Here is a 53,016-nt window from a genome sequence, read left to right on the forward strand (position 1 = left end):
TGAAAATACAGACAATACTGATAATCCTGATTATTTAGATAATGACGCTGATAATGATGGAATATTAGACATCAATGAAAACGGTGATACTGACAATACACTTGCGGGTACTGATACTGATAATGATGGATTAGATGATAACTTTGATGATAATGATGATTCTAGTACTGCTGGTGCTACTGTAAACGATGGTCTAGGTGCTGGTAATAAAGTAACCAATACAACTACTCTTGAAAATGCCTATGGTGATGATGATAGCGACTTCAACCCAGGTACAGGTGACTTAGATTATAGAGATCAAATTTTAGAAGGAAAAATAATGATTACACAAGTATATCAATATGATTCTGAAAAATGGATTGAAATTACAAACATTAGTAAAACAAATACTATTGCTGCTAACCTAATTAACATACAATTATATAAGGATAAAATAGGTAATCAAACAGGTATAACTCCAGATGTAACTTACACTGTTACTTCTGCTCTTTCTCCTGGACAATCTGTAATTTTCAGAAACACTAATAATACAATAACTAATATCAATTCTAATGCAATTAGTGTTACCAATGATGAATTAACAGATATTGGCAGTGCTAATGATATTATTACATTATCAACAACAAATGACACCAATTCTTACGCTAATAGATTTGATATTATTTCTGATTTTTCAGATAATACCTCTTATGTTAGAATAGATGAAACACTATTACCTAACTCAACTTATACTCCTAGTGAATGGGTTGTGTTTATTGATGATAATATTGAAACTTATAATCAATCTTTAGACCCAAATTCAGGTAGACATCCTCATGCCCCACTTATTTCTGAAATTAATAATTCAGGTTCTGAGATGAATACTCAACTAGGTTTACATAGAATTAATATAACAACAAGAGTTTCAACTTCTGGAGGAAGTTGGTCTAATGGAGTACCAGATAGATCTCGTTTTGTGGTTATAGATGAAGATTATAATCATATCTCCAATCGTCTAAGTGCTAGAAAACTAACTGTAAATTCTAATAAAATACTAGGTATAACAAATAATTTATTAGTGGTAACTAACAATGTCGTTTTAAATGGTGATATTAGATTAATTGATCCTTCAGGAGAAAGTAAATCTCAATTAATACAAACACATGAATCTGCTTCTTTAGTTACAGGTTCAGGTAGATTATTAGTAGATCAAAATTCTACTGTACCAAGTCTATATAGATATAATTATATCGGTTCACCTGTAACCACAAGTGCTATAGGAAACTCTTTTAATGTAGATGATATTTTAAAAGACGGTACAAATCCTACTAGTTTTACAGGAACTGTAAACAGTGATATTGCCAAAGATATAAATTGGATTGGTGGTTATGATGGTGATATTTCAGACCCTATTTCGCTTGCAGATTATTGGGTTTATACCTATGTTGCAAATGGAGGTAGTAGAAATAGTTGGGCTCACAAATATAGTAATAATGCTATCCCTAATACTGATGGATTTATTTTTAAAGGACCAGGTAGACCTCAAAATTATACTTTTTTAGGTATTCCTAAAGACGGAAAAATAACTTCTACTATTGGTAAAAATGAATCTTATTTAATAGCCAATCCTTTTGCATCAGCTATAGGTGTAAAAGAATTTATAGAAGATAATAGTTCCTCTATTTCAGGTGTTTTATATTTTTGGGAACATGCGGGTGAAATTACAGTTAATGAAGATTCTGCAGGACATAATTTTGCAGGTTATGTTGGTGGTTATGCAACTAGAAATATTACCACAGGTGTAACTGCTAAAAACGCTTCTAATGCTGCTGGACCAGTAAATTTAACTTTAGAGTCAGAAAATGCAGACTCTTTAGATGGTATTTCTGAAGAAGTTATAGATAATAGCAACTCAATAAGTGTTCTAAGTCTAAATGCATCTACTAATTTTATAAAATATGAAAAAATAGCAAGGGGTGCAGATACTTTAAGAATAAGATATAAAGCAAATATTGATAAAAAAATTATTCTAAAAATTGATGGCGAGTATAATAAAACTTACAATTTTTCTTTACCTGCTACAAATGATGAGTTTGATATTATCAATATTTCTCTATGTGTTGAACCCTTAGATGATATTACATTACAATCAGACGATGAAAATCTTGTTTACATCGATTATATAAATTTATTTGATGAAGACGGAAGTTTAGCTTGTGCACCAAGTACAAATCCAGAAGGATTTGAAGATATAGAATACACAGAACCAAAAGCATTTATTGCAATAGGCCAAGGATTTTTTGTTCAAGGTAATGATATTAATGGAGGAACTATCGAGTTTAATAATAGCCAGAGAGAGTATATAGATGAAACTAGTGAATCTGTATTTCTTAAATCTGAAAAGAAAAAAACAACACAAATTGAAATTCCAATTATCAAATTAGGAATGAACTTTAATTCTGTATCTAATGATAATAACATTTATCACAGGCAAATTGCAGTTTCATTCAGCTCTTTCCAATCATTCGGACACGATGTTGGATACGATTCAGAAATGTATGATATTGGTAATACAGATTTTTACTGGAAATTTCCTTCTAATGACAAAAAATATGTAATTGCAGGAGTGCAAGAAATATCTGATGAACTTGAGGTACCTTTAGAAATTAAAATGGGATATTCAGGAGAAATTACATTAAAAATAGATGAGCTAAAAAACATAAATGATAAAATTTATATTATAGATAAAGTAACAAATATTTCATATGATTTATTAAATGAAAATGGAGTATTAAACTTAGATGAAGGAGTATATACAGATAGGTTTTTCTTAGCATTTACTCCTACTTCTACTCTATCAATTGATAATGTTTTAACCAACTATACATCTGTTTATAATGATAACGTTAATAAAGAAATAATAATATCTAAAAACGAAACGATAACAATAGAAAAAGTTAAACTCTATAATATTCTAGGAAAAAAAGTAAATCTCTGGAAAATAAACGAACAAAAAGAAACTTTTAATCTTAAAATAAATAACAAACTTACATCAGGTATTTATGTTGTGAAATTAGAAACAAATAAAGGAATTATTTCTAAAAAAATAATTATTGAGTAAAAATAACAAGCATATTTATTAAAACAAAAAGCGGCTCCAAGCCGTTTTTTTGTTTTAAAAATATAAATACTCAAAATAGCTAATACTTTTAATTTGATGTACCTTTGCACTCTATTATTTTATAAAAATGAGACTACACAGAAACTTAACTTTTGCTGTAATAGATAGCATCAGAGATATTTTTAATGAAGGTGTTTATGCAGACAAAGCTGTTGAAAAAGCTTTAAAACGTGATAAACGTTGGGGAGCTAGAGATAGAAAATTTGTAGCAGAAACTATTTACGATATTGTTCGTTGGAACCGTTTATATGCTGAAATTGCTGAAGTGAAAGCTCCTTTTGATAGAGACAATATTTGGAGATTATTTTCTGTATGGTGTATTCTAAGAGGAATTGCCTTACCAGATTGGAATCAAATTGGTGATGTACCAGAAAGAAGAATTAAAGGTCGTTTTGCAGAATTATCTAAAACTAGAAAGTTTAGAGAATCTATTCCAGATTGGATGGATGAAATCTGTGCTTCAGAATTAGGTGAAGAAGTTTGGACCAAAGAAATAGCTGCATTAAACGAACAAGCAAAAGTAATTTTAAGAACAAATACACTTAATATTTCTAGAGAAATACTTCAAAAGAAATTAAGAGCAGAAAATGTAATTACAGAAATTGTACCTCATCATCCAGATGCATTAGTATTACCAGAAAGAGCCAATGTTTTTAGAACAGAAGCTTTCCATAATGGTTATTTCGAAGTGCAAGATGCATCATCGCAACTTGTTGCTGCATATTGTGATGTTAAACCAGGAATGAAAGTAGTAGACACTTGTGCTGGTGCAGGAGGAAAAACACTACACCTTTCTGCTTTAATGGAAAATAAAGGTCAAATTATTGCAATGGATATTTACGAAAGTAAACTTCGTAAATTAAAAGTTAGAGCAAAAAGAAATAAGGCTCATAATATAGATATGCGAGTAATTGACTCTACTAAGCCAATTAAAAAATTACATGGAAAAGCAGATAGAGTTTTAATTGATGCTCCTTGTTCTGGTTTAGGTGTTATTCGTAGAAACCCAGATTCTAAATGGAAATTACAACCAGAATTTATAGACAATATTAAAAAAGTACAACAAGATGTTTTACAACAATATTCTAAAATGGTAAAACCAGGAGGAAAATTAGTATATGCAACTTGTTCTGTGTTACCTTCAGAAAATCAAGATCAAGTTAATACTTTCTTAACATCAGAATTCGGAAAAGAGTTTACCTTTGTATCAGACAAAAAAGTACTAGCTCATATTTCTGGTTTCGACGGATTTTATATGGCTTTACTAGAAAGAAAATAATTATTATACTTTAATTGCTAGTATAACAATTTAATTTTATCGAAAAAGAAATCGTTTCAACTTATAATATAATTATGATGATGAAAAGATTATGTACCTTTTGGGCAATTTTATGTTTTACTACAATTTCATTTGCTCAACAAAATTATTACAATGATGTTAATTTAAACCTTACTGGTATTGACTTAAAAGATGCTTTAGCTACCAAAATAATCAATACTCATACTCGTTTTTTAACCTATGACCAAGTTTGGTATGCTTCAAAAGCAACAGATGTAAATCCTTTAAATAGCAATCAAGTTTTATTAATTTATGGTTGGGAAGATGGCACAGATTCTGATGTTACAAATAATAGAGAAAGAGGAATAAATGCTAATAGTGGAAGTGTTGGAGATTGGAATAGAGAGCATGTATTTTCTCGTTCTTTAGGAGACCCAAATCTAGGTGAAGTTGGTCCTGGATCAGATGCACATCATTTAAGACCTGCAGATGTACAAAGGAATTCTTCAAGAGGAAATAGAAAATTTTCTAATAGTTCAGGAAACTCTGGAGCTACAACAGAATCTTATATAGACGCTCTTGATGGTTCTAATTCTCTAGGCTGGTATCCTGGTGACGAATGGAAAGGAGATGTTGCAAGAATGATAATGTACATGTATGTTAGGTATGGAGACAGATGTTTACCAACAAATGTTGGATTAGGTGACAATTCTAATACTCCAGATGACATGATTGATTTATTTTTACAATGGAATGTCGAAGATCCTGTTTCTAATTTTGAGAAATTAAGAAACACTTACCATGAAAACACAACCAATACAGAGGCTCAAGGAAATAGAAATCCTTTTATAGACAATCCTAGACTTGCAACAAGAATTTGGGGAGGTTCTGACGCCGAAGATATTTGGGGAATTTATACAAGTAATGATACAGAAGTCCCAACTATACCTACAAATTTATCAGCATCAAATATTACAACTTTTTCAGTTGATATTTCTTGGTCTGCTTCAACAGATAATGTTGCTGTAACTAGTTATGATGTTTATATTGATGGAAAATTAAAAATCAATACCACTAACACCTCTACAACAATTTCGGGTTTAGATTCTAATACCAGTTATAGTATATCTGTTTTAGCAAAAGATATCGCTAATAATAAATCTCTACAAAGTTCTGCAATTAATGTAACAACTTTACAAGACACAGAAGCTCCAACAGTGCCAAATAATGTTGTAATAAGTAATGAAACTGGCGAAACTTTTAAAATTACTTGGAATCCATCAACAGATAATACTGCTGTAGTAGGTTATGATATTTTTATTGATACTAACTTTATAAATTCAGTTACAGAACCAACATATACAGCTACTAATTTATCAGTTTCAACTACTTACACAATACAAGTTTTAGCTAAAGATGCAGTTGGTAATAAATCGAGTTTAAGTACTTCTGTAAATGCAACAACAACAGATGGTTCTACTACTACAGCTAATGAATTGTTCTTTTCTGAATATGTAGAAGGATCATCAAATAACAAAGCTATAGAAATAGTAAATGTTACACCAAATAATATAAATTTAAACGGTTACAGTATAAAAAGACAACAAAACGCAGGTAAAGACAGTCATGATTGGGATAACGTTTTACAACTTTCTGGAACAATAAATTCTGGTGATGTTTTTGTTATTATAAATGGAGGTTCATCTTTACAAAATTTAATAGACCAAGCAGATTTAGTACAACCAAATGCAAGCCAAACAAATTGGGGAGCACCAATAAATTTCAATGGAAATGATCCTGTTGGATTATTCAAAAATGATGTTTTAATAGATATTATTGGCGTTTATAATGAAGGGGGAACAGATTTTGCTAAAGATAAAACCATCCGTAGAAAAAGTGGCGTTTCACAGCCAAATACAGCTTTTGACATTGATAATGAGTGGGATATTTATTCTAAAGATAATGTTGATGATATTGGTCAACATAACTCAACTTTATCTATAAATAATTTTATTTCGAAAGGAATATCATTTTACCCAAACCCTGTTAACTCTATTTTATATATAGAAAATACAGATAACTTTTCTATAAAAAACTTAAGTATTTATAATTATTTAGGAAAAAAGATTAGATCAATCCAAACCCCAAAAGAAGAAATTAACACTCAAAATTTATCTAAAGGAATTTATATTCTTAAGTTTGAAGTTGAAAACAAAATTTATTCAACAAAATTCATCAAAAATTAATGAAGAAAAAATTACTTATTGTCATTACTATTTTATCCATTTCATTTGGTTACTCTCAAATACCATCTGAATATTATAATGCAGCCACTGGAAGTGGTTATACTTTAAAGACTCAATTAAAAACAATCATTTCTAATGGTCATGTAGATCATGGTTATAGTGCTTTATATGATGCATATAAAAAAACAGATAATGATTCTTTTTTTGAGAATGATAATACCGTTTTAGACATGTACTCAGAAAACCCAACAGGTACAGATTCTTATAATTACGATCATAATATAAGAAATTGCGGAAACTATAATTCTGAAAATGATTGTTATAATAGAGAACATATTTTTCCTCAAGGTTTTTTTGAAAGTCAATATCCTATGCGTTCAGATATTCATCATGTTGTACCTTCTGATGGATATGTAAATGGAAGAAGAAGTAATTATCCTTTTGGTGAAGTTTCTTCTGCAAGTTGGACATCAAATAATGGTTCTAAAGTAGGTTCTAATACTTTTGATACTTATTCAGGCACTGTTTTTGAACCAATAGATGAATTTAAAGGCGACATCGCAAGAATGTTATTGTACTTTGCTACTCGTTATGAAAATGAAGTAACAAGTAGTTCTTGGGATCCTCACTCAGCAACAAACAATCCTTTAAACGGAACAAATAATCAAGTTTATGAGGACTGGTATTTAAAATTACTTTACAAATGGCATACCAATGACCCTGTAAGTCAAAGAGAAATTGTTAGAAATAACGAATCATATAACTTTCAAGGAAACAGAAATCCGTTTATAGATCACCCAGAATTTGTTTCTCAAATTTGGGGTGCTGTTTTATCAACAGAAAATATTGTTTTATTAGAAAATATTTCTGTGTATCCAAATCCAACTTCTATTAATAGAGTTACAATTACAATCCCAAATCAATTAAAAGTCAATTCTATTGTAATGTATTCTGTAATTGGGTCTAAAGTTTTTGAAGCTAAAAATCCAGAAATTACAAATAATAAAATCAGGATTAAAGATTTAAAAAGCGGAATGTATTTGCTCAAAATAACAAATTCCGATTCCAGTATTTCAAAAAAAATAATAGTCAAATAAATAGAAAGCGATTCATTTTGAATCGCTTTTTTTTGGTTAATAAACACGTGAATAACTAACTAATTTCGAGTAAATAAATGATAATAATTAATTTGAAATAAAGTAAATTTGCATTTTTAGAACAATTAGTAAACACAACACTATAATGATTCATTTCTTTGGAAACAAAAACAGTAAAATATATGCTGTTCAAACAACAAAAGAATTAACTGCAAAAACAATTGCCAAATTAACATGGCTTTTTGCAGATCAACCAAAAATAGAAGAAACATCAATAGATGCTTTTTTTGTTGGCCCAAGAGCAGCAATGATTACTCCTTGGAGTACAAATGCTGTAGAAATTACTCAGAATATGGGTATTTCAGATATCGTCAGAATTGAAGAATTTTTAGCTTCTTCTGCAGAATTTTCTGATTTTGATCCAATGATTTCAGAAAAATTTAGCAGATTAAATCAAGAAACATTTTCAATAGACATACAACCAGAAACCATTTTAGAAATTGATGATATTGCTGCTTATAACAACCTAGAAGGTTTGTCTTTAAGCGATGAAGAAGTTACATATTTAGAAGGTGTTGCTGTAAAAATTGGAAGAAAATTAACAGATTCTGAAGTTTTTGGATTTAGCCAAGTAAATTCAGAGCACTGTAGACATAAAATATTTAACGGAACTTTTGTAATTGATGGAGAAGAAATGCCAACTTCATTATTTAAGTTGATTAAAGAAACGTCTAAACAACATCCAAACGATATTGTTTCTGCATATAAAGATAATGTTGCATTTATAAAAGGCCCAAAAGTGGAACAATTTGCACCAAAAACAGCAGACAAACCAGATTTTTATCAAATAGAAGAATTTAATTCTGTAATTTCATTAAAAGCAGAAACTCATAATTTTCCTACAACTGTAGAGCCTTTTAATGGAGCTGCAACTGGTTCTGGAGGAGAAATTAGAGATAGACTTGCAGGTGGTAAAGGTTCTTTACCTTTAGCAGGAACTGCAGTTTACATGACTTCTTATTCTCGTTTAGAAGCCGCTATAAATTCTGACAAAAACCCGAGATATTGGGAGAAAAAATTTGAAGCAAGAGATTGGTTGTACCAAACACCAATGGATATTTTAATAAAAGCATCAAATGGAGCTTCAGATTTTGGAAACAAATTCGGACAACCTTTAATTACTGGTTCTGTATTAACTTTTGAGCATGAAGAAAATTCTTCTTCTAGTGAATCTAAACCAAGAAAACTTGGATTTGATAAAGTAATTATGCAAGCTGGTGGAATTGGTTATGGTAAAGCAGATCAAGCTTTAAAAGATACTCCTAAAGAAGGTGATAAAATTGTAATTTTGGGTGGTGAAAACTACAGAATTGGAATGGGTGGAGCTGCAGTTTCTTCTGCAGATACAGGAGCTTTAGATTCAGGAATTGAATTAAATGCTGTGCAACGTTCTAATCCAGAAATGCAAAAACGTGCTGCAAATGCAGTTCGTGGAATGGTAGAAAGTGATGAAAACTTTATTGTTTCTATTCATGATCATGGTGCTGGAGGACATTTAAATTGTTTATCTGAATTGGTAGAAGATACAGGTGGTAAAATAGATTTAGATAAATTACCTGTTGGTGACCCTACTCTATCTGCCAAAGAAATTATTGGTAACGAATCTCAAGAAAGGATGGGATTAGTGATTGCTGATAAACATTTAGAAACTTTACACAAAATTGCTGATAGAGAGCGATCTCCTATATACGATGTTGGTGAAGTTACAGGAAATGACAGATTTACTTTTGAATCTAAAACTACTGGTGAAAAACCAATGGATTTAGCCTTAGAAGATATGTTTGGTTCATCACCAAAAACAATTATGACAGATAAAACTGTTATCAGAAAATATAAAAACCCACGTTATAAAACGAAAAATTTAAAAATCTATTTAGAGCAAGTTTTACAGTTAGAAGCTGTGGCTTGTAAAGATTGGTTAACAAATAAAGTAGATAGATGTGTAGGTGGTAAAGTTGCAAAACAACAATGTGTTGGTCCACTACAAATTCCATTAAACAACGTTGGTGTAATGGCTTTAGATTATAATGGTAAAGAAGGAATTGCAACTTCAATTGGGCACTCTCCTATTGCTGCATTAATCAATCCAGAAGCTGGAAGTAGAAATGCAATTACTGAGAGTTTAACCAATATTATTTGGGCACCTTTAAAAGATAATTTAGATTCAATTTCATTATCTGCAAACTGGATGTGGCCTTGTAAAAACGAAGGTGAAGATACTCGTTTATACAAAGCTGTAAAAGCAGTTTCAGAGTTTTCTATCAATTTAGGAATCAATGTTCCAACAGGAAAAGATTCTTTATCAATGAAACAGAAATATCCTGATGGAGATGTAATTGCTCCAGGAACTGTAATTATTTCAGCTGCTGCTAATTGTAATGAAATCAGTAAAGTTGTAGAACCAGTTTTACAAGTTGATGGTGGTAATATTTACTATATCAATATTTCTCAAGATGATTTTAAATTAGGTGGTAGTTCTTTCTTACAAGTTTTAAATACCATTGGTAATGACGCTCCAGATGTTACAAATTCTGCTTTTGTTAAAAACACTTTTAATACCATTCAAGAGTTAATTAAAGGTGATGAAATTACTGCTGGACATGATATTGCTTCTGGTGGATTTATTACAACTTTATTAGAAATGTGTTTTGCTGATGTTAATTTAGGAGCAGATTTTAATATTACTTCTTTAAATGAAGAAGATTCTTTAAAAGTATTATTCTCAGAAAACTCAGGAATTGTTTTTCAAGCAGATGCTTCTATAGAAGCTGTTTTATCAGAAAATAATATTGAATTTTTTACCATTGGTACAGCAAATAATTCAGGAATTATAAACATTAAAAACAACGAAGATCATTTCTCTTTTGATGTTGCTGAAATGAGAGATGTTTGGTACAAAACTTCTTTCTTATTAGATCAAAAACAAACAGCTAATAATTTAGCACAAGACAGATTTGATAATTATAAAAACCAACCTTTAACTTATAAATTTCCAGCCAATTTTACTGGAAAATTACCTAAAATTAGTAAAGACAGACCAAAAGCTGCAATCATCAGAGAAAAAGGTTCTAATTCAGAACGTGAAATGGCAAATGCTATGTATTTAGCTGGTTTTGATGTAAAAGATGTGCATATGACCGATTTAATTTCTGGTCGTGAAACTTTAGAAGATATTCAATTTATTGGTGCAGTTGGTGGTTTTTCTAATTCTGATGTTTTAGGTTCTGCAAAAGGTTGGGCAGGAGCTTTTAAATACAATGAAAAAGCAAATACAGCCCTAAAAAACTTCTTTAAAAGAGAAGACACTTTATCTGTTGGTATTTGTAATGGTTGTCAGCTTTGGATGGAATTAGACCTAATTAACCCCGAACACAAAGTGCATGGAAAAATGGTTCATAACGATTCTCAAAAGCACGAAAGTTCTTTTACTTCTGTAAAAATTCAAGAAAATAATTCTGTAATGTTATCTAGTTTAGCAGGAACAGAATTAGGTGTTTGGATTTCTCATGGAGAAGGTAAATTTAAGTTACCAGAGTCTGAAGAAAACTATAATATTGTTGCAAAATATGGTTATGAAGGGTATCCAAACAACCCTAATGGTTCTGATTTTAATACAGCTATGCTATGTGATAAATCTGGAAGACATTTAGTAACAATGCCTCATATAGAGCGTTCTACGTTTCAATGGAACTGGGCAAATTACCCAACAAACAGAAAAGATGAAGTTACGCCTTGGTTAGAAGCATTTGTAAATGCTAAAAATTGGTTAACGAAATAATTTTCGCCCTAAAAAAGGTTTATATTATAAAAGGGCTTTTTTAGCCCTTTTTTTGGCTTTAATAAATAGCTGAAAATAACTGTATTTAATTTTTAAAAAATGAAAATTCCAGAAAAATATAGATTCATTGTAGAATTAGGAAAAGCACTGCATGTTTATGGTATTCCTTCTTATAAAATACTAACTTATTTAACAGAAGTTGCAAAAACACAAGGTATTACAGGTAGTTTTATGGATTTACCAACTTGGATAAACTATGTTTTTTATGAAGAAGAACATTCTTATAATTATATAGAATCTATACCTCCTGGTGTTTTAAACTTAGGTGCTTTTTCTAGAATTGATGAATTGACTAATAAAGTTATCGACTCTAAAATAAACAATAGTGAAATAAATAATGAATTGAATATTATTCATTCTAAAACTAAAGAAGTAAACCACTTATTTTTAACTTTAGCATACGCTTTTTCTGCAGGTTGTTTTAGTTTATTGATTGGTACAAATATGGTTTCTTTTATATTTTCTTTTTTATTAGGAGCTTTAATTTATCTTTTGGTGTTTTTGGCTACAAAATCTAAATATTTAGAAAATGTTTTTGAATCTTTTAGTGCCTTGATTGTAACTATTATTAGTTGTTTATTAACCTTAATTTTTCCTGAATTGAATTTAGGTTTAACCATATTAGCATCTATTATTATTTTTATACCTGGGTTGGCAATTACAACTGCTTTAGAAGAAATAACATCAAAAAGTTTAGTTTCTGGTGGAGCAAAACTATTTGACGCAATTATTTTGTTATTCAAACAGTTTTTTGGAGTGTTACTTGGTTTAGGGCTAATGACCTCTTTTATGGATATTAATTTAACAAATCATGTTTCTGAAATGCCAAAATGGACATTATTCTTAGCGATTCCTGTATTTTCTATAACATTGCTGCCAATTTTTCAAGTTCGAAAAAAGGACATGTTTTTTGGAGTTATAACAGGTGCTTTTGCTTTTCTAATCACAGTTTTTTTATCTGGTTATGGTGTTTTAGTGAGTACTTTTATAGGTACTTTAGCAGTAGTTGGAATTAGTCGTGTTTTTGGAAGAATTACAAAAACGCCTAAAACTGTTTACCTTACACAAGGTATTGTTATGATGGTACCAGGTAGTAAATCTTTTATGGGGTTAAGCAGTTCTTTTTTAAACTCTTCTATTGCTGGTTCTGGAGACTTATTTGAACAAGTTGCTTTTATTTTGATGGGAATTATTGGTGGACTTTTGTTTGCTGGTACTTTTAGAGAAAGAAGACATAAAAGCATTAAAATTTAGTATTATCTTTTTTTTTTAAACACAAAATATTACAAAGTAAATATTAATTAAAAACAGCTTTTAGAAAAATCTAAAAGCTGTTTTGCGTTAGGGATTGAAGCTTTGTTTGAGCTCTTTTTACTTTTTCTGTAAAAAAGCGAGCGCGTAAAGCCCGTTTAAACGCCCAAAAAATTATTCGAATTTTAAATATTTTATTAAATCTATTTTTGTAGCATTATATGCTTTTAAACCTACAACTACAAAAACTAAAATTATAAGTAGAATTGGAGTTATAATAAAAGGTAATATTGGCATATCTATTCTATACACAAAGTTTTCTAACCAGTTTTCCATAAAATAATAGGCTATAGGAATTAAAATTACTGAAGCAATTACTGTTATTTTTAAAAAGCTTTTTATTAACTGAAACATAATTTCTTTTACAGATGCTCCTAATGTTTTACGAATTGCTACCTCTTTTAATCTTTGTTGAATTGTAAGTGTTGCTAAAGCGAATAAACCTAATAAAGAAATAATAATTACTACTGAAGTAAGAATTAAAAACAATGTTTTTTGCTTTTGATATTTGGCATATGTTCTTGCAAAACGTTTGTTTACAAATTGTGCACTAAAAGGATATCCTTGCTCTACATTTTCTTTCCAATAGTTTTCTATATAACGCAACGTTTCTTGTACATTATCTGGTTTTATCTTAAACTGCATCATCCAAAAATTTTGCTTCATAAAATTAAAAGTATTCCAATGAAATAGCATGGTTGGTGGAATTTTAGAATCCATACCTAAAATATGATAATCTTTTACCATACCAACTACTTGAAATTTACCATCTTTAGATTCTGAGCCACCATAACCAGATTTTATTTTTTTTCCTATAGGATTATCATAAATATTAAATGCTTTTGCTAAAGTTTCATTAATTAAAACATTAGTTAAAGTGTCTGATGCTTTATTTTCTTGTAGTAATCTACCTGTAATTAATGGAATATTCATGGTTTGCAAATATTCAAAGTCTATTGCATTTCCATTTGTTTGAACAGAAATATCATTAAAACTTACATTGGTAGAATTAGAACTTCCACCACCAATCATAAATGAATTGCTTGTAACTACGTCTATATTTGGGTGTTTAACTAATTCTTTTTTTGCTAATTCATACTTTTTATATCTATCTTTATATTCATTCATAGACACAACAATCACTTGATCTCCTTTAAAACCTAAATCTTTATTCATAATATAATCTACTTGATTATAAATAATTAAAGACCCAGTAAGGAAAAAACCTGAAATTAAAAACTGGATTCCTAACATCATATTTCTTGCAAAAACACCTTGTTTACTTCTAGATACATTTCCTTTTAAAACTTCTACAGCTTTAAATTTAGAAAGATAAAAAGCAGGTATAAACCCAATTAAAATTGATACTAATAAAGCTATAAAAATAAGTTTTATAAGAATTTGATAATTAAGAATAGAAATTTCTTTTTTCATAAAATCATTAAAAGAAGGCAAAATAAGTTCTACTAATAATAATGATAGCATAAATGCAATTATACCTTGAAAAACAATTTCTAATGCATATTGTCTTGTTAAAGTAATTTTAGACAATCCTAAAGTTTTCTTTACACCTACTTCCTTTGCTCTTTGTGTTGCAGACGCTATAGAAAGGTTTATAAAGTTTACACAAGAAATTATAATTAACAAAATCGATAAAGACAACATAATTAGTATTAATTGATAATTCCCTTTTCCTTCTGGTCCAGCTTCATCTGCAATTGTTTTTAAACGTATGTCTTTTAACGGTTCTAAAATGGGAGTTGTTCCGTATTTTTCGATAAAATCTTCTGGTGTAATACCATCTCTTTTAGAGGATGGTAATACTTCATTTTGATACCAAACAGCTAATGCTTTTTTCTCTAATACTTCTTTGTTTGCACCTTTTGTTGTTTTTATAAATAAATTCTTAGAAAAACTACCCCAATGCCCTTCTGGCTCTTTTGCAAATTGAGTAACAACTTTTGGCATATAAAAATGTTTGCCTTCTATTTTATATACTGTCGTAATAATATAAGATCTTCCTCTAAAAGTTATAGTTTTGCCTATTGCAGATTTATTACCAAAATAAATTTTTGCCTGTTCTTCTGATATTGCAGCATTACTTGTTACTTTTTTAAAATTATCTACACTACCTTCTACAATTTTATAAGGAAAGAAATCGAAAAAACTATTGCTTCCCTTTAACATATCTCTTGTAAATATTTTTTTGCCGTCTATTTTTACTACAAAATCTCCATACCAACCATCACTTAAATAATAATCTTTTACCTCTGGAATGTCTTCTAAATATTTTGGTCCTTCTACATTTGTACTACTATCCCAAACATCACCATCAGACATTTTATGAATTACTCTGTAAATTTCATTTGCATTGGTATTATTTGCATTATAACTTTGCTCATCATTTAAGTATAACAAAACCAATAGTAACCCAGCAAAACCAACAGTTAAACCTAGAATATTAACTAAAATATTCAACCAATTTTTTTTACTATTTCTAAAAAATATTTTAAACCAAGTTTGTATCATTTTATTCGAATTTTAAATATTTGATTAAATCAATTTTTGTTGCTTTATATGCTTTTAATCCTACTACAGAAAACACTAAAACAATTAAAATAATTGGTGTTAATATGTATGGAAGTATTGGCATATCAATTCTATACACAAAGTTTTGCAGCCAATTTTGCATAAAATAATAGGCAATCGGGACAAGTATTATTGAAGAAATAACAACAATCTTTAAAAAGCTTTGTAATAACTGAAACATGATTTCTTTAACTGAAGCTCCTAAGGTTTTACGAATTGCAACTTCTTTTAACCTTTGTTGAATTGTTAGCGTAGCCAAAGCAAACAAACCTAAAAGAGAAATTAAAATGACTAATAAAGAAAGTATTAAAAATAGTGTTTGCTGTTTCTGGTATTTTTTATATGTTTTTGCAAATTTTTTGTCTAAAAACTCATAAGAAAATGGGTATTTCGCATCCATGTTTTGTTTCCAATATTCTTCTATTTCTGCAATAGTTCTATCAATATTATTCGGTTTTATTTTAAATTGAATCGCAGGAATCCATCTTTGTGCAAAATCAAATCTATCCCAAAGTACAAAAAACATGGGTGCAATTTCTGTATCAAATCCATCAAAATGATAATCTTTTACCATTCCAATTACTTCAAAATTATTGGTAGGATCTTCATCTTCTAACCAACCCAAAGTTAATTTTTCTCCTAAAGGATTGTTATAAATTCCTAGTTTTTTGGCTGCTGTTTCGTTTATTATAATTTTATTAATACTATCAGATGCAATTACATTTGAAAAGTTTCTACCTTTTAATACTTTAATTTTTGCAAAATCTAAATAATTATAATCTACTAAATTTGAAGCTGAATTAAAACTTTTATCGTTTATGCTATGTCTTAAAGATGTACCATTTACATAACCTTCTCCGGGCACAAACATACTTGCAGTTACATCAATAATATTTTCATTTTTAGATAAAACTTCTTTTGTTAATTTATATTTATTGAGCTTATTTGGCATACTATAAACATCAACAGACAAAACTTGTTCTTTATCAAAACCCAATTCTTTTTCCATTATAAAGTTAATTTGATTTCCAACAATTAGCATACTGATAATAAAAAAACCAGAAATTAAGAATTGAAGTCCAAGCATTATGTTTCTTGCTGTATTCCCTTTTTTACTTTTAGAAACACTACCTTTTAAAACTTCTATTGCTTTAAAATTTGAAAGATAAATTGCAGGAATACTACCTACTAAAAGTGATACAAAAATTGCTGAAAAGAATAAAGTAATTAATGAATTTGAATGTAAAATTGATATCTCCGTTTCTACAAACTCATTAAAAAAAGGCAATGCTAATTCTACAATTACCAAAGCAAAAACAAATGATATTAAGCCTTGTAAAACAATTTCAAATATGTATTCTAATAATAACTGTTTTTTAGATAGACCTAGAGTCTTCTTTACTCCTACTTCTTTTGCTCTTTGACTACCAGTTGCAACAGATAAATTAATGAAGTTTACACAAGAAATTACAATTAATAAAATAGACAACCCTAATAAGACCATCAATAATTGATAATTTCCTGTTCCGCTTGGACCTGCTCTTTTTGCTGTATTATGTAAATACAAGGTGTCTAATTTATCTAAAAGTACTGTTGGAATTCCATATTTTTTATCAAATTCTTCTACAGTTACACCATTTTCTTCTGCATAAGGTTTATAAGCTTTATCAATAATTATTTGATTCATTTTTTGCTTTACAGCTTCTAAATCTGATCCTTTTGTAATTCTACAGAATAATTCATTATTATGATTGCCCCAATGCACCTCAAAAGCTTCACTATACTGAAGTAACAAATCTGGCTCATGATGTGAATTCTTCGGGATTTCATAAACACAGGCAACAATATAAGTATCACCATCAATTTTTACGGAACTTCCAACTGCTTTATCGCCTTTGAAAATTCTTTTTGCGTATTCTCTAGACAAGGCAATATTTGTTCTTGTTTCTGCAAATTTCTGAGTAGATCCTTCTATGATTTCAAAAGGGAAAAAATCAAAAAACTGAGGCTCAGTAGAAATGGTTTTAGCGTTAAATTCAAAACCATCTTTGTATTGAATTACTTTACTTCTATAAAATGGATTTACCATTAAAGCTTCAGTAACCTCTGGCAATTCTTTTGGATATGTTAAATACATTCCTGCATTTACTGTAAACCAAACTTCTCCTGACGATGGACGATCAAGATTTACCCTGTAAACGTCATCTTTATTTGGATTCCATTGATTGTAACTTTGTTCTTCATTTAAATACAGTAACACAATTAACAAGCCTGCTAAACCAAGTGTTAATCCACTAATATTAATTAATGCATTTAACCAATTCTTTTTGCTATTTCTAAAAAATATTTTAAACCAAGTTTGTATCATTTTATTCGAGTTTTAAATATTTAATTTCTATTTAACTAAAACATCAACTTTATGTTCATTTGTTTTTTCTGAAATAATTTCTCCATCTTTTAAGGTGATGGTTCTAGAAGAAAATTGTGCATCGTAAGATGAGTGTGTAACCATAATAATGGTAGCTCCTGTTGCATGTAATTCTGTTAATAATTCCATTACATCATTTCCGCTTTTACTATCTAAATTACCTGTTGGCTCATCAGCCAAAATTAATTTTGGATTTGTAATTAAAGCTCTAGCTACTGCTACTCTTTGTTGCTGACCGCCTGATAATTGTAACGGAAAATGTTTTGCTCTATGTGCAATACCAATTCGTTCTAAAATTGCTGTTACTCGTTGTTTTCTTTCTGATGCTTTTATTTTGTTATAAATTAATGGCAACTCAACATTTTCATACACCGTTAATTCATCAATTAAATTAAAGTTTTGAAACACAAAACCAATATTTGCTTTACGTAAACCAGATCGTTGTTTTTCATTAAAATTTGCGACTTCTGTACCGTCAAAAAGATAGCTTCCATCATTTGGTGCATCTAACAAACCAATGATATTTAAAAGTGTAGATTTACCACAACCAGATGCCCCCATTATAGAAACAAATTCTCCTTCTTTAACTTCTAAACTTAGTTTATTTAATGCTGTAGTTTCTACTTCTTCTGTTCTATAAACTTTTACTAATTCTGTTATTTTTATCATCACTTATATTTTTTTAAATTTTATTTATTTTTAATTAGTTCTCGACTGCGCTCGAACTGACATTAACGTTACCACTTTGAAACTTTTTAACTCAATCTATATTAATTTCTTCAACATTCTCATAATCATCATAACTAGATGTTATTATTCTATCTCCTTCTTGTAAACCTTCTAAAACTTCGTAATAAAAAGGATTTTCTCTACCAATTTTAATAGTTCTCTTTACCGCTTTGTTATCAGAATTTAATACAAAAACCCAATTTCCGTTTGTACTTTGATAAAACTGACCTTTAGAAATCAACAAAGCTTTACTATCGTTAGATAAAAACACTTTGGTTTTTAAAGACATTCCTCTTTTTATACTTTTAGGTATGGTGTCTCCTTTAAAAAGAAGTTCTACCTTAAATTGTCCGCTTACAACTTCTGATAATACTTTTGATATTTCTATATCATAATTTTTAGCATTTACTGCAACTCTACCCTTTATTCCTTCTTTTAGTTTAGAAATATAGTATTCATCTACACTTGCAACTAATTTATACCCATCTAAAACATCCATTTTACCAATTGGTTTACCTTGGTTGTAACTTTCTCCTAAAATTGGGTTGAATGATGATAAAAGCCCATCCACAGGTGCCTTAACAATAAAGTTTTCTTTATTCTTACGTAACAATTCTAAACTTTTCTGCATGTTAGCAATAGAAATATCAATTCTAGATAATTGTACATCTCTACTCTTTTTTTCTTCGGATACACTTTTTTTAATAACACCACTTCTTTCTTTTTGAAATGTATATTCTTGAGCAGATTTCTGATAATCATTTCTAGCCACTACTTCTTTGTTGTATAAAGTAGAATCTAATTTATATTGACGCTTAGCGTTTCTAAAATCATTATCAATACTTAACAATTGTTGGTCTAAACTCAATTGCTGATTTTTAATATTTACTCTAATGTTTCTTAAATTATTAATTTGTTCTACAATTGCTGTTTCTTGCGTTAAATAATTTAATTCTGCATTCGGATTATATACTTTTAATAATGGAGTTCCCTTTTTTATCATCTGCCCACTTTCAACAAAAATTTCTGAAACAGAACCTCCTTGAATTACATTTACTAAAACAGATGTTTTTGGTTCTACTGTGCTATTAAATAAAACAACATCTTCAAAATCTCCTTTAAAAACCTCACGAATACTTATTGTATCTTTTTTTAAGTTTACTTGTTTTTTTCGTGTTAAATTCATCAAAATAATACTAACAATTATTAAAATTGGAATTCCCCAAAGTAACATCTTCTTTGTCTTTTTACTTTTTGTTTTTATTTGCTTATCCATTTGTATTCGATTCGTTTGGCATAGTTAAAGCCATAAATATGCCAACACAAAACAAAATCACAAACAATTGATTTTCAATATATTAATTATTTTTATTGATTTTAAAGTGTTCAAAAACGAACATTTATTTGTTCATAATCAAACAAATGATTAACTATGTAGCATGAGAAAAAAAGAAGCTACAATTTTAATTGTTGATGATGATGATGACATTTTATTTTCAGCAAGAATTAGTTTGAAAAAATATTTTTCTGAAATAATAACAGCCAATAGTCCCAAGAAAATAAGCAATCACTTAACATCCTCAACTGTAGATGTTGTTTTGTTAGACATGAATTATCGCATAGGTTTTGAAGATGGAAAAGAGGGTTTATATTGGTTAAAACACATTAAAGAAATTAGCCCAGAAACTACTGTTATTTTAATGACTGCTTTTGGAAGCGTAAATTTAGCTGTAGATGCAATTAAAAAAGGGGCCACAGATTTTATATTAAAACCTTGGAACACAGAAAAATTATACGGAGTTGTAAATGCTGGTTTAGAATTGGCTCGTTCTAAAAGAAAAAATACACAATTAGAAACCGTACAAAAACAACAAGACAAAGATTTTCATCAACAAACAGAACATATTATTGGCAATTCTCCTGCAATGCAAACTGCTACTAAATTGGTTCAGAAAGTTGCACCAACAGATGCTAATATTTTAATTTTAGGAGAAAACGGAACAGGAAAATATGTCTTCGCTAAAGAAATTCACTTACAGTCAGCACGTAAAAATCATCCTTTTATTCATGTAGATTTAGGTTCTTTAAATGAAAATTTATTTGAAAGTGAATTATTTGGTTACGCAAAAGGTGCTTTTACAGACGCACAAAAAGATACTTTAGGAAGATTTGAACTTGCAAAAGGCGGAACTATTTTTTTAGATGAAATTGGCAATCTTCCACTCCATTTACAATCTAAATTATTGACTGTAATTCAAAATAGAAAAATTACACGTTTAGGAGAAGGAAAAGAAAGAGAATTAGATGTACGTATTATTTGTGCTACTAATGCACCAATTCATCAAATGGTAGATGAACAAACTTTTAGACAAGATTTACTGTTTAGAATTAATACCATTGAATTGAATTTACCCCCACTTCGAAATCGTAAAGAAGATATTGAGTTATTAGCAAATCATTTCTTAAAAAAACTAAATATTAAATACCGAAAAAAGATCGAAGGTTTTAGTAAAGAAGCTATAAAATCTTTAAAAAATTATAATTGGCCAGGAAATATTAGAGAGATAGAACACATTGTTGAGAGAGCTGTAATTATTACCGATAATGAGAAAATTATCCCAGAAGATTTACATTTTTCAGCTAAAAAAACAACTGTAAATTTAGAAAACAATTTAAATTTAGAAGAAACTGAAAAGTTGTTAATTGAGCAAGCTATCCAAAAACATCAAGGTAATATTTCTAGAGCTGCAAAAGATTTAGGATTAACAAGAGCTGCTTTGTATAGACGTTTAGAAAAGCATCAATTATAGAATGGGAAAACCACAATACATACAAATAATTGTTCGGGTTTTACTAATTCTACTCAATGGAATTATTGTTTTTTATAGTGGCATAAACTTTTATGTTATTAATGCAATTGGTTTTTTTCTACTTGTTCTGTTTCAATTATTTTTATTGATTGATTACTTAAAAAAGTTATTTAATGACATCGAAAAATCGATGGATTGTTTATTATATGATGATTATTCTAATACAATTTCATCAGAAAAAAGAAAAAATCCTTTACATAATAAAACTGCTTTACTATTAGAAAAACATAGAAAACTAAGCCTTAAAAAAACATCTGAACAACTTATTTTTACCAATATTATTGAAAGTTTAAGTATTGGTATGCTTATTTTAAGAAAAGACTTAAATAATACTATTGAGGTTTTTCAAATAAATAAGGCATTTACTGAGTTTTTAAAAATTCCAAAATTTTATAATTGGAATTTACTCAACAAAAAAATTGGAAACCTAACAAATTATATTGATGATTGGAAAGAAAACAAACTCACTATTTCTTTAACAATCAATGATAAAAAGGAAGAATTTTTCTTAAAAACATCACTTACTCAAACAAATGAATATGGTTATTTAATTGTTAGCTTAGAAACCATTCAGCAATTAATTGACAAAAAAGAAAAAGAGGCTTGGTTTAAATTGATGAATGTAATGTCTCACGAAATTATAAATACAATTACACCTATTAGTAGTTTAGCCGAAAATTTAGATTCTCTTTTACAAGAAGAAAATACTGATGAAGATACGATTGATGAATTGTCTCAAGGTTTAAAAATTATTAAACGTCGTTCTCATCATTTAACTTCATTTGTAGATACTTATAGAAAGTTGGCAGAATTGCCTTTGCCTAAAAAAGAAGAAGTTAATTTAACCAAAATTATTAAAAATACGTTACTTCTTTTTACACAAGAATTTAATCAAAAAAATATTAAAATTAATTTTGATGAAACTACTCTTTTTAAAATTAAAGCAGATAAACAACAAATAGAACAAGTAATTATCAACTTAATTTCTAATTGTTTGTATGCTTTTAAAGAGATTGAAAAACCTACAATTAATATCGATATTTCATCCGATAAAAAGAGAATACATTTATCTATTACAGATAACGGAATTGGTATTTCTGATGCAATAAAAGATAATATCTTTATACCCTATTTTACGACTCGTAAAGATGGTTCTGGTATTGGTTTAACCTTATCTAAAAGTATTATGGAAGCTCATAATGGAACTATTCAGTTTACATCTTCTAAAGAAAAAACAACCTTTTTACTGACTTTTATTTCTTAAGTTTTTATAAAAAAATAATTTTGATTTAATACTATAAGCTTTTTAAAAATCTAAAAGCCTTTTGCGTTAGGGATTGAACGGTTTGTTTGAGCTCTTTTTGAGGAACGAAAAAAAGCGAGTAGTGAAAGCCCGACCTTTGGTAACGCCCAAAAAATAAAACCCAAAAGCATTACACTTCTGGGTTTTAATCAAAGTAAATCATGGAAGTTTTACTTAATAGATTTAATAGTTGCTTGCGCAGAAACTAATCTTGCAATTGGCACTCTGTATGGAGAACAACTTACATAATCCATACCTACATGATAACAAAATTCTACAGAACTTGGCTCGCCACCATGTTCACCACAGATACCTACTTTTAAATTTGGTTTGGTAGATCTACCTCTTTCTGTACCCATTTTTACCAATTGCCCTACTCCTTCTTGATCTAATACTTCAAAAGGATCTACTTTTAAAATACCTTTTTTTAAATAAGTAGGTAAGAATTTACCAGCATCATCTCTAGAATATCCAAATGTCATTTGTGTTAAATCATTTGTACCAAAAGAAAAGAAATCTGCTTTTTCTGCAATTAAATCTGCCATTAAAGCCGCTCTTGGAATTTCTATCATTGTTCCAACAGAATAATCTATTTTATCATTTCTTTCTTTAAAAATTGCTTTAGCTGTTGCTCGAATTATTTTTTCTTGAAACTCAAACTCTTTTACGGTACCAATTAATGGAACCATAATTTCTGGTTTACAAATAATACCTCTTTCTTTTAAATTTAATGCGGCTTCTATAATTGCACGAGTTTGCATTTCTGTAATTTCTGGATATGTATTTCCTAATCTACATCCTCTATGACCTAACATAGGGTTAAATTCTGCTAATTCTGCAACTTTATTTTTTACAGCTTGTAAAGAAATATGCATTTCATCTGCTAAGTCTTTTTGTGTTGCTAATTGATGAGGTACAAATTCATGTAAAGGTGGGTCTAATAAACGAATAGTTACAGCAAAACCTTCCATTGCTTCAAAAATACCTTCAAAATCTTCACGTTGCATTGGTAATAAACCTTCTAAAGCTTGTTTTCTTCCTTTTACTGTTTCTGCAAGAATCATTTCACGCATTGCTTTTATTCTGTCTAACTCAAAAAACATGTGTTCTGTTCTAGTTAAACCAATACCTTGAGCTCCAAAACTACGAGCAACTTTTGCATCTTTTGGGCTATCTGCATTTGTTCTTACCTTCATTACAGAATACTTATCTGAAAGCTTCATCAATTCTGCAAATTCTCCACTTAACTCAGGCTCCATAGTAGCAACTTTTCCCTCAATAATATTACCTGTAGAACCATTTAAAGAAATCCAATCTCCTTCATGATATTCATGTTCATTAACAGTTAAAGTTCTAGTTTTATAATTAATTTTTAAGGCACCTGCTCCAGAAATACAACATTTACCCATTCCACGTGCAACAACTGCTGCATGAGATGTCATACCTCCTCTAGCTGTTAAAATACCTTTTGCAATATTCATACCTTCTAAGTCTTCTGGAGAAGTTTCAATCCTTACTAAAATACTACTTTTATACTTATCTGCTTCGTCAGCAAAAAACACTATTTTACCTGTTGCAGCACCTGGAGAAGCTGGTAAACCTTGTGCAATTACGTTTGCTTTTTTTAATGCTTTAGAGTCAAATATTGGATGCAATAATTCTTCTAATTTATTAGATTCTACTAATAATAAGGCTTCTTTTTCATCAATCATTCCTTCTTTTAATAAATCCATGGCAATCTTAACCATAGCTGCACCAGTACGTTTTCCGTTTCTAGTCTGTAAAATCCAAAGTTTTCCATTTTGAATAGTAAACTCCATATCTTGCATGTCTCTATAATGCTTCTCTAAAGTATTTTGATAAGAATTTAATTCGTTAAAAATTGATGGCATTAACTCTTCTAAAGAAGGATATTTTTCAAGTCTTTCCTCTTCTTTAACTTTTGCTAATTCTGCCCAACGCTGAGAACCTAATTTTGTGATTTGTTGTGGAGTTCTTACACCAGCAACAACATCTTCTCCTTGTGCATTAATTAAATATTCTCCATTAAAAACATTTTCTCCTGTACCTGCATCACGAGTAAAACAAACTCCTGTTCCAGAGTTATCACCCATATTACCATAAACCATAGCTTGTACATTTACAGCGGTTCCCCAATCTGCAGGATAACCATGCATGTTTCTATAATAAACTGCTCTATCTCCATTCCAACTATTAAAAACAGCCATTACTGCTCCCCAAAGTTGATTCCAAGGATTTGTAGGAAAATCATGACCTGTTCTTTTTTTAACTGCATCTTTAAAATCGAAAACTAAATCTTTTAAATCTTCAATGGTAAATTCTGTATCTAATTCTATTCCTCTTTTTTCTTTTAGGTTTTCCATGATTTCTTCAAAAGGATCTATATCTTCTTTTGATGCTGGTTTCATACCGAGAACAACACTACCATACATTTGTATAAAACGTCTATAAGAATCCCAGGCAAAGTGGTCATTTTTTGTTTTTTTTGCTAAGCCTAAAACAACCTCATCATTCATTCCTAAGTTAAGCACTGTATCCATCATTCCTGGCATAGAAACTCTAGCTCCAGAACGTACAGAAACTAAAAGCGGATTTTCTTTATCTCCGAATTTAGTTCCCATTAAATTTTCAATATTAGCTATAGATTCTTCTACTTCTCTTTGTATAAGATTTATTGCGGTATCTTTACCTAAAGAATTATATTCTGTACAAACTTCTGTAGTAATCGTAAATCCTGGAGGCACAGGAATACCAATTGAACTCATTTCTGCTAAATTAGCTCCTTTACCTCCTAATAAGTTTTTCATAGCGCTGTTTCCATCAGCATGTTTATCCCCAAATTTAAAAACACGGGGTTTTACTTCTTGTAATACTTCCATAATATGTCTGTTTTATAAATTTCAAAAAAATCGCTTTGTGTAAAAACACTTTAAATTTAGTTTTTTAAAAACACTAAAACAATGATAAAAATCATAAAATAAGGCTTTTACATAAAATTAAACAGAAGTATAAAATCTTTATAAAATACTTTAAACATCAATTTTATATACGATAAAAATTAAAATTTTTGATGATATTATTTTAAAATGTGTCACAAATTAAAAAAGGATTTGTCATTAATATATAAACAAACTAAAACTCATAAAAATGAAAAATAAAACTACTTATTTGGCCTTAAACCTTTTTTTAATAACTTCTATTGCTTTTTCGCAAAAAATGATTAAAGCATCTACCATAATGAAAGACATAAAAGCAGGTAAAAATGTTACTATAAAAAATGCTAAAATTGTTGGTGTATTAGACTTTACTTTTATGGATGAAGCAATTGAAAAACTTCCTAAGAGAAAGAAAAACAGTTGGTTTAATTGGAATAATAATGGAAATGGTAATACTAATGAAGTAAAAAAGTTAATTGAAAATAAAATATCTTTTACAAATTGTACTTTTATAGATGATGTTTTAGCATATATACCAGATGAAGATTCTGGTTACACATTTACTGCTAGTTTTGAAGATACTGCTATATTTAAAAATTGTATTTTTGATAGAAAAGCTATGTTTAAGTATTCTCGTTTTGAAAGAAATACAGATTTTTCTGATTCTTCCTTTAATGATGACAGCACCTTTAAATATGCTAAGTTTAATAAAGACATTAGTTTTGCAAATACTACATTTGATGAAGTAGCTACTTTTAAATATGCTAAGTTTAATAACAATGTTAGTTTTTCTAATGCCGTTTTTAAAGATTCTGCAATATTTAAATACACTAATTTTTCTGACGGTGTTTCTTTTAAAAACACCAATTTCGAAGAAGATTTAAACATAAAATACATGAAGGTTTCTGGAAATTTTAACGTTTCTAACATGAAAGTAGCCTACGATATTGATTCTAAGTATACCAAAATTAATGGGAAAAGCTTTAGTAAATATTTAATTGACTAAAAATGGGTATTAATACCTATTTCATTTTAACTTTATAATTTATAAATTGCACTCATAATGGAAGAAGTTAGATTAGGGGCTAACTAAAAACCAAAAAAAAAGCTAGCTTTATTAAAGCTAGTTTTTTTATTTTGTCTTAAATAATAAACATTTTTAAAGATCATAAATTATGATTTTCTAATATAAAAAGTTTATTTAAATGATTCTTTTATAATTTTAAAAATCTTTATTTACTATACTTAATGTAAATTATATACTTATTTCAAACAAAATTATAATTGATAAAAGACATTTGGTTTTAATTAATATCTAATAAGAATATTTATCATAAAATATATAATTAGCAATAAATTTTATATTATTCTTAATTTAAAACTCTTATAATAAGTATTTGTTAAATCAATCTAAAATTCCTATTTTGCCTCCTACAAACAAAACAAATATGGCATTAAAAGTTACTAGATTATTCGATTTTCCTTATTATCAACTAGAAAACTATAATTTAGAAAAAGCATTTATCTCTAAATCTAGTGGAACTTGGCAATCAATTACCACACAAGAATATATAGACCAAGCTAACCAAATTAGTAGAGGTTTATTAGAATTAGGTATTAAACCAAATGATAAAATAGCTGTAATTTCTTCAACAAATAGAACAGAATGGAATATTTGTGATATTGGAATATTACAAACAGGCGCACAAAATGTACCTATTTACCCTACAATATCATCAGAAGATTATGAATATGTTATTAATCATTCAGAGTCTATTTATTGTATTGTATCAGACAAAGAAGTTTTAAATAAAGTAAATAAAATAAAAAACAATACTCAATTAAAAGCTGTTTTTACATTTGATGATATAAAAGGTGAAAAAAATTGGAAAGAACTATTAGAATTAGGAAAAGACGAGCGTACTCAAAATCTTGTTGAAGAAAGAAAAAACAATGTAAAAGAAGATGATTTAGCTACCCTAATCTACACTTCTGGCACAACAGGAAAACCTAAAGGAGTAATGTTATCTCACAAAAATATAGTTTCAAATGTTTTAAATTCACAAAAACGTGTTCCTTTAGATTATGGTAATTCTAAAGGGTTAAGTTTTTTACCAGTATGTCACATTTTTGAACGAATGATTTTATATCTATATCAATATTGTGGTGTATCCATTTATTTTGCAGAATCTTTAGAAAAACTTTCTGAAAATGCTCAAGAAATTAAACCTCAAGTTATGACTGCGGTTCCTCGTTTATACGAAAAAATATATGACAAAATTATTTTAAAAGGAGAAACTTTAACTGGTATTAAAAAAGGTTTATTCTTTTGGGCAGTTAACTTAGGTCTAAGATATGAACCAAATGGTACTAACGGTTGGTGGTATGAAAAACAATTAAGTTTAGCTAGAAAATTAATTTTCTCTAAATGGCAAGCTGCTTTAGGTGGCGAATTAAAGTTAATGGTTTCTGGTAGTGCAGCATTACAACCAAGATTAACTAAAGTTTTTACAGCTGCAGGAATGCCAATTATGGAAGGTTATGGTCTAACAGAAACATCTCCTGTTATATCAGTAAACGACCAAAGAAATAATGGATTTAAAATTGGTACTGTTGGTAAAGTTATTGATGAAGTTGAAATAAAAATTGCTGAAAATGGCGAAATTTTAGCTAAAGGACCTAATGTAATGCAAGGTTATTATAAAGACCCTGAAAGAACAGCTAATGTTTTAAAAAATGGTTATTTTCATACTGGTGATAAAGGAGAAATTGATAGTGATGGATTTTTAAAAATTACCGGTAGAACAAAAGAAATGTTTAAAACTTCTGGAGGTAAATATGTGGTTCCTCCATTATTAGAAGGAGAGCTAAAGCAATCATTATTTATAGAACAAATAATGGTTATTGGGGAAGGTGAAAAAATGCCAGCAGCTTTTATTCAACCAAATTTTGATTTTATGAAAGAATGGATTCATCATAAAAATTTGGACATTGGTACTTCTAATGAAGAAATAATTAATTCAGAAATCGTAAAAAATCGTATTCAAAAAGAAGTTGATAAATGTAATAATAACTTCGGAAAATGGGAGCAAATTAAACGTTTTGAACTTACACCTGATGTTTGGTCTATAGAAGGTGGGCACCTTACCCCTACTATGAAAATGAAACGTAAAATTATTAAAGAAATCTATACAGATTTATATGAAAAAATATATCGAGAATAATTAAAAGTCTTAATAATCAAAAAAAGAAGAAAAAAGAGTGTATTTTAATTAATTAAAATACACTCTTTTTTTTAGAATTGACCCTCGAAGTCTTGTAGAACCTACAAAACCTATAGAAAACAAAAAACCTCCACATTTCTGTGAAGGTTTAAGTGAGCCCTAAAGGATTCGAACCTTTGACCGCCTCCTTAGAAGGGAGGTGCTCTATCCAGCTGAGCTAAGAGCCCGTATTTTTTAAGTTGTTACGACAACTGTGTCGGGGTGGCAGGATTCGAACCTGCGACCTCCTCGTCCCAAACGAGGCGCGATGACCGGGCTACGCTACACCCCGAGTGCAATTTTCTAGCGGAGAGACAGGGACTCGAACCCTGGCGACCAAAAAGGTCGACAGATTAGCAATCTGCTGCATTACCACTCTGCCACCTCTCCCTTCGACTTCAAAACAAAGTTTGAAAGGAAAATTGCGAGTGCAAATTTAAGACTAGATTTAGAATATTACAAGACTTTTTTACACTTTTTTTAAAATATTTTTTTACTCTGGATATTCAACTCGTAAATGATAAATATTCATCAATTTTTTCTTGATTACTTTCTTAATAATTTCTATTTCTCTAAACGTAATATCAGAATTTAAAAACTGATTATCAGCCATTTGTTTATCTATTATTTTATCTATTAAGTTACTTACAGATATTGCTGTGGGTTTTGTTAAACTTTTTGATGCAGCTTCAGCGGCATCACACATCATTAAAATTGCAGTTTCTTTTGAAAAAGGAATGGGGCCTTGGTATTGAAATTTCTTAATATTTACATCTATACCTGGGTTTAATTCTTTCTCTTTCATAAAAAAGTAATATGTAGAACTTGTACCATGATGGGTTCTTATAAAATCTATAATTCTATCTGGCAAGTTATTCTTTTTGGCTAACTCTACTCCTTTTATAACATGGTCTGTAATTATCTTAGAACTATCTCTTGGAGATAAATCATTATGAGGATTAACTCCTGTAGATTGGTTTTCAATAAAATATTGTGGGTTAATCATTTTACCTATATCATGATACAATGCACCAGTTCTAACTAACATAGAGTTTGCTCCAATTTCATTTGCTGCTGCTTCTGCCAAATTTGCTACTTGCATAGAATGCTGAAACGTACCTGGAGCTTTCTCATTAAGATCTCTTAAAAGCTTTGTATTTGTATTAGAAAGCTCTAACAAAGTTACATCAGAAACTAAACCAAATACTTTTTCATACATGTATATAATAATGATTGACAAAAAAGATAATAATCCATTTGCTGCAAAAAGCATAAAATAAGTCCAATTTATTTGAGAAGCATTACCTTCTTTAATAATTGAAAATGCAAAATACGTAAGCATGTAAATTAATGTAATTTGAGCTACAGAAATAAATAAAGTTGCTCTCTTATATAGTTCTGATACTGTAAGAATGGTAACAATACCTGCTATGATATGTAAATAGATAAACTCAAAACTATCTGGAACTATATATCCTAACAATAGCACTGTTAAGACATGTGCAAACAAGCCTAAACGTGCATCAAAAAAAGCTTTTAAAACAATTGGCAAAACACTTAAAGGAACAACATATAAATAATCTGAATTATATTTTATTACCAATGTTTGTATAAAAATCATTGAAAATACATTGAAGAAAATAAAAGTAACCTTATTATTGTTATCATATATTTCTACTCTATATTTCTTTAAAAACAACAAGAGCATTAATAGTGCTAGAGAAACTAGAATAGTGTATCCTAAAATTATCCAATTGTAGTTAGATTCTGTCCAAACTTGAGATTCAGATTCACTTTTTAAAGAATTTAATATTGCTAACTTTTTACCTTCAACAATATCTCCTTTTAAAATTATTAATTTTCCTGCAGCAACTTTTCCTTTGGTATAAGAAATATTTTTTATTTCATTTTCTATTACCTTTTCAGTATATTCAACATCAAAAGAGACATTTGGCTTTATTATTTTAGATAATAAATCTAACATTAATTTTTTTCCATATTCAGAATCAGAATTATTTAAGTTGTACCTTATAATTTCTAAAACTTCTTTTGAGGTAAATAAGTTTTTAAAAACAACATCTTCTACTTCATTCCCTTTTCTAATTGCAACTATTTCATTTTTATTAGAAATTCTATCTTGACTTACAACTTCTAGAAAACCTTTATTATAGATGGTGTTTATAATTTTAAGACCTATTTTAGATAAATTATAAATTTGATCTAAACTTAAGGAATCTGAAACTTTAAAAAGCGAAATTCTTCTCTCGTAATTTGCCTTAACAGTATTATCTATACTTAAATCTTGTAAAAAATAAGATTTAGAATTTACTTCTATCTCTTTTTTTTCGATAGTAATTTCATCTTCAGTTTTCTGAATGGCAAAATCAAAAGGAGCATATAAATTATCATATTTCCATAGCTGTCCATTATTAAAATCATATTTAAAGTGCCCCCCTTTAGGAAACAAATAAACAATTGCAACTGTAGCAACTAAAAACAGAATCACCTTATAAATTATGGTGTTATTTTGATACAATTTATTTACTATAGTCCTCATATAATTTATGTTATTACAACAAACTTACCACAAAAAATTCAAGGTCAAAAATTCATCTTAAATAATAAAACTCAAATTGATTAAAAATAGTTAATTTAGCATAACAAACTATATAATAATCAAACTCTTATTTTTATGAAAGAAGTAGTAATTGTATCTGTAGCTAGAACTCCTATTGGAAGTTTTATGGGAAGTTTATCTACAATTTCTGCTCCTAAATTAGGTGCAATTGCCATAAAAGGAGCTTTAGATAAAATTAATTTAAATTCTAATCTGGTTGAAGAGGTTTTTATGGGAAATGTTGTTTCAGCGGGTTTAGGTCAAGCTCCTGCAAGACAAGCAGCAATTTACGCAGGAATTCCAGATACTGTTCCTTGTACTACTGTTAATAAAGTTTGTGCTTCAGGAATGAAATCTGTAATGCTAGCAGCCCAAACAATAATGCTAGGGAATGCTGATATCATTGTTGCAGGAGGTATGGAAAACATGAGTTCTATTCCACATTATCAACATGCAAGAAAAGGGTCTAAATTTGGACCAATTACATTAGAGGATGGAATGCAAAAAGATGGTTTAGTTGATGCCTATAACAATGTTGCCATGGGAGTTTGTGCTGATGATTGTGCCACAGAATATAAATTTTCTAGAGAAGATCAAGATAATTTTGCAATTCAATCTTATAAACGCTCTGCAAAAGCTTGGAGTGATGGAAAATATACTGATGAAATTGTAGCTGTAGAAATTCCTCAAAGACGAGGTGAAGCTATTCTCTTTTCTGAAGATGAAGAATACAAGAATGTAAAAATAGAAAAAATACCAGTTTTAAGACCTGCATTTACAAAAGAAGGAACAGTTACAGCTGCAAATGCTTCTACTATTAATGATGGTGCTGCTGCATTAGTTTTAATGTCTACAGATAAAGCTAAGGAATTAAATATAACTCCTATTGCTAAAATAAAAAGTTTTGCTGATGCTGCTCAAGAACCAAAATGGTTTACAACTGCGCCAGCAAAGGCACTACCTAAAGCTTTGGCTAAAGCAAATATTTCTATTGATGATGTAGATTATTTTGAACTAAATGAAGCCTTTTCTATTGTTGGTTTAGCTAATATGAAAATTTTAGGAATTACAAATGATAAAGTAAATGTAAATGGTGGTGCAGTTTCTTTAGGACATCCTTTAGGAGTTTCTGGAGCTAGAATTATTATTGCTTTAACATCTATTTTAAAACAAAATAATGCTAAAATTGGTGCTGCAGCTATTTGTAATGGTGGTGGTGGTGCAAGTGCATTAATAATAGAAAGAATATAATTTTAATAAAAAAAGGTGAAAATTTATGCTATTTGGCATTTGTAATTTAAGTATTGTTCCACTTAGAATAACTCCCTCAGATACTTCTGAAATGGTAAGTCAAGTTTTATTTGGAGAAACTTTTAAAATTATAGAAGAACAAAAAGAATGGAGTAAAATTCGATTAACATTCGATAATTATGAAGGTTATATTGATAATAAACAGTTTGTTAAAATTACTGAAGATTCTTTTTCAAAATTATCTTCAGAAAAAAAACATTATTCAGGAGAAATTATTGATTTTATTACTAATAATAAAAATCAATTAACAACAATTCCTATTGGTTCTAATTTACCATTTTATAATAACGGAAATATTAAAATAAACCGTAATACTTATTTGTACGAAGGTGAGGTATTGTCAGAAAATAAATCTAAAAAAGACATTTTAAAAACAGCCTTTAATTTTTTAAACACTCCTTTTTTATGGGGTGGAAAAACTCCTTTTGGTATTGATTGTTCTGGTTTTACACAAATGGTTTATAAACTCTGTGGTTACCAACTTTTTAGAGATGCTAAAGAACAAGCAACACAAGGTGAGGTTTTAAGTTTTATTGAAGAAAGTGAAGCTGGAGATTTGGCTTTTTTTGATAATGAAGAAGGGGAAATTATTCATGTAGGTATTATTTTAAATGATTACCATATTATACATGCTCATGGAAAAGTTAGAATTGACACTTTAGATCATAGTGGAATTTTTAATGCAGATATACAAAAACATACACATAAATTAAGAATCATAAAAAAAATTATTTAAAATTATCTCAATAAAAAAACCGAAACTAAATAGTTTCGGTTTTTTTTAGTAACAATTTAAATTTATTGGCCTTTCATTTCTTTATAAATTGGTCTTAAAGCATCTGCTTCTGGTTCCATTTCTAAAGTATCATAAATATTTAAAAGTGTACCAACAGTACCTTCTGTTCTTTTAATCTTGTCTGCTTCTACAATATATGGTAGTGCTTCTTTACAAATTTGTTTTAAAACACCTTCTAATTCAGTATATTTTTTATCATTAGATAAATTTTCATTCATCTCGTCAACTACAGCAATTCTTTTATTTAATATTACAACACCTAAATTTAAATAAGCATCTCCATATTTAGGGTCTAACTCAATTGCTTTTTTATAAAAACCAATAGCTTCTTCAATTTTATCTTGGTTAGCATTAACAACACCTAAATTAAAAAATAAATTAGGATTTGTAGGATCTATTTTTACAGCTTCTTGCATTAACTCACCAAACTTATCCATTTGTTTTAGCTTTATATACATTTGAGCTTCATTTAATAAAAGGTTGATATTTTTAGGATCACTTTTTCTTGCTTCAGCTAAAGCTTCAACTGCTAATTCTGGTTTACCTAAATTTACATAATTATAACCAATATTTTTTATAATCTCAGATTTTTTAGATTTAGAACTTTCTATTGTTGGCTTAATATATTGACCAAATTTAACCATAGCATCTCTATTAGCTTTGGTTCCTAAATTTTCAACTTTATTTGTAGCTTTATTAACTGCTAAATACTGAGTAGTTATACCTGTATAATTAATATCCTGTAATTCTTTATAATATTTTAAAGAAAGATCATAATCTTTTGCTGCAGCAGAACTCATTGCAGCATTATATAAAAATGAAGTATCTTTAGGACTTAATTTATAAGTTAAATAAAAATTATTTGTTGCTTGCTTATAGTTTTTAGCTCCATATTGATCAACTGCTTTTTTAGAAACAAATTGAATTAATTCATTTAATTTAGGTTCCGCTAACTTTGTATATTTTTGTTTCCCAGATTCTTTTTCAAAATCAAATAAATTCTGATAAGCATCTGCAGCTTTTTCTACGTTAGATTTACCAAAAGCTTGTCCTTTTAAAAAGAAGTATTTTGCTTTATACTTAGGATCCATAGAGTCTTCAGAAGCTTCTAAAGTAGAAATAGTAGCTTTTGCTTCTTTAAATTGACCTTTTTTAATTGCCTTTTCAACAACTTTAAGTTCGTTTTTTTGCGCAAAAGAAGCTATGGATAAAAAGCCAACTGTTAACGCTAATATTTGTTTTCTCATTTTACTAATTATTAATTTAATTTTAAATTTGATTATCATTTGATTCATTACCAATTTCCGTGCCATTCTCTTCACTTTCTACGTTTTCTTCTTCTTCATGAACCACTTTGGCAACTGCAGCAATACTATCATCATCTTTAATGTTTATTAAACGAACACCCTGTGTTGCACGCCCCATAACTCTTAAGTCTTCTACTGCCATTCTTATAACAATTCCAGATTTATTTATAATCATTAAATCATTAGAATCATCTACGTTTTTAATAGCTACTAAATCACCTGTTTTTTCAGAGATATTTAAAGTTTTAACTCCTTTACCTCCTCTATTAGTAATTCTGTAGTCTTCTAAACTAGAACGCTTACCATAACCTCTTTCAGACACTACTAAGATGTTACTATTCATATCGTTTACAGCAACCATACCAATAACTTCATCATTATCATGTTGCAAAGTAATTCCTCTCACACCAGAAGCTGTTCTACCCATAGGTCTGGTTTTTGCTTCTTCAAAACGAATAGATTTACCAGATTTTAGAGCTAACATTACTTGACTGTCTCCAGTAGTTAATTTAGCTTCTAATAATTCATCACCTTCTTTAATGGTTATTGCATTAATTCCGTTTGTTCTCGGACGAGAATATTGTTCTAAAGAAGTCTTTTTAACTTGACCTTTTTTAGTGGCCATAATTACAAAATGACTATTAATATAATCTTCGTCTTTTAAATCTTGAGTTACTAAGAATGCTTTTACTTTATCATCTTGTTCAATATTAATTAAGTTTTGCATTGCCCTACCTTTGGTATTTTTACCTCCTTCAGGAATTTCATAAACACGCATCCAAAATACTTTCCCTTTTTGGGTAAAGAACATCATATATTGATGGTTTGTTCCAACAAATAAATGTTCTAAGAAATCTTCATTTCGTGTTGTAGCACCTTTTTGACCTCTACCTCCTCTATTCTGAACTTTGTATTCCTCTAGATTAGTACGTTTTAAATATCCTGCATTAGAAATAGTTACCACTACCTTTGTATCAGGAATCATATCTTCAATACGCATATCTCCACCTGCATACTCTATGGTAGATCTTCTTTCATCTCCATATTTTTCTTTAATATGAAGTAATTCAGATTTTATAATTTCATAACGTCTTGGTTCATTTGCAAGAATGTCTTTTAAATCAGTAATTGTTAACATAATTGCATCATATTCTGCACGCAATTTATCTTGCTCTAATCCTGTTAATTGACGCAAACGCATTTCTACAATTGCCTTTGCCTGAATTTCTGTTAATTCGAAACGTTCAATTAAAGCTTCTCTTGCTTCATCTGCATTAGAAGACCCTCTAATAATCTTTATTACTTCATCAATATTATCAGAAGCAATAATTAAACCTTCTAAAATATGGGCTCTAGCTTCTGCTTTCTTTAATTCGAACTCTGTTCTACGAACAACAACTTCATGTCTATGCTCTACAAAATAATGAATTAATTGCTTTAAATTTAATTGTTCTGGTCTACCGTTAACTAATGCTATATTATTTACACTAAAAGATGTTTGTAATTGAGTGTATTTAAATAATTTGTTTAATACAATATTAGGAATAGCATCTCGTTTTAAAATGTAAACAATTCGCATTCCATTTCTATCAGATTCATCTCTAATATTAGAAATACCTTCAATTTTTTTATCATTTACCAATTCAGCAGTTTTCTTAATCATTTCTGCTTTATTCACTTGGTAAGGGATTTCCGTAACAATAATACATTCACGCCCTTTTACTTCTTCTATAACAGCTTTAGCACGCATTACAATACGCCCACGACCTGTATGAAAAGCATCTCTTACACCATCATATCCATAAATAATTCCTCCTGTAGGAAAATCTGGTGCAGAAACATGTTGCATTAATTCGTCAATCTCTATATCTCTATTTTCTATATAAGCTACAGTACCATTAATAACTTCTGTTAAATTATGAGGTGCCATATTAGTTGCCATACCTACAGCAATACCAGAAGCTCCATTTACTAATAAATTTGGTATACGTGTAGGCAATACTGTTGGTTCTTGTAAAGTATCATCAAAATTTAAACGATGATCTACAGTATCTTTTTCAATATCAGCCAACATGTCTTCTGATATTTTTTGCATTCTAACCTCTGTATAACGCATTGCTGCTGGAGAATCACCATCAACAGAACCAAAATTCCCTTGACCATCAACCATCATATAACGTACACTCCAATTTTGCGCCATTCGCACCATAGAATCATATACAGATGTATCACCATGAGGGTGATACTTACCTAGTACCTCTCCAACAATTCTTGCTGATTTTTTATAAGACCCAGTTGCTTTAATTCCTAATTCATGCATACCATACAAAACCCTTCTATGAACTGGTTTCAAACCATCTCTTACATCTGGTAATGCTCTTGATACAATCACTGACATCGAGTAATCGATGTATGCAGATTTCATCTGCTCTTCAATGTTAATCGGAATTAACTTTTCTCCGTCTGCCATATATTTTTGATTAAATTTAGTTCATTTTTTTAAAACAAGGCAAGATACTATTTCTCACTCTTTTTACAAAGATTTTACACCTTCTAATTAACCATAGTTATTAACATTTTTTGTTAATTTTTAACAGTATTTTATTTGCCTGATTTCAAAGAGTTTTCTACATTGTATTACTTTTTTAATGCTATTAATAAACCATTGGCATATTTTTTGTAATAAACTACAGAAAAAAGTACTAAATTTACAACACATCAATTAAAGATAGAAATAAATATGGACGATAATTTTTCACCAAAAGTTAGAGATGTAATTACTTTCAGTAAAGAAGAAGCACTACGTTTAGGGCACGAATTTATTGGAACAGAACATCTATTACTTGGTTTAATAAGACAAGGAGAAGGAAAAGCAATAGAAATTTTAACAGCTTTTGATGTTGATTTAGGTTTATTTCGTAATAAACTACAACAACTTAACCCAGCAAACCCTACTTTTAACGAAAATATAGACAAACCCAGTTTAAGGCTCACAAGACAGGCTGAAAAGGCATTAAAAACTACTTTTTTAGAAGCAAAGCTATACCAAAGTAACGCTATAGACACAGCCCATTTATTATTATGTATTTTACGAAATGAAAACGACCCAACAACAAAGTTAATTCATAAATACAATGTTAATTACGATGATGCTAAAGCTTTGTATAAGCAATTACATGTAGATGATACTGATTTACCAACAAATCCAATTGCAGAAACTCCTTCTGATGATGAATTTGCTTCAGAAAAACCAAACCCTTTTGACCAAGCTCAAAAAGGAAAAAATGTAAAAAAATCTAAAACTCCTGTATTAGATAATTTTGGTAGAGATCTAACAAGTTTAGCTGAAAACGGAAAATTAGACCCAGTTGTTGGTAGACAAAAAGAAATTGAAAGAGTTTCTCAAATTTTAAGTCGTAGAAAAAAAAACAACCCAATGTTAATAGGTGAACCTGGAGTAGGTAAATCTGCAATTGCAGAAGGTTTAGCTTTAAGAATTGTTCAAAGAAAAGTTTCTAGAATTTTATTTGACAAACGTATTGTTTCTCTAGATTTGGCAAGTTTAGTAGCTGGCACAAAATATCGTGGTCAGTTTGAAGAACGCATGAAAGCCTTAATGAATGAACTTGAAAAGAATGATGATATTATTCTTTTTATTGATGAGATTCATACCATAGTTGGTGCAGGTGGAGCAACTGGCTCTTTAGATGCTTCTAACATGTTAAAACCTGCATTAGCAAGAGGAGAAATACAATGTATTGGCGCAACAACTTTAGATGAATTTAGAACAAACATCGAAAAAGATGGAGCATTAGAACGTCGTTTTCAAAAAGTTATTGTAGAGCCAACAAGCGTAGAAGAAACTATACAAATTTTACACAATATTAAAGCTAAGTACGAAGAACATCATAATGTAGATTTTACAGATGATGCAATTGAAGCTTGTGTAAAATTAACCAACAGGTATATGACAGATAGATTTCTTCCAGACAAAGCCATTGATGCTTTAGATGAAGCTGGTTCTAGAATTCATATTACCAACATTGTAGTACCTCAACAAGTATTAGAATTAGAAGCCCAGTTAGAGATCATTAAAGAACGTAAAACAAATGCTGTTAATGGTCAAAAATATGAAGAAGCTGCTAAATTACGAGACGATGAAAAAAACATGGAAGCTGCATTAAGTTCTGCACAAAATCAATGGGAGGAAGCTTCAAAATTAAATAGAGAAATTGTAACTGAAGACAATGTTGCAGAAGTAGTATCAATGATGACAGGAATCCCTGTTAATAGAGTTGCTGAAGCAGAAAGCCATAAATTACACGAATTACCTCAACTTATTAAAGGAAAAGTAATTGGTCAAAATGAAGCTGTTAGCAAAGTTGTAAAAGCCATTCAAAGAAATAGAGTTGGTTTAAAAGACCCTAACAAACCAATTGGATCCTTTATATTTTTAGGACAAACAGGTGTAGGTAAAACACAGTTAGCTAAAGTTTTAGCTCGTGAATTATTTGACTCAGATGATTCTTTAATTAGAATTGACATGAGTGAATACATGGAAAAATTTGCTATATCTCGTTTAATTGGAGCTCCTCCTGGATATGTTGGTTATGAAGAAGGTGGTCAATTAACAGAAAAGGTTAGAAGAAAGCCTTATTCTGTAATCTTATTAGATGAAATTGAAAAAGCACACCCTGATGTTTTTAATATGCTTTTACAAATTTTAGATGATGGACATATTACTGATAGTTTAGGACGTAAAATTGATTTTAGAAATACCATAATTATAATGACTTCTAACATTGGTGCTCGTCAATTAAAAGACTTTGGAGGTGGTGTTGGATTTGGAACTTCTTCTAAGAAAGAACAAGCAGATGCCCATGCAAAATCTGTTATTGAAGGTGCTTTAAAAAAATCTTTTGCTCCTGAGTTTTTAAATAGAATTGACGATGTAATTGTATTTAATGCTTTAGAAAGAGAAGATATTCATTCTATAATAGATATTGAATTAGATAAATTACTAAATAGAATTTCTGATTTAGGATATACTTTAGATTTAAGTGAAAAAGCAAAAGATTATATAGCCGATAAAGGTTTTGATAAAAAATACGGAGCTAGACCTCTTAAAAGAGCAATTCAAAAATATATTGAAGACGCTTTAGCAGAAGAAATTGTTAACTCTAAACTTTCTGAAGGAGATACTATTTTAATGGACTTAGATGAGAAAGAAAACAAACTTACCATTAAAATAGAAAAAGGAGAAAAAAAACCTGAAACTAGAACAAAATCAGAATCTTAAATAAAAAAATCCCAAACTAAAGTTTGGGATTTTTTTTAATATTTATAAACAGAATTTCTAATACTATAAGCATCTTCTTTTTCAAAGTAAACAAATTCTCTACTCAGAAAATTTATTCTTTTACATTAAAAATGTCATAAAGTTTAAGAACACTTCTTTTTTTGTAACAAAATCCTTAAATTAATCGTCTAAAATAGTAAACCTAAACAACCAACTATGAAAAAATTTCTATTTCGTTTATTTTGTCTTACTCTTTTAATAAGTTGTACATCACAAAAAAACTCTGAAGAATTTATAAATGCAACAAAAGGACGTTATTTATTTAACGCTAATGAAGTTATTGAAATTTATTTTAAAGAACAAAATTTATACGCAAAATGGCGTGGAAATGATGATATAAAATTATTAAAAGTAAGCGATAGTACTTTTTATATGAAAGAATTAAATGAAAAAATAATTTTTATTAGCAAGCCTAAAATGCATATTCAATTAGCTGAAAAAACCGAACATGAAGGTGTAAAGTATCATTTTAGAAAAATGAAATATGGCGAAAAAACAGCAAATGAATATTTTGACCTAAAAGAATTTAGTAAAGCATTAACTGCCTTTAAAGCAATTCAGAAAAAAGACTCTTTAAATCCGATTATAAGAGAAAATAAAATTAATCGATTAGGTTATAATTTTGTAAAAAAAAACAATTATGAAACTGCCATAGAAGTTTTTAAAATTAATGTAGCTTTATACCCGAAAAGTTCGAATGTATACGATAGTTTAGGTGAAGCTTTTTTACTAAAAAAAGATACTGTTAATGCAAAAATTAACTTTAAGAAAGCGCTAACTATTAACCCAGAGAACAAAAGTGCAAAACGATTATTAAAGAAAGTTACTAAGAAATAATGAGATTAGATCAGTTAAAATACCCTATTGGTAAAGCAGATATTCCTAAAAATATAACAAAAAAAAATATAGAAGAGTGGATTTCACTAATAGAACGATTTCCACAAGAATTAGAGTTTTTGACTAGAGGTTTATCTGAAAATCAACTAGATACTCCTTACAGAGAAAATGGTTGGACAATAAGACAAGTTGTTCATCATTGTTATGATAGTCATCAAAATTCTTACATCCGTTTTAAGTGGGCTTTAACAGAAGAAAAGCCTGTTATAAAAGCTTATAATGAAAAACTTTGGGCAGAATTACATGATTCTAAATCTATGCCTATATTTTTATCTATAGATGCTTTAAAAGCACTACATTCTAAATGGGTATATTTATTAAAGGGGTTAACTCAAGATGAACTAAATAAATCATTCATTCATCCTGCAGAAAATAAAGAAGTAGGGTTAAAAGAAAACATAGGTATTTATGCTTGGCATTGTAGACACCATTATCATCATATAGAACAATTAATGATTCGTAAAGGTTGGCAATAAAATGTGTAAAAAAACTACTTTCGAAGATTTTTTAAAAGTTGATATTAGAATAGGAACTATTATTGAAGTAAATGATTTCCCAAAAGCAAGAAAACCAGCGTATCAACTTACTATTGATTTTGGTGCTTTAGGTGTTAAAAAATCGAGTGCTCAAATTACAGATTTATATACTAAAGAAGATTTATTGAACAAACAGGTTTCTGCTATTGTTAACTTTAAACCTAGACAAATTGCTAATTTTAAAAGTGAGGTTTTAGTATTAGGCGTGTATAATACTAATGGAAAAGTTGTTTTATTACATGCCTCTAAAGAAATAAAAAATGGAGAACAGGTGAGGTAATTTTTTATTTGATAATTTTTATTTCCAATTCTTCTTTTGTAGATTTAAGTACAATCCATTTTTCTTTTATTTTTTTATTTCTTAACCAATTGAGAGATATAATATTATTTTCAATTTTCCAGATTCCTTTATTGTAATTAATAAATCTTAAATCTGATAACATACAAATTCTAAAATTTTCAAAATGTCTAACAATTAATTTTTGATTTTCTAGAAATTGATATCCTATATTTTTAAAAGTCAGAGAATTTTCTTTTGATAATATAAAGTGATTTTCATTTAAATTAGATTTAAAAGACCAAACCCCAATTAAGTTTTCTTTAATATTTTGAGAATTTAAATTAAAGGAGATGAAAAAAAGGAAAAAAATCAACTTTAATACTTTCATCTTATATAACTGTAATTAATTCTTAGGATTATTTAAAATTACTAAGGCACCAATAACTCCAGGAATCCATCCACAAAGAGTTAGTAAAAAGATAATAAAAAAAGATCCACAACCTTTATCTATTACAGATAATGGAGGAAAAATAATTGCAAATAATACTCTAAAAAAACTCATTTATATATTTAGTTGGTTATACAAGTAAGACGTATGAGTATTAATTTTGTTACATTTTTTTTGAGAAACAGTATTATAAAACTAAAAAGCCGTAAAGTTTAACTTTGAAACTTTACGACTTTTAAAATATATAACTATAACAAACCTACATCTTATCTCCAAAGAAAATAGTATTCATTAACAATTTATTTGTTCCAAACCAAAAAGCTCTAAAATTAGTATTATCTGTAAAAACAACTACTCTACCACTACCCATTTTTTGCACTTTAAAAGGCACTGTGTTCTTAATCACTTTGGCATTTTCTTTAGAAATATAACCACTTAATAAAGGATTAGAAGTATACTGAATAGGGTTGTTATAACTCTTTTTATCTGGTTTCATAAACAACGTTGAGTTTCTAAATAAAGCCAATTTATCATTTTTATATCCAAAGTTTATAGGATGAGAACGATCTACTTTTGCTTCAAAAATAGCTCCACCAATAAATTGAGCTCCAGTTTTTAATGATTTATTTTCAAAAGAAACACCATCAATCGTATCGATTTTTGTTTTATCAAATTCGATATTGATAAACTTATTTGTTGCTAACCATTTTGCAGTGTTTTTATAACCAATAAGAACACCTCCATTCTTAGTCCACGTTTTCAATTTTTCAATTGCAGCTTTCTCAATTCTACTGCTTGGAATTATAATATGTGTGTATTTACTAATATCAATTCTTGTAAAATAGCTCATATCTAAACGCGTTAAATGCATATCAAAACGTTGGTCAAATAAGTGCCAAATTTCTCCAGAATCATTTCCTGTAATCCCATTACCAACCAACATGGCAACTTTTGGTTTTGTAATTGCTGCAAAATTTCTACTTCCTAAATCAATCCCTTCATTTAAACCAGTTGAAACCGCTGTAATATTTAAATGTGATTCTTTAGCTGTTTTATCTAAAAATTGATACAATTCTAAAGCATTTAACTTCTGATTTTGTACAGGAATAAAAATGGTTCCATATTCATAAGAATTTCCTCCATTTTTAAAATTTTTCATAGATACTTTTGCACGCAATCCTTTTTGTAAAATAGCGTTTAAAGCTTTTGGTGTATAATATTCATTCCAAGCCATTAAATAACCATAATCACTTTTAAATGAAACGTTTCCTTTTTTCTTTTTTAAGTCAACAATTTCATTTCCAGCTTTAGAAAGCGAAATGTTTTCTGCGTAATCAACACCAAATGCGTGGTTAAAAGTCCATGCAGAAACATCATAAAACAAACTGTCTTTAAATTTAGTTCTTACATCAAACATCGCTTTTACCAAACGTTGATTTTTCTGATTCATTGGTACCACATAACTATACCCTTTTTTAAATGTTTTTCCATTTTGAGTAAAATCAGATTTTACTTCATGAATTTTTACTTGATGACGTTTTAAAACCTCAGCTAAATGAAAACTTTTAGCGCCATCTTTTTCATCACCAAAAACGATGGCTTTTTTTGTACCAGAATTTCTAGATTCTTTATAAAAATCTTGTTGGTATTTTAAGATTTTTACTCTCATTTTTCTTGCAGCTTCTAGCGTTGATAAAGCAGCAGTAAACTGATTTCTAATAGTAAAAGGGAATGTTAAAATTCCATTTTCGGTTTCTTGTGCATGCCCTCTAGAACTTCCTTGCTCAAACAAAATACCTATACTTCCGTTAATATCTGGAAACGTAGATCCTTTACCATAATAAAAGTCATCGAAACTTTCTTCTGAATAATAAAGAGAACCTATTTTATCTAATGCTTTTGCATGATAAGTTGCAATTTCTTTAGTTAAATCTTGGTTCATTTGTGGTGTTAACGGATTTGTTCTACTAGGAATTCCTGGTTGAAAAAAGAAACTAGAATTGCTTCCCATTTCATGATGATCTGTTAAAATATTAGGCAACCATTTATGAAAACTCGCAATTCTTGCTTTACTTTCTGGTAATTGAACAGGCAACCAATCTCTGTTCATATCAAACTGATAATGATTGGTTCTTCCACGTGGCCAAATCTCAGTATATTCTCTATCATTTGGATCTGGATTAATATTTTTACTTTTGTTTGTATTTGCCCAATATGCAAATCGTTGTAAACCATCAGGATTTAGAGATGGGTCAAATAAAATAACAGTGTTATTAAGTAAATCTATAGTTTCTGAAGATTTTGAAGCAGCTAAATGATAAACTACAGCCAAAGCAGCATTAGAACCACTAGGTTCATTACCATGTATCGAAAATCCTTGATAAACTACAATTGGATTGTTAGAAACATCAATAGACGAATTGTTAGTACCATCAATATGTGTTTGTCTTATTGCTTCTATTTTTTGATGATTTTCTGGTGATGTAATCGTCAATAACAACAAAGGTCTTCCTTCATAAGTTGTTCCTCTATTTTCTATAGAAATTCTATCTGATGAAGCTGCAATAGCCTTCATATACTCTACTAATTTGTCATGAGTAATATGCCACTCTCCTACTTCATGACCTATTACAGATTTTGGCGTTGGAATTTGAGAATTATAGTTTCCTTTAGGTAAATAGTAAGATAAATCTACTTGCTGACCAACCATTGTAAAAGTTGATAACAAGAATAATAGTAATGATTTTTTCATAAAAGTTGAGTTTGGATATCTCACAAATATAAGAATAACGTATTGTAGATTTATTTCTTTAACATATTCTTAAGAGTTAAAAAATAATTACATTAAAATCATAATTGCAATAAAACAGAATACAATTATTTGTCCCCATTTTAAGTATATTCCTATTTTAGAGTGCTCTTTTAAATAGCTAGAAATACTACCTGATAAAACAGCAATTGTTCCAAAAACTAAAAAGGAAACTAGAATAAAAATTCCACCTAAAACATAAAATTGAAGTACATTAGAAACGGTTTCTGAAAATAAAAACTGTGGAAAAAAAGCTAAGAAAAAGATGGTTACTTTCGGGTTCAAAACATTCATAATAAACCCTTTTTTAAATAACTTTAAAATAGATTCTGATTTAACTGTATTATTAGACAAGATAATTTTAGCATCACTTTTATAGACTTTAAAAGCTAAATAAATTAAATAACTAGCTCCTAAAATCTTGATAAAAAAGAAGAGGTTCTCATTTTCTTTGATAATAGCAGAAACTCCAAAAGCAACTAAAGTAGTATGAATAATACAACCCGTCATCAAACCTAAAACAGTAGCCAAACCATATTTTTTACCATTAACAATACTTTGCGTTAGTACAAAAATATTGTCAGGGCCAGGAGAAATTGATAAAATAGAAGTTGCTAATGCAAACGAAATAAGAGTTTCAATCATTCAGTAAATTACTATCTAATATTCCTGCAAAATAAAAATAATAATTTAAAAATTAGGATTGTGCTAAAATTGCTTTGTTTATGCGCTTCACTAATTTTGGTCCTTCATAAATAAAACCAGTATATACTTGTACCAAATCTGCTCCTGCATTTATTTTTTCTAAAGCATCTTTTTCTGAATGAATTCCTCCTACTCCAATAATAGGAAAAGATTTGTTAGATTTTTCTGTTAAGTATTTAATCACTTTTGTACTCTGATTTTTTACTGGTTGTCCACTTACTCCTCCATTTCCAATTGCTGCTAAACGCTCTTTAGAAACTTTTAAATTATCTCTATTTGTTGATGTATTTGAAGCTATCACCCCATCAATTTTAGTTTCTGTTACCAATTCTATAATTTCATCTAATTGAATATTATTTAAATCTGGAGCGATTTTTAATAAAATTGGTTTTTGTTTTATTTCTTGTTTGTTCAATTCCTGACAAGCAGAAATCAATTCAACCAAATAATCTTTATCATTTAATTTTGCATGACTTCCAACATTTGGGCAGCTTACATTCAACACAAAATAATCTACATAAGGATGTAAAGCCTTAAAAACGGTACAATAATCTTCTGTGTAATTTTCTGGTAATGTTGCCGTATTTTTACCTAAATTTCCACCAATTACAACTTTTCCTTTATTCTTCTTTAAGTTTTCAATGGCAGCTTCTAAACCTTTATTATTAAAACCCATTCTATTAATGATTCCTTGATCATCTTTTAAACGAAATAATCTTTTCTTCGGATTTCCTTCTTGACCTTTTGGAGTTACAGTTCCTATTTCTATAAAACCAAATCCAAAGTTTGCCAATTCGTTATATAAAACTGCATTTTTATCAAAACCTGCAGCTAAACCAACAGGATTTTTAAATGTAATTCCGAATAAATTTCTTTCTAATTTTTTATCTTCAATCACATATAAACTTCTAAAAATTGAAGTCATAAAAGGAATTTTACACATCATTTTAACTAAAGAAAATGTAAAATGATGAATTTTTTCTGGATCGAATAAAAAGAAAATGGGTCTTACAATAGATTTGTACATGAGTAACTAGAATTATTAAGTAGCTTATTTCTAGTATGCAAAATTACATATTTTAAGTCGATATCACTCTAAAATAGGTTTCAAATTAAGAGTTCAACAATTTTCATTATTTTAGACAAAAATAAAATCAATTTGGAAACTATATTTAATTACTTTGAAACCATTCCTTCTGCACATAGAAGTTTAATTCTTGTGGGAGGTATTACTTTTTTCTGGATTTTAGAAGGAGTTTTTCCACTTTTTAAATTCAATTACAAAAAATGGAAACACGCTTTTCCGAATTTGTTTTTTACACTTACAACAATCATTATCAATTTTGCTTTGGCTTTTTTATTGTTAAAAACTGCAGATTGGGTACAAGCAAATAATTTTGGATTGATAAACTGGTTACCAGAAATGCCTCTTTGGTTATATATTACATTAGGTGTTTTATTTTTAGACTTTTTTGGTGCTTATTTAGCACATTTTGTAGAGCATAAAATTCCAACTTTGTGGATGGTTCATTTAGTACATCACTCAGATCATAAAGTAGACACAACCACTGCAAACAGACATCATCCAATAGAAAGTGTTATTCGTTTTTCTTTTACTTTATTAGGCGTTTTTTTAGTAGGAACACCTATTGCTATTATTATGTTATATCAATCTATGTCTTTAATTTTCACACAATTTACTCATGCCAATTTAAAAATATCACCAAAGGTGGATAAACTTTTAAGCTACTTTATTGTGTCTCCAGATATGCACAAAATTCACCATCATTATAAGTTGCCTTATACAGATTCTAACTACGGAAATATTTTTTCTATTTGGGACAGACTTTTAGGAACGTATATGGAAATGGACAGAGAAAAAATTGTGTATGGAGTTGATACTTTTTTTGATGAGAAGAAAAATTCTTCATTAAAAGAATTGTTAAAACAACCTTTTCAAGGTTCTAGGAAGCCTACAGTTTTTGAGGAAGTTATTCAACAAAAATAATTTCTAATTCTTTAATTAAATCTCTCATTTTTACTCCAGACAAGTTTGTTAGAATAGAGATTACAACCTCTTTTTCTGGATAAATTAACAAATATGTAGTAGCTCCTACACCACCACCAGAATGACTATATCTTAAATTATTTTGTTTTGTTTTAGAAATACCAATTCCTATACCATATTTTGTATTTTTTCCTTCGGATGTTATTTGTGGAGTAACTAATTCTTTTAAAGAATTCTCACTAATAATTTTTGGTTGTATAAACTCATTACCAAATAAAATTAAATCTTCTGAAGTTGATAAAAAACCTCCTCCTGCTGCTTTAAATTCATTACTTACAGATGGTCCTTCTTTAACAACTGCTTTTCTTTTAATGTAGAATTTTGTTCTATCTTCATTTTCGTCATCAGATATATCTAAAACAGTTTTATCCATTTTAAGAGGCTCAAAAACATTTTTATTCATGTATTTTAAATAATCTTTACCTGAAGCATTCTGAATAACAACACTTAATAAATTCCATCCATAAGTACTATATTTAAACTTTGATTGTGGTTTAAAAAGTAATTTAGAATCTTTAAAAACATCCAAACCTTCAACAATAGACATCTTTTTATTTATTAAAAACTCACTTCCATTATAATGTCTTATTCCTGATAAATGACCTGCTATTTGTCTAATTGTAAAATCATATTTTTTTTTAGGAAACTCTGGAACATAATCATATAAACTTACATCAAAATTAAGTTTTTTTTCATCTACTAATTTCGCTAAAGCTACAGCAGTTAATGTTTTTGATATACTTGCAATTCTAAATTGAGTGGTTTTAGAATTTACTTTTTTCTTTGTTTTTACATCAGCAAAACCAAAACCTTTAGACCAAATTAAAGCTCCTTTTTTTGATATAGAAATTGACATTCCTGGTATTTTTTGAGCTTCTAAAAACTTTTGAGCAATTGCATTGGCTTTTACAAAGTTTGTATCAGTTTTTTGAGAAAAACAAGATGACACCATTAAAAGGGACAACAAAAAGAATTTTATTATTTCCATAACTACTTATAAATTAAATATTTATTTCTAACCAATTTAAACACTTCCAAATCTTTACTCCAAGTTTTTCTAATTTCTTTAGCAGATAAACCTTTTTCTATTTGTTGCTGTAACTTTTTGGTCCCAGCATGAATTGTAAATGTATTTCCAAAGAATTTTTCTGTTTTTGGAGTACGATTATAAGCATCAATCAAAAAAGATAAATCAATTTTAGACAAACGATCTGTTTCTCTTAAATCTGTTCCAAAACAAAGTTTATTTTTATGCTTCGGATATTTAGCTCCAAAATTTGATTTTGGAGTATAACTAAAATCACTTTTACTAAAAAAAGGTGCTCCATATCTTTGAAACTGAAACTCTGTTCCTCTTCCAGCATTAATGGTAGTTCCTTCAAAAAAACCTAAACTTGGGTACAAATTTATAGATTTATCATTTGGTAAATTTGGTGAAGGTCTTATTTCTAAACTGTATTCTGTTTGATGAGTATAATTTTTTAAAGGAATTACAGTTAAATCACATTGAATTCCGTTTTTTAACCATTTTTCACCATTTATCATTTTTCCATATTCACCAATGGTCATTCCATAAACAACAGGAACTTGGTGCTTACCAACAAAAGATGTATGTTCTAATTCCAAAACAGGTCCATCAACATAATGTCCATTTGGGTTTGGTCTGTCTAATAAAATTACTTTTACACCAGCTTCTGCACAAGCTTCCATCACATAATGTAACGTAGAGATGTAGGTGTAAAATCGAACGCCAACATCTTGAATATCAAAAATAACAACATCAATTCCTTTTAATTGTGCTGCAGAAGGTTTTTTACTTTTTCCATGTAAAGAAAGTATAGGTAAACCCGTTTTATTATCAACTCCGTCATTTATATGTTCTGCAGCATCTGCTTTTCCTCTAAAGCCATGCTCTGGAGAAAATACTTTTTTAACATTAATATCTTTGTAATTATGTAAATAATCTACCAAATGATGTGTTACTTTTTTAGATCCCATTACGTTTGGTGTAACTTCTGCTCTTTGTAAAACAGACAAGACTGAAGTTTGATTTGCAGCTATAGCAATATTTTTACCTTTTAATAATTTTAAATACAAATTAGTACGCTCTGCTCCTGTTTTTATAACCAACGTTTCTTTTTCAGGTTTTTTAGTTTTAATTTTTGGTTTTTGAGCACAAGAAATCAGCTGAAAATTCAGCATAAGAAATAAGAATAAATATGTACTTTTACGAAGGTTAAAATTTATCATCAATTTGAATTACGAGTTATTTATTGCAAAACGCATTATTGCTGGCAAAAAGTATAAAAATAGCATTTCATCGCCAATAATAAAAATTGCAATTACTGCAATTGCGTTAGGAATTATTATTATGCTAATTGCTGTGGCAACAGGTGCTGGCTTACAATATAAAATTCGCGATAAAATGGCTGGTTTTAAAGGCCACGTACAAATTATCAATTACGATGCCAATAATTCTGATGTTTCTACAGTACCTGTAAATAAAAACCAAGATTTTTATCCGAAGTTTAAAAATATAGATGGCATTAAAAACGTACAAGCTTTTGCAAATAAAGCAGGAATTTTAAGAACAAAAAACGATTTTGAAGGTATTATTTTTAAAGGAGTTTCTACAGATTATGATTGGACTTTCTTTAAAGAATATTTAGTTGAAGGAAGAACTCCTAATCTAAACTTACCAAGAACTAAAGAAGTTTTATTATCAAAAACAATAATGAATCGTTTACAACTAAAACTAAACGATACTATTTTAGCTACTTTCTTAAAAACGACAACTAGTAAATTACCATCAAATAGAAAATATACAATTGTAGGTATTTACAATACCGGTTTTACAGAATTTGATAAATCTTTTATGATTGGTGATCTTAGAGAAATCCAAAACCTCAACAAATGGAATGAAAATGAAATTGGAGGTTTTGAAGTAATTTTAGATAGTTTTGATAATATAGAAGAAAAAGGAGAAGAAATTTACAGTAATATTGGCGCAACTTTAAATAGTAAAACTATTTTAGATACATATCCAACAGTATTTGAATGGATTCAACTCTTTGACAATAATGTTTGGTTTATAATTGCAATAATGATTTTGGTTGCAGGTATAAATATGATTACTGCCCTACTCGTTTTAATTCTAGAACGTGTACAAATGATTGGTATTTTAAAAGCATTAGGAAGCACAAATACAAGTATTCGTAAAATATTTTTATACAATGCTTCTTACTTAATATTAAAAGGACTTTTCTGGGGAAATATTATTGGTTTATCTATCATTTTTATTCAACATTATTTTAAAATTATAACCTTAGATCCAGCAACTTATTACGTAACAACAATGCCTGTTCATATTTCTTTTACTTATATTTTATTATTAAATATTGGAACGCTCATTATGTGCTTTTTAATGTTAATCATTCCTTCTTATATTATTACTAAAATCAATCCTTCTAAATCTATAAAGTTTGCTTAAAATTTTAAAGCATAACTAATAGCTTTTTCAATAATAATTTAATTACTAAACCTTTAAAAAAGGAGACTGTACATTTTTAAAGTATATTAAATTAATTATATTTACTTTTCATCAACCAAAACTAACAACTATGAAAACTATTTCTTTACTACTTTTTATGCTTTTTGCGTCATTATCATTAAATGCAATTTGTGTTTCAGGTGATTGTGAAAATGGTTTTGGAACTTATATTTGGGAAGATGGTGATATGTATGCAGGTTTTTGGAAAAATGGAAATAAACATTATTTCGGAATGTATTTTTGGAAAAATGGAGATTTTTGGTATGGTCTTTATAAAGATGGAAATAGAAAACCTGGTTTTGGTATTTATGCTTGGCAAGGTGGTGATAGTGAAAATAGAACGAATTCAGTTTCTTATAATGAGAAAGGATGTGTTTCTGGAAATTGTGAAGAAGGCTGGGGTGTATATATTTATAGTAGTGGAAATTTACATGCAGGCTATTGGAAAAATGGAAAACCACATTATTTTGGTGCCAAATTTTGGAAATCTGGAGATTACTATTTAGGCTTATATAAAAACGGAAGCAGAAAACCAACACCTCATGGTTATTATGTATTTGATGATAAAACTTCGAAATCTTTACTTGGACCTATAAAATTTGACAATACTGGATGTGTAGAAGGTGATTGTGAAAATGGTTTTGGAACATATATATGGAAAAACGGTGATTTACACACAGGCTATTGGTTTAAAGGAAAAGCACACTTAATTGCTTTTAAATTTTGGAATGAAAAAGATATTTTCTTAGGACTTTATAAAAATGGAGAAAGAAAAAAAAGAGGAATTTATATCTACGAAGATGGAGATGTTGATATTAGAACCGAAAAAGTCTTTTTTAACTATTTAACAATTATTGAAGGTAAACAAAAGAAATTAAAAGAATCTGGAGGTAACCAGTCTGCTCCTGAAAAATAAAGATTATAAAACATATAACCTACCAAAAAAACATTTCTTAAGAGATGTTTTTTTTATAATATTATTTAAATCCTTTATGTGGTATTTATATAGTGAATAATTTATTTTACTTACAGATCAGTTGTGAATTAATCTTTACTAAAAAAGTATTTTGTAAATTTGAGATTTAAACTTCTTAAAACTTTATCAATAATAATTATAACGCTCAAAAACATTTTAAAATTGATTCCTAAAATTAAAACCTTCTTTTTTTTAAGTCTACTATTATGTTTAAGTTGTAATCAAAT

General features: G+C 28.7%; 34 protein-coding genes and 3 tRNA genes. 19 read left to right on the forward strand and 18 right to left on the reverse strand.

The window, feature by feature from the left end:
* The 6 genes from ABJG40_RS00025 to ABJG40_RS00050 all read left to right on the forward strand — a co-directional run.
* On the forward strand, nt 1-3,100 hold a 3,100-nt coding region (locus ABJG40_RS00025), incomplete at its 5' end, for a T9SS type A sorting domain-containing protein (protein WP_348022528.1).
* A 127-nt stretch (nt 3,101-3,227) separates the two neighbouring features.
* A complete protein-coding gene (locus tag ABJG40_RS00030) occupies nt 3,228-4,439 on the forward strand; it encodes an RsmB/NOP family class I SAM-dependent RNA methyltransferase (RefSeq protein ID WP_348022529.1) in 1,212 nt (403 codons plus the stop codon).
* A 74-nt stretch (nt 4,440-4,513) separates the two neighbouring features.
* Complete coding sequence (locus ABJG40_RS00035) at nt 4,514-6,685, forward strand: endonuclease (RefSeq protein WP_348022530.1); 2,172 nt, start codon at nt 4,514-4,516, stop codon at nt 6,683-6,685.
* Entirely contained in the window at nt 6,685-7,782 is a 1,098-nt protein-coding gene (locus ABJG40_RS00040; RefSeq protein ID WP_348022531.1) for an endonuclease, read from the forward strand. Before ABJG40_RS00035 ends, ABJG40_RS00040 begins: the two co-directional genes overlap by 1 nt.
* A 145-nt stretch (nt 7,783-7,927) precedes the next feature.
* On the forward strand, nt 7,928-11,620 hold the full coding sequence (purL, locus tag ABJG40_RS00045) for a phosphoribosylformylglycinamidine synthase (RefSeq protein WP_348022532.1): 3,693 nt from the start codon (nt 7,928-7,930) through the stop codon (nt 11,618-11,620).
* A gap of 99 nt (nt 11,621-11,719) precedes the next feature.
* Nucleotides 11,720-12,934 (forward strand): threonine/serine exporter family protein, encoded by a 1,215-nt coding sequence (locus ABJG40_RS00050; protein WP_348022533.1) that lies wholly within the window; start codon nt 11,720-11,722, stop codon nt 12,932-12,934.
* Between the two features lie 171 nt (nt 12,935-13,105).
* Here ABJG40_RS00050 and ABJG40_RS00055 read toward each other — a convergent pair whose 3' ends face one another.
* From ABJG40_RS00055 to ABJG40_RS00070, 4 genes are all read right to left on the reverse strand, one after another.
* A complete protein-coding gene (locus tag ABJG40_RS00055) occupies nt 13,106-15,469 on the reverse strand; it encodes an ABC transporter permease (RefSeq protein WP_348022534.1) in 2,364 nt (787 codons plus the stop codon).
* 52 nt (nt 15,470-15,521) lie between these two features.
* Complete coding sequence (locus ABJG40_RS00060; RefSeq protein ID WP_348022535.1) at nt 15,522-17,948, reverse strand: ABC transporter permease; 2,427 nt, start codon at nt 17,946-17,948, stop codon at nt 15,522-15,524.
* Between the two features lie 27 nt (nt 17,949-17,975).
* Nucleotides 17,976-18,677, reverse strand: coding sequence for an ABC transporter ATP-binding protein (locus ABJG40_RS00065; protein ID WP_348022536.1), 702 nt, complete (start codon nt 18,675-18,677; stop codon nt 17,976-17,978).
* Nucleotides 18,678-18,768: 91 nt separating this feature from the next.
* Nucleotides 18,769-20,013 carry an HlyD family efflux transporter periplasmic adaptor subunit gene (locus ABJG40_RS00070; RefSeq protein WP_348022537.1) on the reverse strand — a complete coding sequence of 415 codons (1,245 nt, stop codon included), beginning with the start codon at nt 20,011-20,013 and terminating at the stop codon, nt 18,769-18,771.
* Nucleotides 20,014-20,176: 163 nt separating this feature from the next.
* On the opposite strand from ABJG40_RS00070, the gene ABJG40_RS00075 reads away from it, so the two are divergent.
* Nucleotides 20,177-21,547, forward strand: coding sequence for a sigma-54 dependent transcriptional regulator (locus ABJG40_RS00075; RefSeq protein ID WP_348022538.1), 1,371 nt, complete (start codon nt 20,177-20,179; stop codon nt 21,545-21,547).
* A 1-nt stretch (nt 21,548) separates the two neighbouring features.
* Nucleotides 21,549-22,871 (forward strand): HAMP domain-containing sensor histidine kinase, encoded by a 1,323-nt coding sequence (locus tag ABJG40_RS00080; protein WP_348022539.1) that lies wholly within the window; start codon nt 21,549-21,551, stop codon nt 22,869-22,871.
* 209 nt (nt 22,872-23,080) lie between these two features.
* Here ABJG40_RS00080 and ppdK read toward each other — a convergent pair whose 3' ends face one another.
* Nucleotides 23,081-25,810: a pyruvate, phosphate dikinase gene (gene ppdK, locus ABJG40_RS00085; RefSeq protein WP_348022540.1), complete on the reverse strand. Its 2,730-nt coding sequence runs from the start codon at nt 25,808-25,810 to the stop codon at nt 23,081-23,083.
* A 268-nt stretch (nt 25,811-26,078) separates the two neighbouring features.
* On the opposite strand from ppdK, the gene ABJG40_RS00090 reads away from it, so the two are divergent.
* Nucleotides 26,079-26,873: a pentapeptide repeat-containing protein gene (locus tag ABJG40_RS00090; protein ID WP_348022541.1), complete on the forward strand. Its 795-nt coding sequence runs from the start codon at nt 26,079-26,081 to the stop codon at nt 26,871-26,873.
* A gap of 442 nt (nt 26,874-27,315) precedes the next feature.
* Entirely contained in the window at nt 27,316-29,091 is a 1,776-nt protein-coding gene (locus ABJG40_RS00095) for an AMP-dependent synthetase/ligase (RefSeq protein WP_348022542.1), read from the forward strand.
* A gap of 153 nt (nt 29,092-29,244) precedes the next feature.
* Here the strand turns inward: ABJG40_RS00095 and ABJG40_RS00100 are convergent.
* The 4 genes from ABJG40_RS00100 to ABJG40_RS00115 form a co-directional block, all read right to left on the reverse strand.
* Nucleotides 29,245-29,318, reverse strand: a tRNA-Arg gene (locus ABJG40_RS00100).
* A gap of 29 nt (nt 29,319-29,347) precedes the next feature.
* Nucleotides 29,348-29,422, reverse strand: a tRNA-Pro gene (locus ABJG40_RS00105).
* Nucleotides 29,423-29,437: 15 nt separating this feature from the next.
* Nucleotides 29,438-29,520 (reverse strand) — tRNA-Ser (locus ABJG40_RS00110).
* Nucleotides 29,521-29,623: 103 nt separating this feature from the next.
* The gene (locus ABJG40_RS00115) at nt 29,624-31,687 is read right to left on the reverse strand and encodes an HDIG domain-containing metalloprotein (RefSeq protein ID WP_348022543.1); all 2,064 of its coding nucleotides are present in this window, start codon (nt 31,685-31,687) and stop codon (nt 29,624-29,626) included.
* Between the two features lie 135 nt (nt 31,688-31,822).
* Between ABJG40_RS00115 and ABJG40_RS00120 the strand changes: the two genes are divergently transcribed.
* Together ABJG40_RS00120 and ABJG40_RS00125 are read left to right on the forward strand one after the other, a co-directional pair.
* On the forward strand, nt 31,823-32,998 hold the full coding sequence (locus ABJG40_RS00120) for an acetyl-CoA C-acyltransferase (protein ID WP_348022544.1): 1,176 nt from the start codon (nt 31,823-31,825) through the stop codon (nt 32,996-32,998).
* Nucleotides 32,999-33,023: 25 nt separating this feature from the next.
* A complete protein-coding gene (locus ABJG40_RS00125) occupies nt 33,024-33,794 on the forward strand; it encodes a C40 family peptidase (protein WP_348022545.1) in 771 nt (256 codons plus the stop codon).
* Nucleotides 33,795-33,856: 62 nt separating this feature from the next.
* Here ABJG40_RS00125 and ABJG40_RS00130 read toward each other — a convergent pair whose 3' ends face one another.
* Complete coding sequence (locus tag ABJG40_RS00130; protein WP_348022546.1) at nt 33,857-35,101, reverse strand: tetratricopeptide repeat protein; 1,245 nt, start codon at nt 35,099-35,101, stop codon at nt 33,857-33,859.
* Between the two features lie 22 nt (nt 35,102-35,123).
* The gene (gyrA, locus tag ABJG40_RS00135) at nt 35,124-37,631 is read right to left on the reverse strand and encodes a DNA gyrase subunit A (protein WP_348022547.1); all 2,508 of its coding nucleotides are present in this window, start codon (nt 37,629-37,631) and stop codon (nt 35,124-35,126) included.
* A gap of 270 nt (nt 37,632-37,901) precedes the next feature.
* Between gyrA and ABJG40_RS00140 the strand changes: the two genes are divergently transcribed.
* The 4 genes from ABJG40_RS00140 (at nt 37,902) to ABJG40_RS00155 (ending at nt 42,233) form a co-directional block, all read left to right on the forward strand.
* A complete protein-coding gene (locus tag ABJG40_RS00140) occupies nt 37,902-40,460 on the forward strand; it encodes an ATP-dependent Clp protease ATP-binding subunit (RefSeq protein ID WP_348022548.1) in 2,559 nt (852 codons plus the stop codon).
* Nucleotides 40,461-40,676: 216 nt separating this feature from the next.
* A complete protein-coding gene (locus ABJG40_RS00145; RefSeq protein ID WP_348022549.1) occupies nt 40,677-41,357 on the forward strand; it encodes a hypothetical protein in 681 nt (226 codons plus the stop codon).
* A complete protein-coding gene (locus ABJG40_RS00150; protein WP_348022550.1) occupies nt 41,357-41,893 on the forward strand; it encodes a YfiT family bacillithiol transferase in 537 nt (178 codons plus the stop codon). Before ABJG40_RS00145 ends, ABJG40_RS00150 begins: the two co-directional genes overlap by 1 nt.
* A 1-nt stretch (nt 41,894) precedes the next feature.
* On the forward strand, nt 41,895-42,233 hold the full coding sequence (locus ABJG40_RS00155; RefSeq protein WP_348022551.1) for a tRNA-binding protein: 339 nt from the start codon (nt 41,895-41,897) through the stop codon (nt 42,231-42,233).
* Nucleotides 42,234-42,237: 4 nt separating this feature from the next.
* On the opposite strand, the gene ABJG40_RS00160 is transcribed toward ABJG40_RS00155, so the two are convergent.
* The 5 genes from ABJG40_RS00160 to ABJG40_RS00180 all read right to left on the reverse strand — a co-directional run bounded on the left by ABJG40_RS00160 (nt 42,238) and on the right by ABJG40_RS00180 (nt 47,222).
* Nucleotides 42,238-42,621, reverse strand: coding sequence for a hypothetical protein (locus tag ABJG40_RS00160; protein ID WP_348022552.1), 384 nt, complete (start codon nt 42,619-42,621; stop codon nt 42,238-42,240).
* A gap of 15 nt (nt 42,622-42,636) precedes the next feature.
* The gene (locus ABJG40_RS00165; RefSeq protein WP_076686390.1) at nt 42,637-42,795 is read right to left on the reverse strand and encodes a YqaE/Pmp3 family membrane protein; all 159 of its coding nucleotides are present in this window, start codon (nt 42,793-42,795) and stop codon (nt 42,637-42,639) included.
* A gap of 145 nt (nt 42,796-42,940) precedes the next feature.
* Nucleotides 42,941-45,433 (reverse strand): M14 metallopeptidase family protein, encoded by a 2,493-nt coding sequence (locus ABJG40_RS00170; protein WP_348022553.1) that lies wholly within the window; start codon nt 45,431-45,433, stop codon nt 42,941-42,943.
* A gap of 87 nt (nt 45,434-45,520) precedes the next feature.
* Entirely contained in the window at nt 45,521-46,135 is a 615-nt protein-coding gene (locus ABJG40_RS00175; RefSeq protein ID WP_348022554.1) for a LysE family translocator, read from the reverse strand.
* A 52-nt stretch (nt 46,136-46,187) separates the two neighbouring features.
* On the reverse strand, nt 46,188-47,222 hold the full coding sequence (locus ABJG40_RS00180; protein WP_348022555.1) for a quinone-dependent dihydroorotate dehydrogenase: 1,035 nt from the start codon (nt 47,220-47,222) through the stop codon (nt 46,188-46,190).
* A 132-nt stretch (nt 47,223-47,354) separates the two neighbouring features.
* On the opposite strand from ABJG40_RS00180, the gene ABJG40_RS00185 reads away from it, so the two are divergent.
* Nucleotides 47,355-48,203: a sterol desaturase family protein gene (locus ABJG40_RS00185; protein ID WP_348022556.1), complete on the forward strand. Its 849-nt coding sequence runs from the start codon at nt 47,355-47,357 to the stop codon at nt 48,201-48,203.
* On the opposite strand, the gene ABJG40_RS00190 is transcribed toward ABJG40_RS00185, so the two are convergent.
* Together ABJG40_RS00190 and ABJG40_RS00195 are read right to left on the reverse strand one after the other, a co-directional pair.
* Complete coding sequence (locus tag ABJG40_RS00190) at nt 48,187-49,251, reverse strand: serine hydrolase domain-containing protein (protein WP_348022557.1); 1,065 nt, start codon at nt 49,249-49,251, stop codon at nt 48,187-48,189. The genes ABJG40_RS00185 and ABJG40_RS00190 overlap by 17 nt on opposite strands.
* A 2-nt stretch (nt 49,252-49,253) precedes the next feature.
* Nucleotides 49,254-50,465 carry a DUF1343 domain-containing protein gene (locus tag ABJG40_RS00195; RefSeq protein WP_348022558.1) on the reverse strand — a complete coding sequence of 404 codons (1,212 nt, stop codon included), beginning with the start codon at nt 50,463-50,465 and terminating at the stop codon, nt 49,254-49,256.
* A gap of 52 nt (nt 50,466-50,517) precedes the next feature.
* Between ABJG40_RS00195 and ABJG40_RS00200 the strand changes: the two genes are divergently transcribed.
* On the forward strand, nt 50,518-51,753 hold the full coding sequence (locus ABJG40_RS00200) for an FtsX-like permease family protein (protein ID WP_348022559.1): 1,236 nt from the start codon (nt 50,518-50,520) through the stop codon (nt 51,751-51,753).
* 130 nt (nt 51,754-51,883) lie between these two features.
* On the forward strand, nt 51,884-52,729 hold the full coding sequence (locus ABJG40_RS00205; protein WP_348022560.1) for a hypothetical protein: 846 nt from the start codon (nt 51,884-51,886) through the stop codon (nt 52,727-52,729).
* The last annotated feature ends 287 nt before the right edge of the window (nt 52,730-53,016 follow it).

This window comes from Polaribacter sp. (assembly GCF_039939415.1).
In the GTDB taxonomy this organism is placed as follows: Bacteria; Bacteroidota; Bacteroidia; order Flavobacteriales; family Flavobacteriaceae; genus Polaribacter.

Bases quoted from the DNA above. Each gene is read 5' to 3' on its own strand.
- ABJG40_RS00195 (WP_348022558.1), bottom strand. From the start codon at position 50,465: ATGCTGAATTTTCAGCTGATTTCTTGTGCTCAAAAACCAAAAATTAAA.
- ABJG40_RS00050 (WP_348022533.1), top strand. From the start codon at position 11,720: ATGAAAATTCCAGAAAAATATAGATTCATTGTAGAATTAGGAAAAGCA.
- ABJG40_RS00155 (WP_348022551.1), top strand. From the start codon at position 41,895: ATGTGTAAAAAAACTACTTTCGAAGATTTTTTAAAAGTTGATATTAGA.
- ABJG40_RS00125 (WP_348022545.1), top strand. From the start codon at position 33,024: ATGCTATTTGGCATTTGTAATTTAAGTATTGTTCCACTTAGAATAACT.
- ABJG40_RS00165 (WP_076686390.1), bottom strand. From the start codon at position 42,795: ATGAGTTTTTTTAGAGTATTATTTGCAATTATTTTTCCTCCATTATCT.
- ABJG40_RS00150 (WP_348022550.1), top strand. From the start codon at position 41,357: ATGAGATTAGATCAGTTAAAATACCCTATTGGTAAAGCAGATATTCCT.
- ABJG40_RS00065 (WP_348022536.1), bottom strand. From the start codon at position 18,677: ATGATAAAAATAACAGAATTAGTAAAAGTTTATAGAACAGAAGAAGTA.
- ABJG40_RS00175 (WP_348022554.1), bottom strand. From the start codon at position 46,135: ATGATTGAAACTCTTATTTCGTTTGCATTAGCAACTTCTATTTTATCA.
- ABJG40_RS00180 (WP_348022555.1), bottom strand. From the start codon at position 47,222: ATGTACAAATCTATTGTAAGACCCATTTTCTTTTTATTCGATCCAGAA.
- ABJG40_RS00145 (WP_348022549.1), top strand. From the start codon at position 40,677: ATGAAAAAATTTCTATTTCGTTTATTTTGTCTTACTCTTTTAATAAGT.
- ppdK (WP_348022540.1), bottom strand. From the start codon at position 25,810: ATGGAAGTATTACAAGAAGTAAAACCCCGTGTTTTTAAATTTGGGGAT.
- ABJG40_RS00140 (WP_348022548.1), top strand. From the start codon at position 37,902: ATGGACGATAATTTTTCACCAAAAGTTAGAGATGTAATTACTTTCAGT.
- ABJG40_RS00075 (WP_348022538.1), top strand. From the start codon at position 20,177: ATGAGAAAAAAAGAAGCTACAATTTTAATTGTTGATGATGATGATGAC.
- purL (WP_348022532.1), top strand. From the start codon at position 7,928: ATGATTCATTTCTTTGGAAACAAAAACAGTAAAATATATGCTGTTCAA.
- gyrA (WP_348022547.1), bottom strand. From the start codon at position 37,631: ATGGCAGACGGAGAAAAGTTAATTCCGATTAACATTGAAGAGCAGATG.
- ABJG40_RS00205 (WP_348022560.1), top strand. From the start codon at position 51,884: ATGAAAACTATTTCTTTACTACTTTTTATGCTTTTTGCGTCATTATCA.
- ABJG40_RS00170 (WP_348022553.1), bottom strand. From the start codon at position 45,433: ATGAAAAAATCATTACTATTATTCTTGTTATCAACTTTTACAATGGTT.
- ABJG40_RS00030 (WP_348022529.1), top strand. From the start codon at position 3,228: ATGAGACTACACAGAAACTTAACTTTTGCTGTAATAGATAGCATCAGA.
- ABJG40_RS00060 (WP_348022535.1), bottom strand. From the start codon at position 17,948: ATGATACAAACTTGGTTTAAAATATTTTTTAGAAATAGCAAAAAGAAT.
- ABJG40_RS00090 (WP_348022541.1), top strand. From the start codon at position 26,079: ATGAAAAATAAAACTACTTATTTGGCCTTAAACCTTTTTTTAATAACT.
- ABJG40_RS00120 (WP_348022544.1), top strand. From the start codon at position 31,823: ATGAAAGAAGTAGTAATTGTATCTGTAGCTAGAACTCCTATTGGAAGT.
- ABJG40_RS00160 (WP_348022552.1), bottom strand. From the start codon at position 42,621: ATGAAAGTATTAAAGTTGATTTTTTTCCTTTTTTTCATCTCCTTTAAT.
- ABJG40_RS00190 (WP_348022557.1), bottom strand. From the start codon at position 49,251: ATGGAAATAATAAAATTCTTTTTGTTGTCCCTTTTAATGGTGTCATCT.
- ABJG40_RS00070 (WP_348022537.1), bottom strand. From the start codon at position 20,013: ATGGATAAGCAAATAAAAACAAAAAGTAAAAAGACAAAGAAGATGTTA.
- ABJG40_RS00040 (WP_348022531.1), top strand. From the start codon at position 6,685: ATGAAGAAAAAATTACTTATTGTCATTACTATTTTATCCATTTCATTT.
- ABJG40_RS00130 (WP_348022546.1), bottom strand. From the start codon at position 35,101: ATGAGAAAACAAATATTAGCGTTAACAGTTGGCTTTTTATCCATAGCT.
- ABJG40_RS00095 (WP_348022542.1), top strand. From the start codon at position 27,316: ATGGCATTAAAAGTTACTAGATTATTCGATTTTCCTTATTATCAACTA.
- ABJG40_RS00115 (WP_348022543.1), bottom strand. From the start codon at position 31,687: ATGAGGACTATAGTAAATAAATTGTATCAAAATAACACCATAATTTAT.
- ABJG40_RS00080 (WP_348022539.1), top strand. From the start codon at position 21,549: ATGGGAAAACCACAATACATACAAATAATTGTTCGGGTTTTACTAATT.
- ABJG40_RS00035 (WP_348022530.1), top strand. From the start codon at position 4,514: ATGATGATGAAAAGATTATGTACCTTTTGGGCAATTTTATGTTTTACT.